The following is a 54,291-nucleotide window of genomic DNA, read 5'->3' as shown; positions in this document are numbered from 1 at the left end:
GTGAAGCCAAGGCCACAGAGGTATAGTGTGAAAAAAGCCAATAAAAACAATGCCAGTCAGGCTTAACTGACTGGCATTAGGCCTGATGGCCCCCGTTGTCATGATGCTGACGGTGATAAATGCAAAACGGAGCCCGAGGCTCCGTTTTTCAATGCAGTATCAATCCCTTACGGAACGCGCTTCACGCTCTTCCCGCTCCCTTGCCAACAAGCGTTTGTACCACCAGCTACTGCGACGACGTTGTGCATTGGAAGAGCGACGAGCCATTTCTTAGGTTCCAGCCAAGAGAAGAAAGGAGCTGCATTATGCGACAGGGATCACGTCCATGTCTTTAGCTGGATCAAGAAAAGCCTCACTGACCCACGGAAATCGTCTTCTGATCTTTTGCTCCCCGGGTGGCAGGCAACACCACCGCAGGAGAGCGCCAAGCCAACGGGCCATTGCTCTCGAGGTCGTTCTGCGGGCCGCACTCCAGCCAGATATCTCCCTGCAGAATACGGGCCCCTTCGGAATATTTCTGATCGGCAAACCAGCAGACCCGCTCGGGCAGCGAACCCAGCGGCAACACCAGCTCGGGGCTGGCAGAGTCGCCCACCACAGTGGTTTTGGACGCGGCCAGAGCGGGGGCGAGCCAGAGGGAGGCCAGCAGGCAGAGCAGTAAATTTTTCATGAGAGGGATCCTGTTTCGATGGGGGGCACTCTCGAAGAATCGACCAGCGCCGGGGTTTACTTGACTGACAATCATACTGCCTGCTGGCATTGTGGAACCAATATGGTAGCCTGCCAGCGCCTGCGGGCAGTCTCTCGCTGCCACGCGCAAACTTCCGGTGAATTTGTCACGTCCTGACAAAATATAACCTTATTTATCAAATCGTTATTTGGATATTATCCCAATGCGTATCATGCCGTTGCTTCAGGCGGCCTGCCTGAGCCTGATGTTGTCCGCCTGCGTTGCCCCATTGCTGATGATGAGCCCCACCAGCCAGCTGATGTGGGCCCTGCTCAAACCGCTGGTCGGCTTTGACCCGAACGAGGTCAATCTGTTCGAACAACCCCTGATCAAGGATCGGATGACCGCCATCCTTGGCCCCAACTACGACAGCACCATGCAGTTGCTCAAGACTGCCGACAAGTTACAGCAGGAGGGGCCGCTTTTCTATGTGGTCTCCGAGTATGCGCCGGTGCCGGATATCGCCAAGCAGGCGGGGATGGTGTGGAACTCGCAAACCAACCAGATGTCGGTATTGCTGCAAAAAGGGGATGGCACCACCCTGACCTTCGGCGAAAATCTGGCGGGCACGGCACCGACCTGGCCAACCGCCATGCAGGGCTGGCAGACCCCCACCAGCCAGCTCACCCCAACGGCCAATGCCCTGACCGGCGCGGCAACCAGTCAGAGTGACGCCTCCCCCTTCTCCCTAGGCAGCGCTCTGGGCACAGTGACCCGCGGCGTCACCGGCTCGCTGACCAACAGCGCCAGCCAAGCCATCAGCGGTGCAACCGCCAACGCCACAGGACAGGCCACGCAAGCGGTGAGTCAACGCGCGACCGACCTTACCCGCAGTGCAACCTCCGCAGTCACCGCACCCGCCAAGCAGGCGCTTAGCAGCACCGCCGCGACCGTGACGCAAGAGGCCACCAAGGCCGTTGCCGCACCTGCCGCACCTTCCAAACAGGCCGTCAGTAGCGCCGCTGCGACCGCAACGCAAGAAGCAACCAAGGCCGTTGCCACTCCTGCCAAGCAAGCAGTCAGCAACACCGCCGCCACCGCGACGCAAGAAGCCACCAAGGCCGTTGCCGCACCTGCCAAACAGGCCGTCAGCAGTGCCACTGCGACCGTGACACAGGAAGCCACCAAGGCTGTTGCCACTCCCGCCAAACAGGCGGTCAGTGCCGCCGCCGTGACGCAAGAGGCCACCAAGGCCGTGGCCGCACCAGCCAAACAGGCGGTCAGCAGCGCCACCGCAACCGTGACGCAAGAGGCCAGCAAGACCGTTGCCACTCCCGCCAAACAGGCGGTCAGCAGTGCTACCCTGACGCAGGAAGCGACCAAGGCTGTGGCTGCCCCCACCCAGCAGGCCGCCAGTGCCGCCGCCCATACGGCCGGAGAGAGCGTCGCCGATGCAGCCAGAGCGGCGGAGGCCAAGGCGCGCGCCAAAGCCGAGGCGGAGATGGAAGCCCTGCTCAAATAGACCGACAGGCCACCGCAAGGTGGCCTGTTGTTTTATCGCGCAGCCGGATCATGAACTTATGGCAAAGGCCACATAGACTGTTAGGTAACTACCCGCACAAGGAGTGCACCATGCGCCGCCTGCTCTCTGCTCTCGCTTCTCTCGCGCTGTTTATCGCGCTCCCGGCTCCGGCACTTATCTACTATTCGGAGCAGAACATGCCGCTCAACGGCCAGGATAACAAGGGTCAACCCATTGGCCTTGCAGTCGAGCTGCTGCGCCTGATGTGGCGCGAAATGGGGGTGCCGGAGCAACCGATCCACTTCCTGCCCTGGGCCCGCGGCTGGTATTTGCTGACCCAGCAGCCGGAGGCGGTGCTGTTTACCACGGCGCACACCAGGGAGCGGGATCCCCACTTCCTCTGGGTCTGCCCCATCAGCCACTCCAGGGTCTCGTTGGTCGGCCGCAAGCAGGATGCCCCCAAAGTGGCTAGCAAAGCGGATCTCGCCAAGCTGCTGATCGGCGTGATGCAGGCAGATGTGGGGGAGCAGTTGCTGCTCAACCGCGGGATCAGCCCGGGCAATATGATGGCGGTGGAACGGATGGAGCAGGTGGTGCGCCAACTCATCATGGCCCGTACCGATCTGGTGGCGGGCAACGAGGTGATGTTGCGCCATCAGGCCAAGGCGCTGGGTTTTCCCAGCGAGGATTTTGTCACCGTCGCAATTCTTGAAGAGCAGGACAACTGCTTCGCCTTCAATCTGGCGGCAGACAAACAGCAAATAGCACGTCTGCAACAGGCGCTGGACAAGGTCAGGCAGGGGGATGAATACAAGCGGCTGATGGCGCGCTACCAACCGCTCAACATGCTGCCCGAGACCAATCCCCCCATCCCGCGCCTCGAGTAACCCCGGCCCGCCCTATGGCGGGCTCGTTTTGTCTCCCGCCGATGAGGCGGGGGATGCCTCCAGCGGCGCCGTAATGAGGTGGTTCAGAAAGAGATGGAACAGCTCGGCCCGCGAGCCGAGCCGCAGCTTGCCGTAGATATGCTTGCGGTGATTCTTCACAGTGCCGCTGCCAATCCCGAGCGCTGCGGCAATCGCCTCCGTATCCAGCCCCTGCAGCAACAACTCCGCCACCTGCCGCTCGCGCCGGGTAAGCCTATCGCCCCCGACACTCGCCATCGCCTGCTCCACCGCACTCCGGATGCTGGCGCTGTCTGGCAGCACCGTGCTCTGTGCCAGCAGCGGCTGGCTCTGCCGCCACTGTTGGCGACAGAGCGAATGTACCAGCGGGAACAACTGCTCCAGCCGTGCCAGCTCGTCACGGCTGAGGGTACTGCGCTTGTCGAGGCGGCCAAGAAACAGCATCAACGTCAGTCCGTCCCGCACCGGCAGGATCAGCCCCACCTCCTCCTGCCAGCCGGTGGCCTGATAGAAGTGGTGGCGATATTCGGGATCGAGCCGCCCTTGGGAGACCTGTGCCAGCGTCCAGACGCCGGCAGGCAAGCCCTGTTCCAGCGCCTGCATAAAGGGATCCTGACTGAAGTGGCTGGTGAGGTAGCGATCAAACAGCAGAGCCCGCTGATGGTTGAGGTTGTCGTAGAGGTAGACGGGCCGCTGCCCGACGCCGAGCAGCAGGGCGCAATCAAACGCCACCTGCTGCTGGATCAGCCGCACCAGCGCCGCCTGAAAGGCGCTGCTGTGCAGGGCATCAACCACCTCGGTCATGCTGCGGGTCAAGGCATCTGTGGTGAATGGCTGGGTCATGGTGGCACGTTTCCGGTGGCGGGGAGCGATTCCCCACTGTGGCTGAATGCTAGCACGAGAGTGGCGAAACTGTCCCTCAGGGGACATATCCGCCACCGACCAGAACGGCGAGGATGACGGCTTTTCCCCCTGCTGTTGGAGAACCCATGATCAACCCCCACCTGCTCGATGAGCTGAGCCAGCGCGGCCTTGTGGCCCAGAATTCCGACCCGGCGGCCCTGGCCGATCATCTTGCCACCCCGCGCACCGTCTATTGCGGGTTTGATCCCACCGCTGGCAGCCTGCATATCGGTCATCTGGTGCCGCTCTTGATGCTGCGCCGCTTCCAGCTGGCGGGCCACACCCCGGTGGCACTGGTGGGCGGGGCGACCGGCCTTATCGGCGACCCCAGCTTCAAGGCGACCGAGCGCAGCCTCAACAGTGCCGATACCGTGCAGGGTTGGGTCGCCAGCCTGTCGGCCCAGATCAAGGCGCTGTTGCCCGCCGATGAGGGCCTGTCGGCCCCGCAACTGGTCAACAATGGCGGCTGGATGGGGCAGATGTCCGCCCTCGATTTTCTGCGGGATATCGGCAAGCACTTCTCGGTCAACGCCATGCTGGCACGGGAATCGGTGCGCCAGCGGCTGGCCCGCCCGGATCAGGGCATCTCGTTCACCGAGTTCTCCTACGCCCTGCTGCAATCCTACGACTTTGCGGTGCTGCACCAGCGGCTCGGCTGCACCCTGCAGATTGGCGGCAACGACCAGTGGGGCAATATCACCAGCGGTATGGATCTCACCCGTCGTCTCCATCAGGCACAGGTGCACGGCATGACCCTGCCCCTTATCACCAAGGCGGATGGCACCAAGTTCGGCAAGACCGAGGGTGGCGCGGTCTGGCTCGATCCGGCGCTCACCTCCCCTTACGCCTTCTACCAGTTCTGGCTCGGCACTGCGGATGAGGATGTCTACCGCTTCCTGCGCTACTACAGCTTTATGTCGCTGAGCGAGATTGCTGCACTGGAGGTGGAGGATGCCAAGCGACAGGGGCGCAAGCAGGCCCAGCAGATGTTGGCAAACGAGCTGACCGAGCTGGTGCACGGCAAGGCGGCGCTGGCGGCGGTACAACGCATCAGCGAGCTGCTGTTTAGCGGCGACGTGGCTCGCCTTGGCGAGAGCGATCTGGCCCAGCTGGCGCAGGATGGCATGCCGAGCAGCACAGTCTGCGGCGAGATTGATCTGGTCAGCCTGCTGGTCAGCTGCGGTCTGGCGAACTCCAGACGCATCGCCCGCGAGCTGCTGGCGGCAGGAGCCATCAGCCTCAATGGTGTGCTCAAGCAGGATGATCAGCTGAGTGCCCATGATCGACTGTTTGGCCGCTACCTGCTGCTGCGCCGGGGCAAGAAGCAGTACCACCTGGTGGAGTGGCAATAAGCCGCAGGGCGGGGAGCTCAGCCTCCCCGCCCGTGCCCAGGCGAGGTCAGGCCAACAACAATCTCTTTTGAATCCCGAGTTGCGATCCCCCTCACAACCTCTCCCGTCAGCAGCCACCATACTGGCTCCGGCGAACATGGAGTACGCCACACAATCTGTTCCTCACGAATCAACAAGGATGCTGATGATGAAGAGATGGCTTCTGGTGCTGCTCTGCACCCTGCCCATGCTGGCGCACGCCAGCGGATATACCCAGACCCGCTACCCCATAGTGCTGGTGCACGGCCTGTTCGGCTTCGACAAGCTGCTCGGGGTCGATTACTTCTACGGCATTCCCCAGGCCCTGAGCCGGGATGGTGCCAAGGTCTACGTGGCGCAGGTGTCGGCCACCGCCAGTTCGGAACAGCGGGGGGAACAACTGCTCGCCCAGGTTGAGCTGCTGCTGGCCGCCACCGGTGCCGAGAAGGTCAACCTGATCGGCCACTCCCACGGCGGCCCCACCATCCGCTATGTCGCCTCGGTCGCCCCCGAGCTGGTCGCCTCCGCCACCAGCGTCGGCGGGGTCAACTATGGCTCCGAGATTGCCGATCTGGTGCGGGCCAACGCTGCCCCAGGCAGCGCCGCCGAGAAACTGGCTGCTGCCGCTGCCCACGCCCTCTCCGGCATGATTTCACTGCTCTCGGGCGGGAGCCCGCTGCCGCAAGATCCGGTCGCCGCCCTCGATGCCCTCACCAGCAAGGGAGCCAGCCAGTTCAACCAACGCTACCCGGAGGGGCTGCCAGGCCAATATTGCGGCGAAGGGCCGCTGCAGGCCAGCAACGGCGTCTACTATTTCTCCTGGAGCGGGCGCGGCAACCTGACCAATCTGCTGGATCCGGTGGATCCTGCGCTGGCGCTGACCGGCGCCTTCTTCAAGGAGCCCAATGACGGGCTGGTCGGGGTCTGCAGCAGCCACCTCGGCAAGGTGATCGGCACCGGCTACCGGATGAACCATCTGGACGAAGTGAACCAGTCGTTCGGCATCCACCATCTGTTCGAGACCGATCCGGTCACCCTCTATCGCCAGCACGCCAACCGCCTCAAGGAGCTGGGCCTATGAAGATAGCCATCCTGCTCGCCGTGCCCTGCGCCATCACCCTGCTGCTTGGCGGGGTGCTGCTCTGGCCCGCTGCACCGACGGCAGGCTCATCATCCGATCAAGCCAACCAGCATGCCCAAAGCCACCCGCACGATCCCGAGCAGGAGGCCGCCGATGCCCTGCAGGCGCGCTATCGCACCTTTGTCTCCGCCCAGAGCAGCCTGACGGTGCCCACCGAGATCTCCCTCACCAGCCTGCAGATCCTGTTTGACGAGCGGGAGCAGCTGCGCCAGCAGAGCTTTACCCCCGCCGAGCAGGCGCAGCTGTTTGCCGAGGATCGACTGATGGAGCAGCTGACCCTGCGCCGCAGGGCACTGGCAGAGGCGAGAGACAGCGAGAAATCGCAGTTGGCCAGCGAGCTGGATCTCTGGCTGGCGGAGCAGCCGGGCTGGTTTCGCGAGGCGGAGGCCAACAGCCGCCTGCTTGAAGAGTTGCAAGGGCTGGCGCAGATGGACCCGGCCAAACGGGATGCCCTGCTGCTGGAGACGGGAGGACCGGAAGCGGTGGATCGAATGCGCCAGCTGGAGCAGAACCGGCAAGGGTTCGACGAGCAGCTCAGCGGCTTTCTGGCCGAGCTAAGGCAACTGCCGAACGAGGCCCGGGCCGCACAGCATCAAGAGCTGCTGGCCCGCTGGTTCGAGCCCGGACAGTGGCGCCGGGTCGAGGCGCTCACCCGGCTCAAGCTGGGGGAGCCACCAGCCGAATGAGAAGGGGGCCCGCGATGGGCCCCCTTGCTGCTGCGCTTATTGCGGCTTGTTGGCACCCGGCAGCGGCTGCCAGGTGAGGCGGGTTACCTGAGTGCCCTGTACCTCGCACTTGAGGCTCAGCTCCTGCCACCCCTTATCCTGACGCAGGGATACCTCCCCCTCGATCCCCTGCTCGCCAATCTTCAGCTTATCCTGCTCGAAGATCACCTTGTCGCCGTGGGCGAGTTCCATCAGTTTGCCGTTGCAGAGCCAGTGAGCGAGATCCGCCCCCTTCAGCTTGACGCTACCCTTGGCGGCCTTCTGTTCGGCCGCGCTCACCACAAACAGCTTGCTCAGCTCGGCGGCCCGCTTGGTGAGCCACTCCTGACGCTGCTGCATGCTCATTTTGCTGACGAACTCGGCGGGCTGGCCCTTCTCGTCCAGCCATTGGGTCAGCTTGCCGCTGTCGTCAAAGGCAAACTGGGCTGCAGGCTCTTTGACCCCGAATAGCTTGCCGCCCTTGAAGTAGTAGCGGCTCTCCCCTTCCAGCTTGCCCAGCTCGTTCATGATGGGCACGGCGATGATGACGGGGGCGCCATCGATCCAGGCCTTGATATCGACACCATCATGGCTGAATTGACGGGTATCGAGGGCGCTCTCGGCCCCCTTCTCCATCAGGGTAAACTGCTCGGCGAGAGAAGCGGCCAGAGAAGGGAGGGAGCAGAATCCCAGGGTCAGCGCGATCGCTGTGTTGCGCATTGAGTTGTACATAGCACTCCTGTGATGGGCCATCCGGCCCGTGGTTAACTCTCTGTCAGCCAGGCCCGCAACCCTTCCCGGTGAGCATCGCTCAGGGGCAGGGATTGGCGGGCCCGGTAGTCAAAATGGATCAGGGTCGTTTCGGCGGTGACGGCCAGTTCGCCGCCCTGCCAGGCCTCCTGCCAGACCGTAAAGGAGCTGGTGCCGATGCGGCGCACACCGGTCTTGATGGTGACCGGCTGGCCGTAGAACAGCTCACGTTTGAACTGCACTGTGTAGCCCGCGATGATCAGATGCCAGTTATGCACATCCAGCTCGGGGGAGAAGATCCGGAACAGGGGATCCCGCGCCGATTCGAACCAGACCGCCGGCACCGTGTTGTTGATATGGCCGAGGGCATCCGTCTCTTGAAAGCGGGGTTGGATCTGCATTTCCAGCATGAGTTGACTCCTTGTCTCTTTGTTTCTGTCCTTGTGCTGTTCATTGGACATCAGTGGCCAATGGGTAGCCGACGGGCATCATCAGCGGATCAGCATGTTACATGATACTGCTGGCCCAAGCACAGGGATGCCAGCGGCCCTGCGCGACCGGCCAGCGAGTGTCGCAGCGCGGCGGGTTGTGGGGCTATGCAAAAAAGCGGGCAGTAAAAAGCCCCGCACACCTTGGGTGTACGGGGCTGATGCAGCTAGCTAAACGGCTCGGGGGCTAACCCAACAGATCGAAGCGATCCGCATTCATCACCTTGTTCCAGGCGGTGATGAAGTCACAGACAAACTTCTCCTGGTTGTCATCCTGGGCATAGACCTCGGCATAGGCGCGCAGCACCGAGTTGGAACCGAACACCAGATCCACCCGGGTGGCCGTCCACTTCAGGGCGCCGCTGCGGCGATCGCGGATCTCGTAGAGATTGCTCGCTTTCGGCAGCCACTGGTAGGCCATGTCCGTCAGGTTGACGAAGAAGTCGTTGCTGAGCACCCCGATCCGGTCGGTAAAGACTCCGTGCCCGGTGCCGCCGTGGTTGGTGCCGAGCACCCGCATCCCGCCGACCAGCGCCGTCATCTCGCAGGCGGTGAGCCCCATCAGCTGAGCGCGATCCAGCAGCAGCTCCTCCGCCGTCACTACATAGTCCTGCTTGAGCCAGTTGCGGAAGCCATCGGCCAACGGCTCCAGCACCTCGAACGAGGCCACATCGGTCTGGGCCTGAGTAGCATCGCCCCGGCCCGGCGCAAACGGCACGTTCACCGTCATCCCGGCGGCCTGCGCAGCCTGCTCGATGGCGAGGTTGCCCCCCAGCACGATGAGATCCGCGACGCTGACACCACACTCGGTCGCCAGCTTGTCATAGACCGCCAGCACCTTCGCCAACCGCGCCGGTTCGTTGCCCGGCCAATCCTTCTGCGGCGCCAGCCGGATGCGGGCGCCGTTGGCTCCGCCCCGCTTGTCGGAGCCTCGGAAGGTACGGGCACTATCCCAGGCGGTAGTGACCCGCTCGCTGATGGAGAGGCCGCTGGCGGCAATCCTGGCCTTCACCGCCGCCACGTCATAATCGACGCGGCCAGCAGGCACCGGATCCTGCCAGATCAGATCTTCTGTCGGCACATAGGGGCCAACATAGCGGCTCTTCGGCCCCATATCTCTGTGGGTCAGCTTGAACCAGGCGCGGGCGAAGGCGTCGGAGAAGGCTGCCGGATCATCGCGGAAGCGCTCGGCAATCTTGCGATAGGCGGGGTCGAATTTGAGCGCCATGTCGGCATCGGTCATCATGGGTTTGCAGCGGATCGACGGGTCCTCCACATCCACCGGCATATCCGCCTCGGCGATATTGATCGGTTGCCACTGATGGGCCCCCGCCGGAGATTTTTGCAACCACCAGTCGTACTTGAACAGCAGATCGAAGTAGCCGTTGTCCCATTGGGTCGGGTGGGTGGTCCAGGCCCCTTCGATGCCGCTGGTCACTGTGTTGCGGCCGATGCCGCGGCTGTGGTGATTGATCCAGCCGAGCCCCTGCTCCTCGAGGCTGGCCCCTTCCGGCTCGGGGCCGAGCTGTTTAGCATCGCCGTTGCCGTGAGCCTTGCCGACGGTGTGGCCACCGGCGGTCAGCGCCACTGTCTCTTCGTCATCCATCGCCATGCGGGCGAAGGTGATTCGCATATCCTGCGCGGTTTTCAGCGGATCGGGCTGGCCATCCACCCCTTCCGGGTTAACGTAGATAAGCCCCATCATCACCGCCGCCAGCGGGTTTTCCAGATCCCGCTCGCCGGAGTAACGACCGCCCGGCTTGCTGCTGGGCGCCAGCCACTCTTTCTCCGATCCCCAGTAGATATCCTTCTCCGGGTGCCAGATATCCTCGCGGCCAAAGGCGAAACCGAAGGTCTTGAGCCCCATGGACTCATAGGCCACGGTGCCCGCCAGAATGATCAGGTCGGCCCAGCTGATCTTGTTGCCGTACTTCTTCTTGATGGGCCACAGCAGGCGACGGGCCTTGTCGAGGTTGGCGTTGTCCGGCCAGGAGTTGAGGGGGGCGAAACGCTGGTTGCCGCTGCCGCCACCGCCCCGGCCATCGGCGATGCGGTAAGTCCCGGCCGAGTGCCAGGCCATGCGGATCATCAGGCCGCCGTAGTGGCCCCAGTCGGCGGGCCACCAATCCTGACTGTCGGTCATCAGGGCAGTCACATCCTGCTTGAGGGCCGCCATATCGAGCCCCTTCAAGGCTTGCCGATAGTTGAAACCGGCTCCCAGCGGATTGGTCTTGGTATCGTGTTGGTGAAGAATGTCGAGGTTGAGGCTCTTCGGCCACCACGCCATTCTGGACGTCTCGACGGAGGTGGTTCCCCCGTGCATGACCGGGCATTTTCCTGCGGAACTGTCTGAATTGTTGCTCATCGTTTTCCTCATTTGCTCTGCTGTCCATAACCTGAAACAGCATGGCACAGAGGCGTGACACAAACTGTGCAACGGCAGCCGCTTTACGGATCTTTCACGCAAGCGGCCACGGAGCGCCCGTCAGCCGTGGCAGGAATGGGACGAACTATGGCGCCGCTGCAGGCTGATGGGTCGGCTCGGGCCGCAGCCAGGCGCTGCGAAAATCGAACCAGCCAAGCGCCGTCATCCGCACCCCGTGTACCCCGACCCGGCTCTCCAGCTCCAGCCAGTGGTGAAACAGCGGCACAAACCAGCTCTGCTGCTGCACCGTTGCCAGCAGGGCGCGGGGGCCGGGCTCGGCACCGCTGGCCCGCCACTGCATCAGCCCCTGCCACAGCTCGTGCTGGCTGCCCCACACCTTGCGCAGCAGCGGCGTGCCCTGCAACCAGACGTAGGGGGCAAAGGGGCCGGCATGTTCGAGGTTGAGGGTGCCGAGCCAGAGATCCACGTCTTCATCCTCGCCACTCACCCAGCGGCCGTAATCGAGGGTGCGCACCTCCAGCTCAATGCCCTGCGACCCTAGCAGGCTGCTCATGGCGTTGGCGCACTCATTGAACTCCAGATGCTGGTTGAAGCAGGCGAGCACCAGTCTCCCCGGCAACTGCGCCGGTGTGGGCAAGGGCGCGGGCAGCGCTTCGCGCCAGTGGGGCAGCAGGCCGAGGGCGCTGGTCCAGCCCCGTTGCAACTCGGGAGCGACCCGTCCCATCAGGGCCACCGGATTGAACAGCTGGCCGAGCCACTGCCGCAGGGCGGGATCCTGCAAGGATCCGGAACGATCGTCCTGCAGCAGGAAGTAGCAGCCCGACTCCAGCTCCGACTCGCCGCGCATGGTGCCGAGCTCCGGGCGGTCGCGCCCCAGCTGCAGGTGGGTCTCCAGTCGCTCTGCCAGCTCAGGCAACATCCAGATATCGATCTCGTCGAGCAGGGCGCGCAGGCCGAAGTAGTCGTCGAACGCGGCAAGGCAAAGATGCAGTGGATCGTTGGCGGCCACCCGGTAGGGACCAGTGCCGACCGGTTGCAGGGCAAAGCCCGCCTCTCCCTTGAGCTCCCGCGGCAAGATGGTCGCCACCGGCTCGGCCAGCAGGTGGGGCAGCCAGGGATCCGGACTGTCGAGATAGAGATCCAGAGTGCGCGGCCAGGGGTTCTCCAACCGGTCCAGATGGGCGAACAGCGGGAGCTCCCGCAGGGCCAGCAGGCTCTCCATCACATCCTCCACCACCAGCTCACGGCCGTGGTGAAAGCGCACTGCCGGGCGCAGGTAAAAGCGCCAGTGGCAAGGGCCCAGACACTCCCAGTGGTGGGCGAGATCCCCTTCGATTTCCCCATTTTCCTCATTTCTCCGGGTCAGACCGTTGAAGATCTGGCGGCTCAGGTGAATTTCGGAGCGGCGCATCGGGCCGGTGGGCAGCAACTGCGGCAGCGGCCGGTAGTAGGGCACCCGCAGGATCTGGCGCCCCTCGCGGGTGGCCTGACCGAGCTGCTCGATCAGCAGCGGGGTGAGCAGATCGAGGCGATCTTCCGCCAACCGCACCGCCTGCGCCAGCTGACCCTGACTGAGCAGATCCCGCAAGCGGCGCCGGGTCAGGCTCTCCTGACTGTCGAGCAGGGTGAGTCGGGAGCGCCGCCCCCGCCCCGCTTCCGCCGTCCAGTTGAGCCAGCCCTGATCCTGCATCCGCCGCAGCAGCAGACGGGCGTTGCGCGGGGTGCAGCAGAGCAGGTCCGCCACCTCGGCGAGACTGATCTCCCGCTCATCGCTGCCAAGCAGCTGGGCGAGTCGTTGAAATTGCTGGTAGAGGCGACCGGTCGGCATAAAAGAGGAAATCCCGTTGCTGTAAGTCATCAGTTTTTACTTCCGCATTTTAGCTCAATACTGCTGGCGAACGTGAGAACCACCGCACAGGAGCGCCATCATGAGCCACGCCAACCCCATCAAACCGAACCGGATCCAGCAGACCTTGCGCCGTTACTTCAAGCGGGTCCTGCCGCGCCCGCTGGCGCTCATCGAGGATCCCATGCAGCAGCTCAACCGCCTGATGCAGTGGGATATGAACCAGATCGATGACAAGGAGTATCGCCGTCGCCTCTGAGTGAGACCTGCCTGCCCACCACTCGGGAGGTGCATCCCCTGCGGGCGACATTGCTTTGCCGGATCTTGCTGTTTACATCGGCCACGGGCCTGATAGATTGGACGTCTATCCATCTATAAATGCCATAAGCAACATCCAACAAGGAGTGTGTGATGAAAGATGCGACCCTGGCCCTGCACCATGGCTTTTCCAGCGACCCCACCACCAAGGCGGTCGCCGTGCCCATCTACCAGACGGTGGCCTACGAATTCGAGAGCGCCCAACACGGGGCGGACCTGTTCAATCTGGCGGTACCGGGCAACATCTATACCCGCATCATGAACCCCACCAACGATGTGCTGGAGCAGCGAATGGCCGCGTTGGAAGGGGGCATCGCCGCGCTGGTGGTCTCGGCAGGTTCCGCCGCCATCAACTACGCCATTCAGGCGCTGACCGCCGCCGGCGACAACATCGTCTCCACCCCCCAGCTCTATGGCGGCACCTATACCCTGTTCGCCCACATGCTGCCGAGTTTCGGGGTCGAGGTGCGCTTCGCCAAGGATGACAGCGCCGAAGCCATCGCCGCCCTTATCGATGACAAGACCAAGGCGGTCTACTGCGAGAGCATCGGCAACCCGGCGGGCAACATCGTCGATCTGGCCGCGCTGGCCAAGGCGGCCCACGCCCGTGGCGTGCCGCTCATCGTCGACAACACGGTCGCCACGCCGGTCTTGTGCAAACCCATCGAGCACGGCGCCGACATCGTCGTGCACAGCCTGACCAAGTACGTGGGCGGTCACGGCAACTCGCTGGGTGGCGTGGTGGTCGACTCGGGCAAGTTCCCCTGGGCCGATCATGCCGAGCGTTTCCCGCAACTGACCAAACCCGAGCCCTCCTACCACGGGGTGGTCTATACCGAGGCCTTTGGCCCCGCCGCCTTTATCGGGCGGGTACGCACCGTGCCGCTGCGCAATACCGGTGCGGCGCTGGCGCCGATGAACGCCTTCCTGCTGCTGCAGGGACTGGAGACCCTGAGCCTGCGCATGGAGCGCCACGTGGACAACGCCCTACGGGTCGCCAACCACCTCAAACATCACCCCAAGGTGGCCTGGGTCAGCTACGCCGGTCTGCCGGGTCACCCGCACTATCTGCTGGCGGAGAAGTACATGGCCGGTCGCCCCTCGGCCATTCTCTCGTTCGGGCTGAAGGAGGGTTACGAGGCGGGCGTGCGCTTCTACGATGCGCTGAAGATCTTCAAGCGGCTGGTCAACATCGGCGATGCCAAATCGCTGGCCTGCCACCCGGCCTCTACCACTCATCGCCAGCTGAGCGAGGAGGAGCAGGCCAAGGCAGGCGTGAAACCGGAGATGATCCGGCTGTCGGTGGGGATCGAGGCGATCGAGGACATACTGGCGGATCTGGATCAGGCGCTGGAGGCCTGAGTCTGGCGTTGAGCGAGCGGGCATCAGCCCGCTCTTTTTTTGCTGCCGGTGAACCGCATCCCTCGCCCGCTCGTATACCCCATCCTGCCACCGAATCGAGGTTGTTATGATAGTCCTGCACCACCTGAACAAATCCCGCTCCCAACGCATCATCTGGCTGCTCGAAGAGCTGGGCCAGCCCTATGAGATCAAGGCGTATCAGCGCGATGCTACCACCTTTCTGGCACCGCCCGAGCTAAAAGCCATCCATCCACTCGGCAAGTCGCCGGTCATCGAGTTGGACGGCCGGGTACTGGCAGAATCGGGCGCCATCACCGAGTACCTGATCGCCCGCAATGCTCCGGAACGGCTGGCACCGGCCACCGACAGCCCCGACTATGCCGAATACCTGCAGTGGCTCCACTTCGCCGAGAGCTCGGGCATATTACCGCTGCTGCTCGAGATGTTCGTGCGAAAAGATGGCAGCCCGATGCGCTTCCTGCCGGACTATGCCAAGGCGGAGTGTGCCAAGGTGCTGGGCTACCTCAACGATGTGATGGCGAATCGCCACTATCTGGTGGGGGAGCGCCTCTCCGGCGCCGACATCATGAACTCCTTCCTGGTGGATCTGCTGGCGCAAAGCGGTCAGCTGGCCCACTTCCCGCACCTGCAAGCCTATTGGGAACGCCTCAATACCCATCCGGCCCGCCTAAAGGCGGTAGAGCTGGAGCGCGAGCTGGATCAGCGCCCCTGACCGAACAGCCACCATGCAAAACGCCCCGACTGTCGGGGCGTTGTTGTTATGCAGGCAGAGCGCGGTTTACTTGGCCTGCGGCACCTTGTCGCGGCGCGACTTCCACCACCATCTCAAGCGGATCTGGGAGATCAGCATCCCCGCCAGCATCAGGGCACAACCGGCGATAGCGCGCTCGTCCAGTGTCTCCCCCAGCAGCAGCACGCCACCCACGGCGGCAAACACGGTCTCCAGACTGAGGATGATGGCGGCGTGGGCTGGATGGGCGCCCCGCTGCCCCACCACCTGCAGGGTATAACCCACCCCGACCGACACCAGCCCGGCATAGAGCAGCGCCTGCCAACCGGCCACGGCGCCGCTCACAGTCGGGGTTTCGATGACCAAGGCGGTGGCGAGGCTGAGCAGGCCGCAGACCACGAACTGCATGCCGGCCAGCTTGATGGGAGCGACCCGGTTGGAGTAGTGATCCACCAGCAGCAGGTGAATGGCCCAGAACAGGGCGCCAACCACCTGCAACAGATCGCCAAAGCCGATGGTGAACTCGTCGGTGACGCTCAGTACATAAAGGCCCGTCAGGGCGATCAGGGCACCGATCCAGGTATTGAGCCCGCTCTTGTGACGCAGCAGCAGCCCCAGCACGGGCACCAGGATGATGTAGAGCCCGGTGATGAAACCGGCCTTGGCGGCGGTGGTATAGAGCAGCCCCACCTGCTGCAGGGAGGCGGCGCAGAACAGCACCAGCCCGGCCAATAAACCACCGGTCAGTAGTTGGCGATGGTCACCCGCGACGGCAACTGGTTGTCGGGATTTGAGCCACCAGAGCAGCGGCAGCAGGGAGAGGGCACCGAGCAGAAAGCGCAGGCCATTGAAGGTATAGGGCCCCATGTGATCCATCCCGAGGCGCTGGGCGACAAAGCCCATACCCCAGATGGTGGCAGCCATCAGCAACATCAGATTGGAGCGCATGGCGATTCTTCCTTAAATCGGCGCGTGACGGGTTATCCGATCCAAGATACCCGTCTCTCTACCCTCTTGTCTCTAGAGCGACAGCTGTTTTGTCAGCAAGGCCAGCAGGGCAACCAGTACCAGATTGCCCCGCAGGATCCAGACCACCCGGAAGTGCTGCTGAATGGAGATCATCGGCGCCTTGCCCAGACGCAGGGCGCGACGCCAGCGATAGAAGAGGCGACTGGGGTAATCGAGGGAGCCGACAATCAGCAGAAACAGCCCCATCTTGATGCCGTGGGCCGGATGGGCAAAGATCTGCGCCACCGAGCTGGCATGCTCGAGAGCCAGCAGACAACCGGTGGCAAAGATGGAGAAGAGCGCCAGCGCCGCCACGCCATCCGCCAGCAGCAGACGGCGCACCCGCAGCATATTCAGGCCGCGACGAAAGATCAGATACTCGACACAGAGGGCCAGGATCAGCACCGCTATGCTGCCGTAATGGGCCATGAAGAGCAGAGTGTGGTTCAGCATCGGAAAAATCTCATTTTCTGCCTTTAGACGCGCAGGGCTGCATCATATATGCTGGAGCCACCCGAGCAGAAAAGGATGGATTCATGTCTCCCGGCAAGCCCAAGAACACTTGGTCTTTAATCACCCGCATGCGGCTGGGCCTCCTCTTGCTCTTTATCCCCGTATTGCTGCTCGGCAGCCTCTACTACCTGCATATGGAGCGCACCCTGCGCCATGAGCAGCAACAGAACCTGATTGCTCGCAACACCCAGTATTTCCATACCCTGATCGAACCCTATCTGGCGACGCTCAAACGCCAGTTTACGCTCATTTATCAGCAGGTAAATTATCAGGATTTCAGCGGCCCGGAGATCCGCAACGGCGAGCGCTACCTGCAGCAATGGCAGGCTTATCACAAGGTGATGGAGCTCGATTACGTCTACGTAGGCACCGAGCATCGCAAGATGCTGATCCACCCCTCCTGGCAGGCCGACGAGAAATTCGATCCCAGAACCCGCCCCTGGTATCTGCTGGCCGCCAGCCACCCGAACCAGATGGTCTGGACCGATCCTTATTACGACTACACGCTCGGCACCCTCACCATGGCGCTGGCCCGGGTGATTGAAGATCCTGACGGCAAACGGGTTGGCGTGCTCTCGCTGGATACCCAGCTCACCCCCCTCGCCAGCTGGCTCAACGGTCGGCACGAGCAGAGTCATCATCTGGGCAATGGCTATCAGATCCTGCTCAACCATGACGGGCTGGTACTGGCCCATCCGGATCGCGAACGGGTATTCAAACCGCTCGCCACCACTGACTGGCTGGCTCGCATGCACGATGATCAGGGCTTCTTCCTCGATGATGCCAGCGGCATGATGGTCTCCTACTACCGCATCCCCGAGCAGCGCTGGATCCTGCTCAGCGTCGAGCCGACCGCCAGCATGCAGCAGGTGATCGACAGCGTTTCCGTCAACGTGCAGCTGATGATTGCCCTCGCCTGCATTCTCTATCTGCTGCTGGCCCTGCTCTGGGCCCGCTACTTCCGCCGCATGCTGGGAGAGATCACCCTGCTGATCCGCGCCAGTCGCTCCGGCGGTATCGCCTACCACGGTAGCCGCATGCTGGAGCTGGCCAAGGTCTATGAAGAGATGGATGCCGCCAGCCAGGACTTTGCCCAGATCCGGCAGCAAGCCAATCAGGACAAGCTCACCGGCCTCTACAATCGTCGCTTCTTCGACGAGTGCCTGCAAAAGCAGCTCAACAGTGGCGCGCCGTTCGGGTTGGTGATGTTCGATCTCGATGATTTCAAACGGGTCAACGATACCCACGGTCATCAGGCGGGGGATGTGGTGCTCAAGCGGGTGAGCAAGCTGGGCATGAATCTGTTTGACCAGTGGGGCTGGTTCTGCCGCTACGGTGGCGAAGAGCTGGTGCTGGTCTTTCGGCTGGAAACGACAATGAGCGAGATCGCCTCCCTGCTGGAAGCATTCCGGCTCGCGGTCGAAAAGCTTGAGTGGCGCGAACCCGATCTCACCGTCACTATCAGCGGCGGGGTGGCCTTCAGTCACTCCGGGCTCTCTGCCAAGGAGCTGGTGGAACTGGCCGACAGCGGGGTTTATCAGGCCAAGCGGGAGGGGAAAAACCGTATCTGCTTCCCCCAGTGTCGTGTCAGCGACCTGATGGATGAAGAACCCCCTCCTCACCTCGATCAGACTCGACGGCATGCCCATTAAGTGGAAGGGGATCCCTGCGGGACACCAAAACCAAGAGAGAGGCAACTGCCTCTCTCTTGGTTTTTATCGCTGTTCTTGCCGCGCGTTAAGCCTGTGTGAGCATGCGACTCAGCGCAGCCACTCCAGCGTGGGCCAGCCCAGCTCCTCGGCCTGCTGGCGCAGCGCGGGGGCCGGATTGACCGCATGAGGATGGCTCACCGCCCGCAGCATGGGCAGATCGTTGTGGGAGTCGCTGTAACCAAAGCTCCCCTGCCAGAGGTTGTCCCGCCCGGCAAACAGCTGGTTGATGCGGGCCACCTTGCCTTCGCGAAAACTGAGAGTGCCGCGGGTCTGGCCGGTCAGCATCCCCTCCTCCTCATCGAGCAGGATGGCGACACAGTGATCCATCCCCAGCATCTTTGCCATGGGGGCCACCAGATGCTCGCCGGAAGCGGAGATAAGTACCAGCTCGTCACCGCGCTCCCTATGCCACTCGATGCGCGCCAACCCCTCGGGGTAGAGGCGCTCACGCAGCACCTGCTCGGCAAAGTGGTGGCACTGCTGGCTGAGCCACTGGCGCGACTTGCCCACCAGCGGCTGCAGGGTGAAGGCCATGTACTGGTGCATGTCCATCTTGCCCTGATGGTAGAGGGACATCATCCCCTGCTCCTCGGCCACCATGCCCGCCGGAGCCAGCTCCTGGGCCACCATGTACTCCAGCCAGAGGCTGGCGGAATCCCCGGCAATCAGGGTCTCGTCCAGATCAAACAGTGCCAGTGCCATGAGGGCTCCTTGCGGTAACAACGAAAATGAAATGCGGCCTCATGCTACCTCACAGAGCTGATCCCGGGCCACCGCCAGGGTCACGGCACTGCCGGTGGCCAGCAGATCGCAGGCAGAGCGGTTGAGGCAATCCACCGTCAACAGCCCCGCCTCGCACTCCACCTGATAGCGGATCACGTTGCCGAGCAGCTGTTGCTGGCGAATGATGCCGGGCAGGCTGGGTTCGCTGCTGGCCGCCCCGGCGGGCAGCAGGGTGATGGACTCCGGCCGCAGCGCCAGCTTGCCCTGAAAACGGGGGCCGAACAGCGACTTGCCCTGTTCTGCGCCGAGCAGGTTGTAGTTGCCGATAAAGCCCGCCACAAACTCGCTGGCGGGGCGGGTGTAGATCTGCTCCGGCGTGCCGCTCTGGACGATGGATCCCTTGTTCATCAGGAAGATCCGATCCGACAGGGTGAGCGCCTCCTCCTGATCGTGGGTCACGAAGATGGTGGTGAGCTCGAGGCGCTGCTGGATCTCGCGGATCTGCTGGCGCAGGCTGCGGCGAATGCGGGCATCCAGCGCCGAGAGCGGCTCGTCCAGCAGCAGGATCCTTGGCCGTACCACCAGGGCGCGGGCGAGCGCCACCCGCTGGCGCTGGCCACCGGAGAGCTCCCCCGGATAGCGGCGCTCAAAGCCGGTCAGCTCTACCAATTCCAGCGCCTCCTGCACGCTGGCGGCGAGATCCCGTCCCGGCTGGGGCTTCATCTTGAGGCCGAAGGCAACGTTGTCCCACACCGTCATGTTGGGGAACAGTGCATAGCTCTGGAACACCATGCCGATGCCCCGCTTCTGGGGCGCCTGCCAGGTGATATCTTCACCGGCCACTCGCACCTGACCACCATCCACCGGAGTGAGCCCGGCCAGCGCCCGCAGCAGGGTCGATTTGCCACAGCCGGAGGGGCCGAGCAGGGTCACCAGCTCCCCCTTGCGAATGCCGAATTCGATCCCCTCGAACACCGGAGTATCGCCGTAGGATTTATGCAGTTGATTCACTTCTAGATGGAACATGTTGATTCACCGATGAAATCTGTTCGCCGCCCAGGTGAGCAGCAGGGTCAGCAGGAAATAGCTCATCACCAGCGCACTGGTGAAGTGGCCCGAGGTTGAACGCATGTTGTAGAGGTAGACCTGCAGGGTCTCGTAACGGGTGCCCACCAGCATGTTGGCAAACACGAACTCGCCGAGCAGGAAGGAGAGGGAGAGAAACAGCGCCGCCAGCAATCCCTTGCGCAGGCAGGGGATCACCACCAGCAGGAAGGCGCGGGCGCTGCTCGCCCCCAGCAAATGGGCGGCATCCATCAGATCTTTCAGCGGCACTCCCTGCAGGCTGTTGGCCAGCGCCCGGTACATGAAGGGGAGCACCACGGTGAACCAGGTGCCGATGAGGATCCACGGCGTGCCGATAATCGGCAGCGGGCCATCGGCGTAGATCTGCAGCAGCCCGACCGAAGAGACCACCGGCGGCACCGCGAAGGGGAGCAGGATCAGCAGGTTCATCCAGGGATCCAGCCTGGGAAAGTAATAGGCCACCACCAGCACGGTCGGCACCAGCACCAGCGTCCCCAGCAGCAGGGTGGCAAAGCAGACCAAGAGGCTTCGGCCAAACGCCGCGAGAAAGCGCGGATCGCCCCACAGTTTGAGGTACCAGTCGAGGGTGAAGCCATCCGGCAGCAGGGTCGCCCCCCAGCGGGTGGAGATGGAGTAGAGAAAGGTGGCCAGCAGCGGCAGCAGCAGGGTGGCGACCAGCCCACCCAGCACCCACTTGGGCCAGCGCGGCGTCAAATCATGCATGGGATTGCCCCCTGTTCACATAGCTCTTTTTCAGCAGCCACTGGTTGGCGGCCGTCACTACCCCCAGCAACACCATCAGGATCACCGCCAGCGCCGCCGCCATATTGGGCTCGAGGAAGATATCGCCGGAGACCAGGCTCGCCACTCGTATGGTCACCAGATTGAAGTTGCCGGTGGTGAGGGCGTAGGCGGAGGCATAGGCCCCCACCGCGTTGGCGAACAGGATGATCAGGGTGCCGAGCAGGGCGGGAGTGAGCACCGGCAGTGCCACGTGCCACACATACTGCCCCTTGCTCGCCCCCAGCAGCGCCGCAGCCTGCGGCCACTCATCCTGCAAGGCATCGAACGCCGGGTAGAGCAGCAGCAGGGCGAGCGGGATCTGGAAGTAGGTGTAGATGAGGATGAGGCCAGACCCCGAGTAGAGGTTGAAGCCGTCGATCAATCCCCAGGATTTCAGCAGCAGGGTAACGGCGCCATTGATGCCGAGAATGATGATGAAGGCGAACGCCAGCGGCACCCCGCTGAAGTTGCCGGTCATGGTGACAAAGGCCAGCAGCAGCCGCTTGACCCGCTCGCCGCTGTGGCGCAGCGCCGCCGCCCCGAGCGTGCCGATGGCAAGCCCCGCCAGACTGGCGATACCGGCGATGCGCAACGAGTTGCCGAACGATTGCAGGTAGAAGGGGGAGCTCAGGATCTCCCGGTAGTAGTCGAGGCCCCAGCCATCGGGGGTCTGAAAACTGCCCACCAGCACCCACACCATGGGGGCGAGCTGGAACAGGATCATCAAGAGGACAAAGGGCAGCAGCACCAGCGCGGGCAGCCAGTGGCGGCGCACCTTCTGCTTGGTTGCCACGGGTTGATCCACCAGGATCTCGGTGGTTGCAGGCATCATCAGTGCACCTCACGCATAAAGGCGGCCTTGAGCAGCGGTGGCGCTGCCGGCTTGTCGTGGGAAATGCCCAGCAGATCCGCCATCAGGGCGCAGAGCTGGGTCTGGGCAATCGCCACCCCATCCGGCCAGCGCTCGATAAAGGCATCGCCAAACAGCCAGAGCGGTACGGTGCGCTCTTCCGGCAGGGTGCCGCCGTGGCTCAGGTCGTTGTTCATGCCGTGATCCGAGGTGACTACCACCTGATACCCCTCCGCCAGCCACTGGGGCAGCAGGTCGGCCAGCAGGCTGTCCATCCGGCGCGCCTGATTGCGGTACTGGCGGGAATCGAGACCAAACTGGTGGCCGGCGTCATCCACCCCCATCGGGTGGATCAGCAGGAAATCGGGGTCGTACTGGCTGCGCAGCCACTCGCCGTCCATCAGCAGATGGCTGTCGGGGTAGCCGTCATCCCAGTAGAAGCAACCATGCTGGATGGGTAGCTGCTCATCGTGAGTAAAGCGATCGCGGGCCGCCAGCCAGGGGCTCTTGTTGTAAAGCTCGCTCACCCAGTAGTAGGCCGCCGCCGCGGTGCGTTTACCCGCGGCGCGGGCCAGATGGAAGATGGAGTCATGCAGACTGAGACGACTCACCCCGTTGTGGGTGATACCGCTCGCCACCGGCGGTACGCCGGTCAGGATGCACTCGTAGAGAGGCCGGGAGAGAGATGGCAGGGCTGCATTCAGGGTCGTATGCAGGCCCCGCCCCGCCTCCACCATGCCACCGAGGTAGCCCATGGTGTGGGCTACCTCGGCTGCCAGACCATCCACAAGTACCACTATCACCTTGTGTTGCACTGGATTCCCTTACTGCATGTTGATCATGACGGTTTCTTGCCACTGACGCGGCAGGGCCTTGGAGCTCTGCTCCCAGGCGGCGTGATCCTGCACCGGTTTGGCATTGGCATACTGCTCGGCGGGCAGCAGCTTGGCTTTCACATCATCCGGCAGGGTCACGTTGCTGCGGATTGGGCGGGCGTAGCCGCGGGCCAGGTTGATTTGACCGGCATCGGAGAGGATGTATTCACGGGCCAGCTTGGCGGCGTTGGGGTTCTTGGCCCACTTGTTGATGATGGTGGTGTAACCGGCAATGACGGAGCCGTCACTCGGGATCACCACATCAAACTTCTTGGGGTCGATCTGGTCGCGGTAGTTCAATGCGTTGAAATCCCACAGCACACCCACTTCCACCTCGCCCTTCTCGATATTGGCGATGGTCGGGTCGTTCAGCGACAGGCGACCCTGCTGGGCCAGCTTGCCGAACAACTCCAGCGCCGGCTTGAGGTTCTTCTCGCTGCCACCGGTGGCATAGGCCGCCGCCAGCACGCCGTTGTTGGCTTGCGAGGCAACACCCACATCACCCAGCGTCACCTTGTAGTTGCCGCCCAGCAGGGATTGCCAGCTGGTGGGGGCAGCCTTGACCAGATCCTTGTTGATCAGGAAGGCGATGGTGCCGGTATAGGCCAGCATCCAGTGGCCGTCCGCATCCTTGGCCCAGTTGGGAATATCGGCCCAGGTGGAGGGCTTGTAGGGTTGGGTGACCCCCTGCTTGACCGCAACCGGGCCGAAGGCGCCACCCACGTCGCCGATATCGGCGGTGGCGTTGGCCTTCTCGGCGGCGAACTTGGCGATCTCCTGCGCCGAGCTCATGTCGGTATCCTGATGCTTGATGCCGTAGATGTTGCCCAGCTGCTGCCAGGTATCCTTCCAGTTGGCCCAGCTATCGGGCATGCCGATACTGCTGAGCTGCCCTTCGCCGCGAGCGGCCTTCTCCAAGTCCGCAATATTCTCCGCGGCATAGCTATTTGCAGCAAAAAACGGCTGGCTGATGGCCACCAGGGCCAGTGCACTTGCGATCACGCTTTTCATCATCCCATCCCTCTGGACTAGGTCAGTTAAGGTTCGAGAGGGATGCTAGAGGGGAAATATGACGGTGGCGGGGCGCTTTGATGGCAGTTTGATGACAATCACCCTGTCACGCCGCTGTCATCCAGCGCGGTTACAACTCTGAACCCGAGTGAGGCTGGACTACTCCAGCAAGGGCTGAACCAACAAGGGCTAGGCCAGCCCGCACAGCCAGAATGAGCGACAGGGATATCAGCGTGATTGAACCGAGATTGAGCGAACGGGTAGCGGCCGATGGCCGCGCCTCCAAGTGTGAACAGATTTGCCAGACCCTGCGCCGCTATATCGGCAGCGGCCAGCTGGCGGCCGGGCAACAGCTACCCGCAGAACGGGCGCTGAGCGAGCGCTTCGCCACCACCCGCATCACCATCAAGGAGGCGCTCTCCAGCCTCGAAGCGGATGGCCTTATCTACCGGGCCGAGCGGCGCGGCTGGTTCGTGGCACCGCCCCGCCTCACCTACGATCCCGCCATCCACACCCACTTTCACCAGTGGATCGGCGAGCAGCAACGCACCGCCGAAACCCGGGTACTGGCCCACGGCAGTGCGCTTGCCAGCAGCGAACTCTGCCGCTGGATGGGGTTGGAACCTTTTACCCCGATCTATGAAATCCGCCGCCAGCGGCTGATCGACGGCCGCCCGGTGCTGCACGTCAGCCACCACCTGCTGGCGAGCCGCTTTCCCGATATCGCCAGTGCGCCGCTGGCGAGCTCCCTCACCGAGCTCTATCAGCAGCGCTATGGCATAGGCCAGGGTGGCGCGAGTCTCGAGATCACCCCCTCGGCGGCGCGAGGCGCCATCGCCCGCGCCCTCAATCTGGCGGAGGGGAGTGCCGTGCTGCGGCTGGTGCGGGTCAACTACGACGAGCGGGGCGGTCTGGTGGATTGCGATATCGAGCACTGGCGACCGGATGCGATCCGTATCTGCCTTGATACCCGGGCGTTGCAACCCATCATCGCCAAAGCGCAGCCCGTGCAACTGGCAGAGTAGCCACGTTCAGGCTCATGAGCAGATGCGGATCCCGCAGGATCCGCCGGGATCAGTTGTCGATATTGGGGATCATGTCGTCGAAGCTCTGGTAGCCGCAGTCGGCCAGTTGCAGCGACATGGTGTAGGTCTTGGCGTGCTCCTGCTGACCGATGGCGGGGCGGTTGAGCTTGATCTCCTGATGCCAGTACTCCTTCATCCGGTCGATCAGCGCCATCGCCTCCCCCTCGTTGAGGTGCAGCTGACAGAGTGCCATATAGTTGTTCGACTTGTGCATGTTCTCCACCAGATACTCCCCCAGCACCGACATCGCCTGCCGCGCCTGCTGGCGGGCGAAACGGCTGTGCTGCTCGAAACTGATCCGCTCGCTGATCAGGAAGTGGTAACTGTTGTCGATACCGAGCTGCAAAATGCCGAGCTTCTCCAGCTTGCGCAGATAGAGATAGCAAGAAGCATCGGTCAGGCCGTACTCCCGCTTGAGATCGATCAGGGTCTTGTCGCGCCAGAAGATATTGGCGAGAAAGGCGTAGAGCCCCGGCTCGTTGTGAAACGCCTCGTCCTGCTCCTGGGTAAAGACGGCGCGGCGGCTCTGGGCGTCCTGAGTGCGATCCAGCAGCTCCTCGAACGAGAGTCCCACCAGATGGCAGATCTCCAGCAGAGTATCGAACGGCAGCGAGGGCTTGTTCATCATCCGTTTCACGGTCGCGATGGAGACACCCATCGCCTCCGCCAGCGTCTGATAGCGGATCCCCTTGTCGGTCAGGGTCTTCTTCAGGGTGTCGAGAATATTGTTGGCCAGGGTCTGGCTGTAGGTCATGCCACTATTCCTTGTTATCGCACTTTCATTGCATGGTTATGCCGAGTCAGCTTCTGACCTGTTTTTACCTTCAAGGCTCAGATATTGACACCGAAAAAACAGCCTAGAGAAAAAATTGCCGCATATTCCCGTGAGGACAGACCAGTTGAACGATGAGGTCGCAGAATGTGACACCAGACAGTGCATATCTTTCAACCCGCAAACATTTTGCTAGTGCTGCATAGAACATCGCGCATAATCGAAACGTATCGAATTCAAAACCCTTCCTGGTTGAGAAATCGATTGTTTGCTTCCAAATTTTTATCTTTTAAACCGCAAGGTTTTTTCTCTTTCCTGGCATTGAGCGGGCTTGCAAAAGCACCGCTCTTTTCTTTTGCCCGCATCCGGCGATAAAAGCAACACCCGCCCCTATCCCATCGCTCAAATCGCCATTGCCACCCGCTATCGGGCACAAAAAAAGCGCCTGCCGATGGCAGACGCTTGCATCCTGATTTCAGCAATCAGATATAGCGGATCGCGGTCAGCACCATCACCACCGCCATGCTCGCCATCATGGGGACGAAGGTGCGTTTCACCACATCCACCGGGCTCAGATTGGCGATACCGGCGACCGTGATGATCACCCCGGCCACCGGCGAGATGGTGCGGCCAATCCCGGCGGCAAACAGGATTGGCACCAGCAGCAACAGCGGGTTGATGTCGAACTGGCCGGAGACCAGCGGCACGATGGGAATAAAGGCCATCACCGGGGCGTTGCCCGAGCCGGTGATAAAGGCGGTCAGCAGGATAAAGAGCGAGAAGACCAGCGACAGCCCGAGCGGATTGAGATCGAACGACTTGGCCAGCTCGATCAGCTGGGTGATGGCGCCGATATTGGTGAGACCGGCGGAGAAGAACTCGGCCGCCAGCATCAGGGTCAGCACGCTGCCAAAGATCATCCCGGTACCGGTCAGCCAGGCCTCAAAGTTGGCGAACGCCTTGTTGAGAGAGCGGTAACGCAGCGCCTCGATAATGATGCAGAGCGTCATGGTAGACATCATGGCCACCGGAATGGTCATCTTGATGGCGCTGACAAACAGCTCGGAGAAGCCGAACAGAAAGACGAAGGGGATCACCGGCAACAGGGCGTAATAACCCGGCGTGTTCTCGTGTTTCGCCTCCAGCTCGTGCAGATACTTGCCCCGCTCGGCGGCCGCGTCGTGGCCATCTTTGCGGTCACAGTGGCGCTGCCACATGATGTTGACGAACGGAATGGTCACCAGCAGCGCGATCTGGAACAGCAGCTGATGGTTCACCACGAACGGCATCACCTCGATATTGATCGCCTTGGCACCGATCACCGCATTGATCTGGCCGGGGCCAAACTCCCACGCGGTGGGGATAACGATGGTCGCCACCGCCGTCTTGGCGCTGATCCCGGCGTTGCGCAGCAGCGGATAGAGGGTGCCCATCAACAGCAGGGAGAGCGAGGTTGCCCCGGTGATAAAGACATAGAGAATGGAGACCAGCAGCAGGATGATCGCCAGCAGCAGATAGGGGTTCTTCAGCGCCATGATAGGGCGCGATGTGGCCTTCACCAGCGCCGCCGAGGCGCCAATCTGGTTGAGGTAGGTCGCCACCCCGGCGATCGCCACCAGCGTCAGACCGGTGGAGGCGAGGCGGGAGTTGGTCACCATGGCGAACTTCTCCCACAGGTCGAAGAACCAGAAGCCCTGACTGTTTTCGGCTGGCAGGATCGACGAGATCCCCGCCCACTGGGCATACGCCAGCAGCACCAGACCCGCGGTCAGCAAGGTCGCCTGCGGATTGAACCGCTTGAGCATGGCGTAGGCAACCAGCCCCACCACCACCAGAATCAAGATTGTTGACATAAACATACCCCTGTTACTGCACGATTGCGGCCCAATCACAGCGAAGATGACTTCTGACAATTGGGATTCGGGAGGGTATCAGTGACAATCTGAAAATAGAATTGGCTGGTGTGATCACCACCGCAATAAACAATATTTCGGCAACCATCCGCTGCGACACAAATATATCGCTAGCACAATCACGGTGTGCATGATGCGGTGATGGTCGCACTTATTTATTCGCGACTGTGCGGCGCTTCATAAAATAGAGAATGTGCTCATCATCGCTATTTTCAGCAGGAAAACACAGATCCTCTCTCCTGCCCCCGCCGCGCCATGACGCCCCTCTCCAACCAGCTACCAAGGTCGGCAGACAACAGCATGACCTCTCGGCTGACAGCACCATGACGAGCCGTTCCGGCCAGCGGGCAAGATGCGCAACTGACCGCGAAAGAGACTACGGATGAACAAAAATACAGCAAAAAAACTGGATTAATGAACCAGACTCCAGAGCAAAAATGCAATGACCGGCAAAAAAAAATAGCGTATCCCTCCTCGCGAGGCCGCGCACAAAAAACCGGCAAACCGTTGACAATCGGCACGATTGACAAGCGATTAATTAACGAGCGACTGGTAATCGGCCGGGACATGGCCAGGGCAGAAAAATAGCCAGCCAGATCAAGCGCGTCCCGCCAATATCGTGCCAAATAACCGCCAGAGAATATTTCGCCTTATTTTGGTCACTTATAAATAAAGTGATAGCTCTAAACAAACCATTATTTGAACAACCACAAACAGCCCGTCATTTATATCCAACCATTAACTGGTCAGCGATGGGTTGTTATTATCAAACGGCCTCTCTATACTGCGCGCCCTCTGATATAGAGACCCGATGGAATATAAATAAGCTTCATGGATGAGGCCATTCAATCACACGCAGTTCGCATTAACAGGGCAAATCCATCCATGAACAAGTTCAATAAAGTTGCAATGCTCTCTCTGCTCGGCCTGACCTTCAGCGGTGCCGCTTGCGCCCAGGGCTGGTATGTCGGTCTGGACCTCGCCACCTCCAAGATGGATCTCGATGGCGCGGCCCAGCAGGCCTATGACGCCAAGATCATCGATGACCAGCTCGATGGCGGCAGCCTGATCGTCGGTTACGACCTCAACCACTGGCTGGCTATCGAAGGGGGCCTGCACGCCCAGCAGATGAGCCAGCTGATGTGGGTCAACGCCCCGGGCCTGACCGGCTTCACCGACACCACCATCGACACCCGCAGCATCAGCCTGGCCGCCAAGCTGAGCCAGCCACTGGCCTGGGGTTTCAGCGCCTACGCCAAGCCGGGCATCGCCTACACCAGCACCGAAGTGGAACTCATCGGCAGCGGCGCCATGCTGGGCTACCGCGTTCAGGGCAACCTCAACGAGACCAAAGGCACCCTGCACCCCAATCTGGAAGTGGGTCTGGACTACGCCTTCAACGACCACTTCTCCGCAGGGATCGGTTACGAGCGCCAGTTCAACGCCCTGAGTCTGGGTGACGAGCATTACTCTCTGGATACCTTCAAGCTGGGTCTGCGCTACCACTTCTAAGTCGCGCCGCCCCTCTCGTGTGCTGATGCGCAAAGCGCAGATACAAAAGGGCCGCAGGTTTCACGCCTGCGGCCCTTTTTGCTGCCCTTTTTGCCACACGCTGCGCGTTAGCAGATCTGGTCTTTGCCCAGCTGCTTGGCCTGATAGAGCGCCCGATCGGCCCGCACCATCAGACTCTCTTTATGCTCATCCTGCTGATACTCCGCTAGCCCGAAGCTCATGGTCGCAGGGGCATGGGGGCAGATGGACTCGCTCGCCATCAATGCCTGCAGCTTGGTCGCCACCACCATGGCATCCTCGCGGTTCGTATTGGGCAACAGCACCATAAACTCGTCGCCGCCCCAGCGAGCCAGCAGATCGATCTCGCGGATATGGCTGCGCACCAGCGCCACTATGTTGATCAGGGTCTGATCCCCGGCGTTGTGGCCGTAGCGGTCGTTGATCTGCTTGAAGTTGTCCACATCCATGGCGATCACCGTAAAAGGCAGATGGAAGCGGCGGGCCCGCTCGCACTCCAGCTGCAGCGCCCGCTCCAACCGGTAACGACTGGCGGCACCGGTCAGGGCATCTGTCTCCGCCAACTGACGATTCTCCTCCACCCGCAGTTTCAGCTCCTCGTTGAGCCGCACCAGCTCGGCAGTGCGATCCGCCACCTGCTGCTCCAGCGAGTGGTTGCGCCGCTCCAGCTGCTCCAGCAACAGCTTGCTGGCGTGGATATCGCGGTGGGCGCCGATCATCCGCGCCACAGAGCCATCGGGATTGCGCTCAATGATGCGGCCACAATCCTCAATCTACAGGTAGCTGCCATCCCGACAGCGACAACGATACTCGGCACAATATTCGGAAGCCTGGCCGCTCAGACAGGTATCGAATTTGGCCATCACCCCGGCCAGATCGTCGGGGTGGATCACACCCTCCCAGGTGAAGACGGTATTGCCGAGGGTGTGCGGCTCGTAGCCCAGCATCCGGTACCAGCCGGGGTTGCGATAGACGAAACCGGTATTGGCATGCCAATCCCAGATGCCATCGCTAATCACCTCCAGAATGCCATGCACCACGGCTTCGCTGACATCCGAGATCCTGATCGTGTCACTGTCCTGCAGCATAGTGGCCATCCTTATTCTTCTGCCCCGCGCCACTGCGGGGAATCGCCATATTGTCGTGAAGCGCTACCTTGGCATATTGCAAAAAATCTGTCAGCCAGAACCCCACCGCACCACCGTTTCCCCGCTGGTCGGCCGCCAGTGACCGACCCCGAGTGCCAGTAAGTGTGGTTCACACTGTACCTTATTTACCGGATTTAACTCACGATTCAGCGAACTGGGGACGGGCTCACCGGACGGTGATGCAGGAGGTAATAAGCGACGCGCATTGCACCTTTTTGGCTGATATACAGGAGCGGTGGCATTCACTTCGTTTATTGCCCCTTACCTGACTTTACGAAGTCGGCATTGTGACAACCCGTTCCCCTCACCCTAGCCCTCTCCCAAAGGGAGAGGGGATAAAGCGGCATCGGAAATATGATCGCCAGCCACGTAGGTTCGATTAGCGAAGCGTAATCGGACAGCGGTAACGGCATTACTCCCTTCTCCTGTTTATTTAAAAAAGAGGAGAAGGGCTGGGGATGAGGGGAAGGTAAAAAGAGATTTCACTGTAAACGTTGGGCTTCGCTACGCTCAGCCACAACCTACACAATCGGTAGGTTGGTGCTGAGCCTACGAAGACCAACATACTCGATTACCCAATTACGCGATCGTCCGATTACGCTTCGCTAATCGAACCTACACATGCCCGATAAACCAGTGGTGTAAAATATATCAAAAAAAGCCCAATCTCCCTTCTCCCCTTGCGGGAGAAGGGTCAGGGATGAGGGGGAGGAAAAAGAGATTTCGCGGTAAACGTTGGGCTTCGCTACGCTCAGCACCAACCTACACAATCGGTAGGTTGGTGCTGAGCCTGTGAAGCCCAACATACGAGATGCCATTATGCAGCCTGATCAGGACGCGAATCTTTCGATGCAATATTTTTTGCATCTTCTTTTCCACCGTCATCTAAGTCAGAGCCAAGAACAGAATTAATTTTATCGGCCTTATCCGCAACAATCTGATTCGCCTTTTCATCTAGTTTCTTAGCAATAGCAGAGAAACCAGGGATTTTAGAAAGTTTTGTCACAGCATCAGCAAGTTGTGCACTTTTATCAAGCGCATCCATAAGTGGATGGTCTGATTTATCATAATTTGAAATCAATTTCCCTGGGTTTTCTGTATTTACAGATACGATGTTAAAGAGAAGTTTAACCCTGAGTTCCTCAGATATATTTTTATCTTCCAACTCATCAATCTGGTGAGATAACCCTTCAAATGTTTTACTTACAACCCCTTTATGAGTGTATTCTTCAATGAGTCGTTTTGATAATTTGTAACTCTTATTGGCTGTATACGCCATCCATAATACTGGAATATACAATGGCAGTATCGCGCTTAATAAGCTTGGTGTATCTTTAATAATTTCAACCAAATTGTCGCCACTGTGTAGGAATCTATAAGCATTCACAACAAATGGAATCATTGATATTAACACAAGATAGAAGATTGACCGGCCGAATGATTTCTCATGTTTTTTCTGTTCGAGTATCTCTTTATCTATTTTTTCATTATATGCAGATGCAAGACCAGCAGTCATAGCTTGAGGTAACAAGCTTCTTATGTTTTGTAAAACTTCATTATATGAGTCATTACAATTTGATATGTACTGACCATATTTCAGCTCAGCTTCAGACTTCAATTTAGATAGAAATTCACTAGTATTAGACTTATGACTGTCAATGTCAGTTGTCATTTTTGAAAGTTCAGTGCGCAATTCTTTATATGTTTTATTCAACTTATCTACCAACCCTTCTACTCGGGTTTCCTTCTCACTTCCTTCTTCTGTGCTGTCATAGCCAAATATTTCATCATGGACATCATCAATGTCTCTTTTCAAGGTCGCACTTTGTGATAGCAGAGACTTTATTTTCCCATAATTTGACTCACTGTCCTTTCTAAACTCCTGAATAGACTCAACTGTATTCGCAAGCTCATCATGCTCTTGAATCATCTCCTTTATCTTCTCGATTATTTCAGACGACTCATCACAAGCTGTAATTAGCCCTTCATGCTTCGATGTTGCATCTTTAAGTAAGGAGTTAAGGTTTTCATGAATATCAGCTGAATTTAAATCGACATTACTAATACGACTAAATGCTGCTTCCGAATCAATTTTAAATTGTTCAATAATACCCTTCGCTTGTTCAGCTTCTTCCTTGGCCTCTTTAGCTCTATTTCTATATTCAGAAGTTTTCTTAGACGATTGAGTCGCATCTCTAAGTCTTTCAGGTACACTCATTTCTAACTTCTGTAAGTCATCAGCGTTAGCTTTCTTCTTAATTTCTTGTGTTAACTCGGAGAGTTTGCTCCATATATACTCTTTCTCTCTATTAAATTCAGCTTTATCCATATTATTCTCCTCAATCCCCATAAATGAAAATATTTTATTTTTCATAGCTTCACTCATTTAAAGCTTGGATATACCTACCATTTAAAATCACTCCCCCAACCTCTCCGCCAATCCGGAATAACGCTCGGTCTTTTTCCGTACCGCTTGGGCCAGCAGGGCGCGATCGCCGTAGAGATCGAGCCGGGCCTTGGCGCGGGTGATGCCGGTATAGACCAGCTCGCGGGTCAGCAGGGGGCTGGGGCTGTCGGGCAGCACCAGCACGGTATGGGCAAATTCCGAGCCCTGGGATTTGTGGATGGTCATGGCGTAGACAGTCTCGTGGGGCGGCAGCCGGCTGGGCAAAAGCGCCCGCAGGGTGCCATCCGGCTGCTCAAACCAGACCTTCAACCGGCCGCTTTCATCGGGCAGGCAGAGCCCCATATCACCGTTGTAGAGGCCGACGCCGTGATCGTTGCGCACCACCATCACCGGGCGACCGGCATACCAGTCACCATCGCGGGCAATCAGGCCAGCCCGTGACAGGGCCAGTTCCAGCCGCTCGTTTAGCCCCAGCACCCCGAACGGGCCGTCGCGCAGGGCGCAGAGGATCTGGAAGCTGTTGAATGCCTTGAACACGGCGGCGGGCGCTTCCCCCGCACGGGCCGCCTTCAGATAGCTGCCGTAACCGGCCACCCCCTGGGCAATCAGGGCATCGTAGGCCTCCCCCGCCCAGGGGTGCAGGCTGATATCGGCGAATCCTGCGCCCCAGACTGATTCCACCGCCGTGGCATCGCCGCTGTTGCAGGCGCGCGCCAGCTGGCCGATGCCCGAGTGCTGATCAAAGCGCCAGCTCTTGGCCAGCAAACAGAGGCTGTCGCGCACCGGTGCCCCCGCAGGCGAGCCCTGCAAGCGGTAGCCGGTCTGGCGGGAGAGCCAATCTGCCTGCGCCGGGCTGATGCCCTGTTCGATAAAGCTGCAGATATCGCCGAGCACGGCCCCCGCCTCCACCGAGGCGAGCTGATCCTTGTCGCCGAGCAGGATCAGGCGGGCGTGGCTGGGCAGTGCATCGAGCAGGCGCGCCATCATCGGCAGGTCGACCATGGAGGCCTCATCCACTACCAGCAGGTCGAGGTGCAACGGGTTGCCCGCGTGGTGGCGGAACTGGCTGCGCCCCGGGATCACCCCGAGCAGCCGGTGCAGGGTGCCCGCTTCGGTGGGAATGGCTTCGACCCACTCGGGGGGCAGATCAAGAGCCTGCAGGGCAGAGCCGATACTCTCGGTGAGGCGCGCCGCCGCCTTGCCGGTGGGGGCCACCAGCCGGATCGCCGGCGCCTTGCCCGCTTGCAGGCCGGTCTCCACCAGAATCGCGAGCAGTTTGGCAACCGTGGTGGTCTTGCCGGTGCCGGGGCCGCCGGAGATCACCGCAAAGGGGCGCGCCGCCGCAGTGGCCGCTGCCAGCTTCTGGCCGTTGCAGCAGAGCATCTCGGGCACCAGCGCATCCAGCTTGATCAAATCGCTCGCCGCCTGCGCGCTGGCCAGCAGCGCCTCGATGGCGGGCCAATCCACCTCGTTCGGGAACACCAGATCCAGATACTTCTCGATAAAGTGGCGGGCCGAAAAATCGGGGGCGAGGCGTGCCTTGAGCAGCGCCGCAAACACCAACCCATAGTCGCGGGCAAACAGCCGCGACAGGGCGGGAGCAATCTCCGGCCATTCGGCTCGCTCGCTCAAAGTGCGCAGATGGCGGGCCACCCCCAGTTCAAAATCGTGGTAGCGGGTGAGGTAGAGCCGCCCGTGCCACAGCCGCAGCGGCCAGCGCGGGGCGAGCCCCTCATCCTGCTCGGTACCAACCAAGGGACTTGCCGCAAACAGGGCGGGCCAGCGGGCAGGATCCGCCAGATCCAGCAGCAGATCCCGGCTCTGCTGGGGATCCAGCCCGAACGGGCGCAATGATCCGGCAGCGAGCATCTCCAGCGGCAGGCAAACATGACCGCGCCCCAGCTCGAAGCAGGTGAGCGCCGCCCCCAGCACCAGCTCGGGGCTGCCGCCAAGGTCGACCACCAGCCTGGCAAATTGCAGATCCAGCTGGCGGATGCGGCCAGCCAGCGCCAGTGTTTTCAACCGTTCAACCATCATTGAGCTGGTTGCGGTGCTGATCATGGTGCCGCTCATGCCTCTACCTCGTTTAATTCTGCTGATGAAACACCGCCAGAGCGCTCACCGTTTCTAAACAACTCATCCAGCCCCAGCACCAGTTCACGGCTCGGGCGGGTATGGAAAATGCCCCCCTGCGGCATGCCGCGCAGGAACAGATAGAAGACCCCACCAAAGTGCTGCTCGAAGTCGTAGCCCGGCAGGCGCAGGGTGAGCAGCCGGTGCAGCGCCAGCGAGTAGAGCTGGTATTGCAGGTCGTAGCGGTGCTCGACCATAGCCCGCTCCAGCGCCGGACGGCTGTAATCGGCCGGGCTCATGCCGAGGTGATTTGATTTGTAGTCGAGCAGATACCAGCGCCCCTGCCACTCGAACACCAAATCGATAAAGCCCTTGAGCATCCCCTGTACGGTGGCAAAGCTGAGTGGCTTGTTGCCCCGTGACAGCGGGTCGTGCTGCTGGCAGAGCGCGGTCAGCGCCGGTGCCGTCACCCGCCCCATGGGCAGGAAGAACTCCAGCTCCACCTGTTTACGGTCGGCACTCAAGTCCCGCAGCCGCACCTGCTCCCCAAAGCCTGTTTCCAGCGGGGTATCCAGCACCGCCTCCACCTGCTGTTGCAACACGGGCGCCCAGCTCTCGTCGAAGCCGTCCTGAGCCAACAGACTGGCGATATGCTCTGCCAGCGGCTCGCCCGCGGCGCGTTGAAAGTCGATGGTCTCGAACAGGCTGTGCAGCAGGGTGCCGGGGCGCGCCCCTTTCGGGAAGGTGAAGATGGAGGGCTGGGGCGCCTCCTCCGGTTGCTCGGAAGCCAATGCGGCCGCCTCGGTCACCACCTCATCATCGAAGCCGGGATTGGCCAGCACGCCCTTGCTGTGACCGTGGCCCTGCGCCGCCAGCCCGGAGTAGGAGCTGATCCACCAGTCCCGCTCAAGGGAGCCGCTAAAGTGGCGCACCTGCGGCTCGCCCAGCTGCTCCTCCTCTGGCGGCAGCGGGGCCGGACGGGTGAGCGAGGGCTCACCGACGGCCACCCCGGGCAGCGCCTGTGACAGCTCGGTCAGGGCGGTCGCCAACGTCTGCGCATCCCCCTCCTCGCCCTTTTGCAGCAGGTAGCCGATGGCGGTGTGGTGCAGGTCGGTCTTCTCCGACTTGCCCGCTCCCGCCCGCACCGGCGCCAACCCCAGCCAGGTGGCGTAGACGCCCCGGGTCAGCGCCACATAGAGCAGCCGCAAATCTTCGGCAAGGCGCTCCCTGTCCGCTTCGACGAGCGACGAGTCGGCGCCGGTCAGATCGAGAATGGTGCGATTGCCCGCCTCATCCGCCTCGTGATAGAGCGGAGTCTCGGCGGTTCTGTGGCTGCAGATGAACGGCAGGAACACCAGCGGGTACTCCAGCCCCTTGGATTTGTGGATGGTGACGATCTGCACCAGCTTGCGCTCGGATTCGAGGCGCAGTACCTGCTCCGCATCCTGCCCGTTGGGGCGGCTCACCGCCTCCCCCAGCCAGCGCAGCAGGGCATATTCGCCGTCCAGCTCGCTGCTCACCTGTTGCAGCAGCTCGCCGAGATGGAGGAAGTTGGTCAGCCGCCGCTCGCCGTAGGGGCTCGCCAAAAGCGAAGAGGCAAGATTGCGCCGGTGCAGCAGGGCCCGCAGCATCGCCAGCACGCCGCGGCGGTGCCAGATCTTGCGGTACTCCATAAACTCCTGCACTGCGCTCTCCCACGCCCGCTCGTCCGAGGCCAGCCCATCGAGCGCCTTGGCATCGAGATCAAACAGCCCGGTCGCCAGCGCGGCCCGCAGGCTGCGCTCTTCGCTCGGGTTCTGGCAGGCGTGCAAAATCAGCAAAATCTCCCGCGCCTCCACCTGCTCCAGCACGCTCTCGCGGTTCGACAGATAGACAGAGGCGATGGCGAGGCGCGCCAGCTCCTGCTGCACCAGCTTGCCCTCGGCGCCGGTGCGCACCAGCACGGCGATATCCCCGGCCTTCACCGCCTTGTCGCCGATCAGCGCCTTGCCCTCGCGGGCCAGGGTCAGCAGGCGGTGGATCTCGGCGGCGGTGGCGCGGGCCATCTTGCTCTGGTAATCCCCCCGATTGAAGGTGGGTTGGCCGGTCAGCTGCCAGCAGTGGAGCACTGGGGCGGTAGCGCCATCGAGCAGCAGCGCCTTGCTCTTGCCCTGCGCCTCCACCGGCAGGAAGGGGATATCATCCTCGTAGATAAAGGGATCCTTGGCCCGCTCGAACAGGCCGTTGACCGCCCCCACCAGCGCACTGCTGGAGCGCCAGTTGCGTCCGAGGGTGTAGTGGGCGCTCACATTTCGCCGCGCCTGAATGTAGGTAAAGATGTCGGCGCCGCGAAAGCCGTAGATGGCCTGCTTGGGGTCACCGATCATCAACAGCGCCGTGTCTGTGTGGTCGCCGTAAAGCCGATGGAAGATGCGGTACTGCTGGGGGTCGGTATCCTGAAATTCATCGATCATCGCCACCCGGTAGGTGGCGCGAATGCGCTCGCACAGCCGCTCGCCAAGGCTTGAGCCAAGCGCCCCGTCGAGGTCTTTGAGCAGGTCATCGAACGAGAGCTGATGGGCTTGGCGCTTGCTGGCCTGCATCCGGCTGCGCACCACCTTGGCGGCCCGCTGCAGGATGAGATCCCGAATACCGGGGCGGCTCGCCAGCAGCTGGTCGATCTGGCTGAACAGCGGCAGAGTCGGCACTGCGCCCCCCTTCTTGAGGTTCTCCTCCAGCACCGTCTGGCCGAAGCGCTCCAGCTCCTTCGGGATGGCGTAGCCACTGCTCTCGTCCTGTGCCCAGTCGGCTATCTTGGCAAGCCACCCTTCGTAGTTCTTGCCGGTGTAGCGGCTGATCTGGCCGTCGGTCTGGCGGCGGATCTCGTCCGTCTGCGCCAGCCATTCGCTCTTCACCGCCGCGATGCGATTCATGGCTGCCTGATGGCGGGCGGCGAGGGTCTCGTCCCCCAATGCCGGGTAGATCTCCAGCTCGCTGTTGTCGAGCCAGCTGCCCATCTCCCGCAGCAGGGCGGCGGGGCTCGGCCAGAGCGCGCGCACCGCGCTGGCGAGGGCTTTATCCACCGGATAGAACTCGGCGCGCCAGTAGTCGCTTACCGCCTGCAGCCTGAGCTGGCTGTCGTCGGTAAGAAATTCGGTTTCAAAGAGGGCGCCGGATTCGAAGGCGTTCTGTTTCAGCATCCGCTGGCAGAAGCCGTGGATGGTAAAGACCGCCGCCTCATCCATCTGCCGCTCGGCGGCCAGCAGGCGGCGGGCCGCCAGCTCGTGATCCGCCACCTCTGCCAACAGTTGGGCCAGCAGGGTGTCACTGCTATGGCCACGCATAAAGGCGAGCCGCGCCTCGTGAATGCGGCCGCGGATCCGCCCACGCAGCTCGGCGGTGGCCGCTTCGGTAAAGGTCACCACCAGAATTTCGGTCACCGAGAGTGGCCGCTCGTGGGCGCTCGGCTGACCGGCATCGGCGCCCTCTTCGATGAGCGGGCCGTGGCCCAGCAGCAGGCGCAGGTAGAGACCGGCGATGGTGTAGGTCTTGCCGGTACCGGCGGAGGCCTCGATCAGTCGTTCACCATGGAGGGGAAAACGCAGGGTATTGAGCGGGTTAGCCATTATTTCAGCTCCTCCAGGGTCTTGAGCAGCGGAGTCAGGTGTTCGCGGGCCAGCGCCTGCAACTGACCAAGCACCTCGTCATCGAGTTCGGGGAAGCAGCGAGCAACGTAAGGATCTTGCCCCTCCCCATTGATCATCCAGCCGCCGTTGAAACGGGTGAGGGCCGCCTTGTCGGCCGCCTCCGGCTTGTCGGGATCCTTCTCGATCGCCTTGAGCCAATCCCAAGCGGTGTTGGGGAAGAAGGGCAGCGGCCGCTTCATCCCCTGCGCCCAGCACGCCACCAGCGCCGCCAGCTTGGGCCGCGCCTCGTCGGCAGCGAGCTTGGCTAACCGCAGACTCTGTTTGGCATCGAACAGCAGGGTGTCGCCGGGGGCGCCGCTCAATGAGAGGCAGAGGTGCTGGATCCAGCCCAGCAGCAGATCCTTGCCGTTGAAGCTGCCGGGTTTGACCACCAGCAAGCGTCCTTTCTGAGTGTCGATCCACCCTTGCAGCTGGCCCTGAGTGAGGGAGATATCGATCTCCACCGCCTGCTTTTCTGACTCATTGGCAGCAACCCATGGCCGCAGCCGATCCGCCAGCTTGCCCATCTCGGCATCCAGATCGTCCAGCAACAGGCTGCCGAACCACCCTTGCGGCAACAGGCCGGTGAGCTGCAACCGCTCGCGACGCTCGGTGCTATCCCCTTCTGCCAGATGGGCATCGAGAAGCAGATCTTTCAGCTGATAATGTTGCAGGCCATCCAGCTCGAACGGCTCGCTATCCTCGATGTTGGCTTCGTTCAGCTCAAACCACACCTTGAGGCGGCGGTTGAGGAAATATTTGGTGGGCTGGCGATAGAAGCGCAGCAGCTCCGCCAGCTCCAGCCCCTGCTCCTTGCCCCATTCGGGGGGCAGCGGCAGCTCGCCACTCTGGAAGTTGGCCGCGCCACGCACCGGATTGAGGGCGGGCAGCCAATCGGCGGCATAGGTAAAGAGGCGTGAACCCGCCTCCGGGTAGAAGTAGTTGCGGCTGTAGGGGGTGAGCGGGTGCGCCACCATCAGGTGGTTGAGCAGCCGCTTGCCGGAGGTTTCGTCGTCCAGCTCCTCATCCCCCGCCAGCACAAAGCCCTGCCGCACATAGTCGATGAGTTCGGCCAGCAGCACCGACGGCACCTTGTCGCTGTTGTCCTGCGCGCTGAAGCCCTGATAGCTGATATAGAGCCCCTGCTGGGCGCTGAGCAGTGCCTCGAGGAAGAGATAGCGGTCGTCATCACGACGGGAGCGATCCCCGCGCCGCGACGCCACCGCCATCAGATCGAACCCCATGGGAGCCAGGGTGCGCGGGTAGACGCCGTCGTTCATGCCGAGCAGGCAGACCTGCTTGAAGGGGATGGAGCGCATCGGCATCAGGGTACAGAAGTTGACCTGACCGGCGAGGAAGCGCTGGCTGGAGCGGGACTCCCCCAGCACGCTGCCGAGGTAATCCTGCAACAGATCGGCGGTGATGGGCTGATCGAAGCGGGCCTCGCCAAGCCGGGTCTGCCACTCGGCCAGCTGGCTGCGAATGAGCTGGAGCTGACGCTCTTCATCCTCGTCGGCCAGATAGAAGCGCTCCAGCAGCGCCAGCAGGCAGGCGTTCCACTCGGCCAGCGGCTGGGCCTGTTGCAGGCGGGGCAAGAATTCGGCCAGCGAGTCGACAAACCAGGCGAGCTTGCCGAGTGCCAGCCCCTGCTGACCCTCGATATCGGCATAGGGCAGGATGCCCGCCACCGGCTCGCCATCCCCCATGGCAAAGCCGAGCAGCATGCGGCGCAGGCCGAACAGCCAACTGTTGCCGGACATAGGCGGCAGATCGAAACGGACGGGGTAACCGTCATCCAGCCCCCAGCGGATGCCGGTCTCCTGCACCCAGACCCGCAGCTGGTTGAACTCGTCGTCATCCAGCTCGAAGCGGCGCAGCACGGCGGGCACCTCGAGAATGGCGAGCAGCTCGCCAGCCCCGAAGCGGGCATTGGGCAGCCTGAGCAGGGCGAGGAAGCTTTGCAGCAGCGGGCTCTCCTGGCTCGCCGCCCGATCCGAGACCGCAAACGGGATCTGGCCGCGCGCCCCGAACACCGCCTGAATATAGGGGCCGTAGCTGTTCACATCCGGCATCATCACTACCACATCTTTCGGGGTGAGGGACGGGTTCTGCTCGAACAGCGCCAGCAGCCGGTCGTGCAGCACTTCCAGCTCTCGCATCGGGCCGTGGCAGGCGTGGATCTGCAAGGATCCATCCGCCGGATCGATCGGGCTCTTGTGGTGGCTGCTGTCGAGATCGAACTGACCGGCGCCCCGTTCGGCCAGCTCCAGCACATCCTTCTGGATGGCGCGCAGCAGGCTGACATTGCCCCTAGCGTCCACCTCGTCGATATCAACGAAAGCCTCGATTTGCGGCACCTCCAGCTCCATCAGCTGATGCAGGTAATCGCGCCCCAGCTTGCCCATGGAGGCGAGCAGCGGGTTGGCGGGGCCCTGCAGGGTCTCGATATCGGTGCCGGGTTTGAGCTTGTTCTCCAACCGTGCCAAGGTCTTGCGATCCAGCAGATCCCCCCAGTAGTAGCGGCAGGGGTTGGTGACGAACAGGTGCACCTCCACCTCCGGCCGGCTGCCGAGGGCCAGCAGCGCCTCCACATAGCGCGGCGGCAGCGCCGAGATGCCGAACACGAAGACCCGCTGCGGCAGCTTGCCCGGCAGATCGGCGGTGCGCGCCAGCTCGTGGATAAACTCCTCGTAGAGGTTGGCGCGGTGGTAACCACTCGGAGAGAGCGCCAGGGTGCGGGCCACCAGNGGCGGTGCGCGCCAGCTCGTGGATAAACTCCTCGTAGAGGTTGGCGCGGTGGTAACCACTCGGAGAGAGCGCCAGGGTGCGGGCCACCAGCTCGCGCCACAGCTCCGGCTGCCAATCCTGGCCGCTCACCCCGGCCAGCTCCTGACTGCCTGTGCCGATCAGTCCCCCCCCCTCTTCCCAGCGGGCGATCCAGTCCGGCCGGTAGACCAGATACTGGTCAAACAGATCCGCTACCTTCTGGCAGAGCTGCCACAACCGAACTTGCTCGGGATCCCTGGCGGGATCCTCCTCATCTCCACCACCCAGATAGGCGGCGAGCGGGGCAAAGGCGGGCCGCTCCAGCAAGGCGGGCAGAATGGTCATCAGCTGCCAGCTCATGGAGCCCTTGTTGTAGGGACTCTGGCGCGGCACATCCGCCAGCACCCGGGTAAACATCTCCCAGATAAAGCTGGCGGGCAGCGGAAAGTCGATATTGGCGGCGATGCCGAAGGCCTTGGCCAGCTCCAGCTTGAGCCACTGGGCCATGCCCGGACTCTGCACCAGGATCTGCTCCCGATCGAAGGGGTGAGAGAGAGGGGCCTGCCGGATATGGTTGACCAGCAGCTCCTTGAGCAGATCCAGCTGATTGGAGTGGTAGAGGGTAAACATGGACGACTCCCGCCAATTCACAAGAGGGGATGAGCGCCGGAAAAGAGGAGCCATTTCCGTCACTTCACAGGAGTGGGAATTGTCGGGGATCGGGGGGGAAGATGCAAAAGGCTCTTGCGGCCAGTGGCAAGCAAGAGGCGGAATCATGAGGGGTGCCGCAGATTTGGCTCGCCGCCTGATCGATCCGGAAAACGCAGACAGAAAAAAGCCGGTGCAGTTGCACCGGCCAAAAGGCATTGGAAAACTTGACGCTTCAGGGCATTACCAGTTTTTGCCGAGGCGGGCATCCACACTGAAGGCACCCGCACCAGCCGCCGCCAGCGCCAGGAAACCACCGGCGACGGAGACGTTCTTCATAAACATCAGCATCTGCATCTGTTCCGCAGGCTGATAGTGGAAAATAAAGGCGGCCATCAGGGTGAAACCGGCCATCAGCACCGACAGGCTGCGGGTAAAGAGACCCAGCACGATGGCAAGGCCACCACCCAGCTCCAGCAAAATCACCAGCGGCAGGATAAAGCCCGGCACCCCCATCGCTTCCATATAACCCTGGGTCCCGGCATAACCGCCGATCTTGCCCCAGCCAGCGATCACGAACATCAGCGCCAGCAGTACACGACCCGCCAGCAGTGCTACATCTTTCATCTTGTCCATTTCATCTTCCTCGTTTGTGTCACATCACCGCTGACTGCTTCAGGGTAGGTCAAATAACAGGGCTTGAGTGGCACTGGTTGCGACCAACTCCCACCGGTATTCATCACGACTGAGTACCCCGTCGCCGGGTCGGGCAGCCAGACCGTTGGCGGTCAGCTCCCCTGAAATCATCTGCAGGTAACCGTGTCGGCCAGCCAGTGCCCATTCGAGCGTCTCGCCCGGGGCCAGTTCCAGCCGCCATACGCGGGCCTGTTGGCGGATCCGCAGCGATCCATCCTCGCCATCCGGTGACGCCACCAGCGTCATGCCCGGTCTGGACTCGATCTTCTTCTGCTGATAGCCGGGTGGCGTGCCGAACTCGTTCGGCTCGATCCAGATCTGCAACAGGGAGAGAGGATCCGTCTGCGAGGGGTTGTACTCGCTGTGGCGGATCCCGCTGCCTGCGCTCATCAGCTGGAAATCCCCTGCCGGGATCTGCTCGGCATGGCCGAGGCTGTCCTTGTGCTCTATGGTGCCTTGCAGCACGCAAGTGAGGATCTCCATATTGGCGTGAGGGTGGGTGGCGAATCCGCCACCCGGCGCAACCAGATCCTGATTGATCACCCGCAGCACCGAGTGTCCCATCCACTCCGGGTCATAGTAGTGACCGAAGGAGAAACTGTGGCGCGCGTCCAGCCAGCCAAAGTTGGCCTTGCCCCGCGCTTCTGCGGCTCTCAATTGCATCATGGTCTGCTCCTCATCTATCCGGGGTTCGACTTAGCGGGGGTTACCACCACCGATGCCGAACGGAATACGGTATTCGCTGCTCTGGCCAGCCAGGCTGACGGTCAGGTTGCCCTGGGTACGGCTCGGGATCAGCACCTGCTGGGTGCCAGTCAGGTTGGCGTGGACTGATGCCAGCAGATCGCCAGACTCATCCCGCACTTCCAGCATCGGATTGGCTTTGCCATCCATTGCGGCGGTGGCATTCCAGTTCACAAACAGCACGCCGGGCATGGCGTTGAAGTCAGCCGGTACGGAAGCGTTGGCGAAACCTGTGGTCATCAGGCCTGCAACGGCCAGCATCTTGATTACGTTTTTCATGTTCATTCAATCTCTTGTTTTATATGTCATTGCCAAGGCCTTTTCGGCCAGAATCAATGCATCCATGCAAGAGGTTATTCAAATAGTGTGTTGTTCTTTCACCGACATCAGACAGACCGATTGGGTGTGTCACAGTGCGGAACTTCCCGCATATTTGGCCGCTCGACGTTCCTGCCTAAGCGTTGATTGAATATTAAAGACACTTGGCCTAACTTGTTAGCGAGATAAACTGGCAAACATGTTCAAAAAAATTGAAGGTATTAAATGACCAAGGAATCGAACAAGGAACGGGCGCTGACCCTGGAGGCAATCCGGGTGCTGGACGCCATCGACCGCCGTGGCAGCTTCGCGGCAGCGGCCGACGAGCTGGGCAAGGTGCCCTCGGCATTGAGCTATACGGTGCAGAAGCTGGAAGACGAACTGGATGCCATGCTGTTTGACCGCAGCGGCCATCGCACCAAGTTCACTCCGGCGGGACGCATGTTGCTGGAACGCGGCCGGGTGCTGCTGGAGGCAGCCGAGCATCTGGTGGGCGAGACCCGGGCGCTGGCCCGTGGCTGGGAGACCGACATCACCATCGCCGTCGATGCGCTGGTCCCGGTGCAGGCCCTCTACCCCTTGGTGGAGAAGCTGGCCGAGCAGACCGATACCCGACTGCGGCTGCGGGCTGAGGTGCTGGCGGGCAGTTGGGAGTGTCTGGAAGATGGCCGCGCCGACCTGCTTATCTCCTCGATCAACCCCGATATCATGATGACCGGCATCAAGCATCAGGTGCTCAAGGAAGAGGTAATGCTCTACGTCGCCCATCCGGATCACCCACTGCATCAGGAGCCGGAGCCGCTGGCAGACGAAACCCTGCGTCGCTACCGCGCCATCGCGGTAGCCGATTCGGCGCTGCGCAAACCGGTGCTCACCTATCGCCTGCTGGACAAGCAGCCGCGCCTCACCGTCAGCACCATGGCGGAAAAACGCGACGCCCTGCTGGCAGGGATCGGCGTCGGCACCATGCCGCAAAGCTGGATTGAGGAGGACATCCGGGCCGGACGGCTCAAGGTGATCAGCCCCGAATATCGTCATCAGTTGCAGGTGGTGCTGGCCTGGCGGCGGGACACCATGGGCAAGGCCAAGAGCTGGCTGGTGCGGGAGATCCCAAAACTGTTTGCGGCCGGTGAAAAATGAGATCCAGTTAACAGAAATGTTAATTGTGCGCCTCGCTTGACACCCAATATCTTTGCTGATTTCATAGCCGCCTCATTGACCCCATGGAAGCTGTAGAAAATGAAAAAGACTTTGCTGGTAGCCCTCACCACCCTGCCCCTGTTTGCCAATGCTGGCCTGATGGACTCGCTGACCGACAGCGTCACCAGCAGCGTAAAAGATGCGGCCAATACCGCCGTATCCGGTGCTGTGGACAGCGCATCCAACGAAGCCATCAAACAGGCACTGGATATCAAGGAAGGCGGCTCCAACAAGCAGGCTATCAAAGAGAAGCTGGGCGCACCGGCCTCCACCAAGACCGAGTCTGGCCTGGAAGTGTGGACCTATGATCTGGATGCCCTGAACAAGGCCTCTCCGCTGCTGGCAGAAACCACCAAGACCCTGCTGAAAGATACCGACGCCGCCAAGAAGAACGTCGTTATCAAGTTCGAAGGCGAAACCGTCAAGAAAGTAGACCTGACCGACAAGGCTCAGGGCTAAGTTCGCTCGTCCGGTGGACCAGGGCGACACGCCCGCACCGGCACAGATAGCAAGAGGGGGAGCATCAGGCTCCCCCTCTTTCATTATCGGTTTGTTACACCTTGAAGCGATGCACCAGTGCCACCAGCTGGCGATTGGACTCCAGCAAGGTGGCCGAACTCTGTTCGGTATTCTGCCCGTTATCCACCAGCAGATTGACCATGTCACGGATAGTGACCATGTTGCGGTTGATCTCTTCGGTCACCCGGCTCTGCTCCTCTGCCGCAGTCGCAATCTGGGTGCCCAGATCGTTGATCTGCACCACGGCATCCGCCATCTTGTCGAGCCCGCCGGTCACCTGCTCGGTATTCTCGGTCGCCGCCTGACAGCTCTGCTTGGTGTGCTCCATGGCCACCACGGCTTCGGCCACCCCCTGCGTCAACCGGGAGAGCATGCTCCCCACCTCGGCGGTGCTATTCTGGGTTCTCGCCGCCAACGCTCGCACCTCATCGGCCACCACGGCAAAACCACGCCCCTGCTCACCGGCCCGTGCCGCCTCGATGGCCGCGTTAAGTGCCAACAGGTTGGTCTGGGCGGCAATATCGCCGATCACGCTGAGCACACTGCTGATCTTGCGGGCATCTTCCTGCATCCCCAATACCTTGGTCGCGGCAAGATCGACTTCATCGATCAGCGCAGCCACACTGGCAGAGGCCTGACCCACCACCTTGCGGGACTGAATCGCCTGACCATTGGCTGACTCGGTAAAGCTGGCAGAATCGCTCGCGTGGTGCGCCACGCTGTCGGCAGTGGAGCTGAGCTCGGTCAGGGCTGTCACTATCTGATCGGTCTCGGCGGCATGCTCACCGAGAATGCGTCTGGCCTGTCCCGTCTGCTGATCCAGCTGGGACAATTCACGGGTAATCAGCTCGGTGGTCTCGGTCACCTGCAACATCATCTGCTGCAGATAGGCGATAAAGCGGTTCACCGATTGGGCGATATGGTCCAGCTCATCGTGCCCCTTGACCCTGATCCGGGCAGTCAGGTCAGCATCTCCGGCCGAGAGCGCATCGATGTTCTGCTTGAGGGTGTCGAGTCGACTGCCCAGCTGCTTGATGGCCATCAACATCAGTGCAAACAGCAGCACCACCAGCGGTAGCTGGATCGCTGCCAGCGTCTTGAGCACCTCCTGACTGTCGTGGGTCAGGGTGCTGGTCGGCAGCGCCGCAGCCAACAACCAGGGGGTTCCTTCGATGGGTTGCATCAGCAATGTCTGCTCTTCACCCAGATCCTGAAAAGTGGTCCGCTGCAACGCGGCGCCATTACCCGGCCCCAGCAGGCTGGCGATGGCGCTGGCAAAGGGATAGTCCCCGTGAGATGAGAGGTTGCCCAGCACCACATCCCCGCTCAAACGACCATTCTTGCTGAGGATCTTGCCGTCGGCCTCGACGATCATCACCTGACCACCGATCTCCTGCTCTTTTTTGGCGACCAGATCATTGAAGAAACCCAGCGTCACATCGATGGTCGACACCCCGTAGAGGGAACCGTCACGATAGATCCCCATGGCGCAGTTGGTTCGTGGCTGTTGGCTGGCACCATCCTTGTAAGCCGCCGCCCAGACACACATGCCTTTCGCCGCCTGCTGCCCGGCTCTGTGCCAGGGCTGCTCGAAATAGTTGGGCGCCTCGGCCGAGTTCCAGTAGGTGTTGGGGATCAGCTTGTTGGCACCATCCCGATGAAAGAAGGTACTGAACTTGATGCGACCGGCTTCCCGCTGATCCGGCATAGGCCAGATGCCGCCACCAAACACCATGGCATTGCCATATTGATCGATCAGAGCTGGGAGAACGGCATCGATTTGTTCGCTCGGCAGCTGGGCAACCAGCTGGGTGATACTGCGTGACTGGCTCTGCACCCCGTTGAGCTGATCGCGAATGTCGGTCGCAATCTCGCTGACTCGCAGCACCAGATTCTGCTCACCCGCCCGTTGCAGCTCGGGTTTGACCCATAACTGGATACCGATAACGGTCAGCACACAGACCGCCACCATGAATCCCAGAAAAACGGCGGTATATCGCCCCTTGATTGTCCCCAGATCCCAACCCATACCCTCTCCTGTTGACGGCCACTGCTAACTGCAGCTTGTTATAAGAGCGGGCATTATCTTGCAATTCGCTCATGGCGCGTTTGCCATCGCTCACATAAGCGACAGCAAGATAACGATTCGAGCAAAAATGGATCGATGGGATCACAAAAAGGGCGGCCTCGGCCACCCTTCGGTTTGTCACTGTCATGTGCAACAGCAGACGCTGTTACTGGTTCGCTTCGGCGAACTGCTTCATCGCTTCGGCGTGCTTGGTCATGCCGGCGGCACGCTCGTTGAGGTTCTTGATGAACTCCGCCTTCTTGGCCGGATCTTCAATGCGGTCATAACGTTGCTGCAGGTTGGCCTGGATCTGCTCCGGGGTCATGTTCTGCAGACGGGCCATCTTGTCGTGGCGGCCACCGTGGTGTTTGCCACCCATCATGCCACCGCCATCCATCGGGCAGTCCACCATGGCACCGGGCTGGCCGGTGGGGGCAGCTTCACTGGCGGCATAGGCGCCCAACGGCAGGCCAAGGATCAGGGTGGCGGTCAGCAGGGTTTTGGTCAGCTTTTTCATGGTCTATCTCCTGTAGGGATGATTCTGGTTCGGCGCTCTTGCCTTGCCCTCAAGTAAACACCCGTCCAGTGTCTGAACTTTGCCAGCATCGCCCTTTTTTGTAGCAGAGTGTGGCATCGTGCGGATCTGGCACACTTTGACACAAACCGCCGGGCGGATTTTCGTATACTCGTGCCAACGCCAAGCAGGGGGAGGTATTCATGAACCAGGGCAACACCCACATTCTGGTGGTCGATGACCACAGCGAGATCCGCGATCTCTTGAAACGCTTTCTGGAACAGCACGGCCTGCGGGTCAGCTGCGCCCGAGATGGCAAGGAGATGAAGCGACTGCTGGAGGAGCGGGAGTTCGACCTGCTGGTGCTGGATCTGATGATGCCGGGTGAAGATGGCCTGACCCTCTGCCGCGAACTGCGGGTCAAATCGAACCTGCCCATCATCATGCTGACCGCCATGGGGGAAGAGACCGACCGCATCATCGGGCTGGAGATGGGGGCCGATGACTATCTGGCCAAGCCTTTCAACCCGCGCGAGCTGCTGGCGCGCATCAAGGCAGTGATGCGCCGCACCCAGGCCGAGACCCAGCCCGCCGCCGAGACCCTGACCCGGGATCTGCGCTTCGATCGCTGGCTGCTCGACGTCAATCGTCGGGAGCTGGTCGATGAGGATGGGGTGGGCTTAAGCCTCTCCACCGCCGAGTTCGATCTGCTCAAGGTGTTTCTCGAACGCCCGCAGCGGGTGCTGAGCCGGGATCAACTGCTGGATCTGGCCCGTGGCCGCGAGGCGGTAGCCTTCGATCGCGCCATCGATACCCTGGTGAGCCGCCTGCGCCGCAAGCTGGAGCGGGATCCCAAGAATCCGGAGCTGATCAAGACCATCTGGGGTGGCGGCTATATGTTCTCCGCCGACGTGGCGCAGGTTTAAGCAGTGGGCACCTTGCGACGACTGTGGGCACGGATGTGGCCCAAGGGGCTGACCGGCCAGATCATTCTGGTGGCGCTGGCAGGGTTGATCCTGATCCAGCTGCTCAGCATCCAGATCTACCGCACGGATCGGGAAGAGGCGCTCGGCTTCGTCAACAGCCGCAACGCCATGCAGCGGATCATCTCGGTGGTCAGGCTGCTCTCCCTCTCCCCCCCGTCCCTCTATGACGAGATCCTCAAGGCGAGCCGCAGCGAGACCCTGCTGCTGCGCCTCTCCGACGAGCCGCTGCAACCGGACAACCGCAGCCCCCGCTTCGAGCAACTGGTGCGCTCGCGCCTCAACTATCCCCCCGGCCTCACCGTCGAGATCAGCGCCGAGCTGAAAGAGGATACCCAGCGCAGCAAGGCGTGGGAACATCACGCCCGCATGATGCGGGATCGCAAGGGGCCGCCCCCGCCACGGGATATGCGGCTCTATGGCTCCATCGAACTGCCGCAGGGGGGCTGGCTGCAGTTCAGCTCGCTGGTCGACAAGGAGGCGGGCAGCTGGTCGTGGCAGACCACCCTCAACCTGATGCTGGTCGCCAGTCTGGTGATCGGGCTGATGGTGCTGCTGTTTCGCCGTGCCACCCGCCCGCTACAGCAGCTGGCAGGCAACGCCGAGCGGCTGGGTCGCGGCGAGGATATCGAACCGCTACAGGAGGTGGGGCCGACCGAGATCCGTGAGTCGATTCAGGCCTTTAACCGGATGCACACCCGGCTAGACCGCTTCGTGCAGGACAGAACCCGAATGCTGGCGGCCATCTCCCACGATCTGCGCACCCCCATCACCAGCCTGCGGCTGCGCACCGAGTTTCTGGCCGATGGCGAGGACAAGGAGCGGATCCAGCAGACCCTGCAACAGATGGAGCAGATGCTGGCGGCGACCCTCAGCTTTGCTCGCGAGGAGGGGCAGCAGGAGGCCACCCGCGAGCTGGATCTGGTCAGCCTGCTGGTCAGCCTGTGCGATGACTATGCCGATACCGGCCAGCCGGTCACCTGTCTGGCGGAGGGTAAAGAGGTCTACGCCTGCCGAGCCAACACCCTGCGCCGGGTGTTGCAGAACCTGATCGGCAACGCCATCAAATATGCCGGCAGCGCCGAAGTGTCGCTGGAACGCTGCAAGGAAGAGCTGTTGATCCGGGTCTGCGACAACGGGCCGGGGATCGATCCGGCGCGGCTGGAGGATGTGTTCAAACCCTTCGTGCGGCTGGACGAGGCGCGCAACACCGAGTCGGGCAGCGTGGGGCTGGGGCTCTCCATCGCTCGCACTCTGGTCCATCAACACGGCGGCGAGCTCACCCTGCTCAATCGACCACAAGGGGGACTGGAAGCGCGGATCAGCCTGCCGCTGTAAGTAGTCACTCTATCCGCCAGCCTTGTCATGGCGCCTTTTTCATCATGCAAACTTCATCATTTGAACGCTTGTTCTTCGATGAGAAAGGCGGTGATAATCGGTGACCACGGGACGGTATACGGCAACGGATTGGAGCAAGGATGGCCTCTTCCAGGACAGGAGTCATAGTCAGTATCGGATGGGGGCTCCTGCTGCTCGCTCTTGCCCTGCCTGCCTGGGCCAAAGCCCCGGAAGAGCCGATCATCATTACCAACTCCAAAGCCTGGCAGCCCTTCTCCTATATCAATGAGTCGGGCCAGCCGGATGGCTTGCTGATCGATTTGTGGCGTGAATATGCCCGGGTGACCGGCCAGAAGATCGAGTTCAGGCTGGTCGACTGGCAGGGCTCCCTCGACTTGCTCCATGAGGGGAAGGCGGACGTTCACGCCGGACTGCTCTGGTCACCGGAGCGGGACAAGCTGTTCGACTATGGTCAGCCCCTCGCCCAGCTAGACTCCCAGCTCTTCTTCTCGAGCGAACTGCGCGGCACCGATGTCCACTACTACCTGCTCCATGAAACGGTCGGAGTGGTAGCCGGTGGCTACGAAGAGTATTACGCCAGACGCTACTTCCCCGGCACCAGACTGCAGACCTTCGATGACAATGACACCCTGCTGGCGGCGGCCTTTCGGGGCGACATAAAAGCCTTTATCGCCGATCTGCAGGTCGCCAACTTCTACATCTATACCTCGGAAGATCCCACCCGCTTTATTCCGGTTCGCCACCTCTATACCGACCAGATCCGCTTTGCGGTGAAAAAGGGCGACCTTGCCCTGTTAAACCGGCTGGAAGAGGGATTCGCCAAGCTCAAAGAGAGCGATCGGGAGCGGATCATCCGCAAGTGGATGCATGTCGAGACTGTCTATCCCATCCACCTCGGTCCCTGGCTACTGCTGGCCGCGGGACTCATCATGGTGGCCTATATCGTGCAACTGCGCCGGGCCGTCGCCAGCCGCACCGCCGAGCTGAGCCGCGCCAATGCCAGACTGGAGAAACAAGCCAGTACCGACCCCCTTACCGGCCTGCTCAATCGACGGGCATTTATGCCCGCCATGAAGCAACGACTGGCAAGCGGGGATCCCTGTGCCCTGCTGCTGTTCGATGTGGATCACTTCAAGGAGACCAATGACCGCTTTGGTCATGGCATCGGGGATCTGTTGCTGGAAAAGCTGGCCACCACGGTGAGCAACCTGTTGCCCGAAGAGGCCCTGCTGGCCCGCATCGGCGGCGAAGAGTTTTGCCTGCTGCTACCGCTGGCCACATTGGCAGAGACAGAGCAATGGGCCAAGCGCATCTGCCTGGAGAGCAACCGGCAAACCCTGCACACCAGCAGCGGCGAGGTGACCCTCTCCATCAGTACCGGGGCCGTCTGGGTAGACGCAAAGAGAGAGGCTGATGCCGACCAGCTACTGCGACAGGCTGACGCCCTCATGTATCAGGCCAAGGGACTGGGGCGAAATACCTGGCAAGCTGCCCCCTATCAGGCATAACCCCTGACGGACGCGCAATAAAAACGGCCGCCATCCGAAGAGGGCGGCCGCATGACAGGCTCCCTATCAGAAGTTGTAGGTCACACCCAGGTTGTAGCGGCGACCGTCCAGCACAGTGCCATAGCTGCTGTAATCCACCGTCTTGTCGAACAGGTTGTAGACGCCAGCGGTCAGATCCAGATGCTTGTTGGCCTTGTAGACCAGACCCATGTCAAAGAAGGTGTAGGACGGGGTTCCCTCCGCCATCTTGACCCGGCTCAGGTACTCGGAAGTCTCGCCACGGAAGTTGACCCGTGACCAGAGGCTGAGATCCTCGGTGGTCTGCCAGTCTACGCTGCCGTTGAACATGTGGCGGGGCATCTGGTTGAGGGCATGACCTGCCAGCGGGCCACTCTTCTGCTCGGACTGGGTAAAGGTGTAGCTGGAGCTGACCGACCAATCCTCGTTGATGGCCCAATCCATCATCCCCTCGACCCCGCGCATGTTCGCCTTGTCGACGTTGACCCGGTCACTGATGAAGTCATAGCTGTGGCCATTGAGCGTACAGGCAGGCTGCTGCTTGTCAGTACAGCGACGCACTTCGGAGATCTTGTTCTTGAAGTCGGTGTTGAACAGGGTTACCCCGGCGTTGAAGCCCTGATGACCGTTCCACAGCAGGCCGATCTCTTCACTCACGCTGGTCTCGGGTTTGAGATCCGGGTTGCCGACCAGCATGCCATCCAGGCTGCCACCACCGGTGACCTGACCCCAGTTGGCCGCAGACATCCGCAAGTCAGGGGAGCGATAACCGGTCGAGACGCCCCCTTTCAGGGTCCAGCTCTGATCCAGATGCCAGACGCCATAGAGGCGCGGGCTCCAGTGAGTGCCGTAGTTCTGATCCCGATCCATGCGTGCGCCACCGGTCAGGGCAAAGCTGTCGGTGAGTGACCACTCATCCTCGACAAACATCGCCCAGCTCCAGCGGGTCAGCTGCTCGGCAGGGTTGGCCACTTTCAGGGTATTACCCTGATCGTGCAGATCCTCATAGCGATACTGACCACCGACACTCAGGTAGTGATCCCCCAGAATGAACTGGGTATGGGTATCGGCGATGGTGTTGGTGAGCTCCATCTTGCGGCCGGGGTTGGTATTGGTCTCCTGCTGCAGATAGCTGCTGGACGAGCCGAACTCATACTGGCCATCATGGGTCAGCGCATAGTTGGTGCGCTCGTAGCGGTTAAGACTATCTTTCGCCTTGGCATCCAGTGAATTGCTGGCCGTGCGATCCCGATCCTGCAGACTGCGACTCGCTTCCAGATCGAAGCGGTTATGGTCGTCAGGCTTGAAGCTGAGCACCGCCGTGCCACTGCGGGTCTCCTGCTCGGCAAAGCCCTGGGTAAATTTGTCTTCACCACGATGCGCCAGCTGACCATTGAAACGCAGCCCCAATACACCATCGATCAATGAACCTGCGGTATAGGCATCGGTCTGGAAGCTGTTGCCGGCATCCTTGTTCTCCTGGAAGGTCGAATCAGCGTGAACCGACCCCTGCCAGGCCAGACCGGTGGTCTTGCGGGTAATCACGTTAATCACACCACCCATGGCATCGGAACCATAACGGGATGACATGGGGCCGCGCACGACCTCAATCCGCTCGATCGCCTGCAATGGCGGCAACCAGCCCTGCTCGATCCCCGGGCCATCGCTATTGGGGCGAGTGCCACGGCTATCCACCTTCTTGCCATCAACCAGCATCAGGGTGTATTTCGAACCCATACCACGAATGCTGATATCGCTGCTGCTGCCACCGCCAGTCACCACCACACCGGGCACATCCTTCAGGGCATCGGTCACATCGCGATATGCGCGCTTCTCCAGCTGCTCACGGGTAATCACAGATATGGAGGCTGCTGAGTCTTCAATCTTCTGCTGGAAGCCGGAAGCGGTGACGACCATCACCTCTTGTTCGGCAGCATGGGCTTGGGTCGCAAGAAGGGAGCAGATCAGCAAGGCAAGCTTGCTCGGTTTCACTGTTGTCATGTTTTGGCCTGAACGTTTTTAGTAGGAAAGTGGCGTATTCCCTTACTTCACTCGTTACAACGCCCTGGCATCCGGCCAGGAGCAGCATTAGCAAAGGCTCATTTGAAAAGCACTTTATTAATCGGTTCGCATTGTAACGACCCCGCCAAGATCATTCAAACAATAATCATTATCATTTAATTGGTGTGCGATTTCTCCTGCGGAACAGCCCCATATAACTGGCATCTCTTGATAAGAGACTGTTTTAACGTAATAAATCCATAACCAACATGGGGATTACACAAACAAGCGGGAGCGATGACGTACCGTTACCAGATTGTCTGATTTAATCATCAAGATCTATCAGCTTGCTGTGAAACAATATGGTCAACATGGGATGTGCTGCGATACAGAGGTGAAAACCGTGGCAAGAACGCCAACAGGGGAAGGTATTGCCATCGTGGCGGGATGCGTCAGCTCAAAAACAGGCTCAAAACACCAAAGCCCGGTCGTGTGGCCGGGCTCTGGTGTTGGTTCTGGAGTGCAAATCTATGGGTCTTATGGGCAAAACTACCCATAGCAAAAAGGCCTTCCCATTCGGGAAGGCCTTTCAAATTAATGGCGGAGCGGACGGGACTCGAACCCGCGACCCCCGGCGTGACAGGCCGGTATTCTAACCGACTGAACTACCGCTCCGCTG

The 54,291-nt window shown here is 61.1% G+C and carries 41 protein-coding genes, 1 tRNA gene and 2 pseudogenes; 16 read left to right on the top strand and 28 right to left on the bottom strand.

Annotated elements, in window-relative coordinates; genetic code table 11:
• Window positions 1-352: 352 nt before the first annotated feature.
• Window positions 353-670: a YnjH family protein gene (locus tag BSP75_RS00555; protein WP_075111861.1), complete on the bottom strand. Its 318-nt coding sequence runs from the start codon at window positions 668-670 to the stop codon at window positions 353-355.
• Window positions 671-893: 223 nt separating this feature from the next.
• On the opposite strand from BSP75_RS00555, the gene BSP75_RS00550 reads away from it, so the two are divergent.
• Both BSP75_RS00550 and BSP75_RS00545 read left to right on the top strand, forming a co-directional pair.
• The gene (locus BSP75_RS00550) at window positions 894-2,192 is read left to right on the top strand and encodes a hypothetical protein (RefSeq protein WP_075111860.1); all 1,299 of its coding nucleotides are present in this window, start codon (window positions 894-896) and stop codon (window positions 2,190-2,192) included.
• 110 nt (window positions 2,193-2,302) lie between these two features.
• Entirely contained in the window at window positions 2,303-3,079 is a 777-nt protein-coding gene (locus tag BSP75_RS00545) for a transporter substrate-binding domain-containing protein (RefSeq protein ID WP_075111859.1), read from the top strand.
• 12 nt (window positions 3,080-3,091) lie between these two features.
• On the opposite strand, the gene BSP75_RS00540 is transcribed toward BSP75_RS00545, so the two are convergent.
• Complete coding sequence (locus BSP75_RS00540) at window positions 3,092-3,940, bottom strand: helix-turn-helix transcriptional regulator (protein WP_075111858.1); 849 nt, start codon at window positions 3,938-3,940, stop codon at window positions 3,092-3,094.
• Between the two features lie 146 nt (window positions 3,941-4,086).
• Between BSP75_RS00540 and tyrS the strand changes: the two genes are divergently transcribed.
• The 3 genes from tyrS (at window position 4,087) to BSP75_RS00525 (ending at window position 7,197) form a co-directional block, all read left to right on the top strand.
• The gene (gene tyrS / locus BSP75_RS00535; protein WP_075111857.1) at window positions 4,087-5,352 is read left to right on the top strand and encodes a tyrosine--tRNA ligase; all 1,266 of its coding nucleotides are present in this window, start codon (window positions 4,087-4,089) and stop codon (window positions 5,350-5,352) included.
• A 187-nt stretch (window positions 5,353-5,539) separates the two neighbouring features.
• Window positions 5,540-6,451 carry a triacylglycerol lipase gene (locus tag BSP75_RS00530; protein ID WP_075111856.1) on the top strand — a complete coding sequence of 304 codons (912 nt, stop codon included), beginning with the start codon at window positions 5,540-5,542 and terminating at the stop codon, window positions 6,449-6,451.
• The gene (locus BSP75_RS00525; protein WP_075111855.1) at window positions 6,448-7,197 is read left to right on the top strand and encodes a lipase secretion chaperone; all 750 of its coding nucleotides are present in this window, start codon (window positions 6,448-6,450) and stop codon (window positions 7,195-7,197) included. Before BSP75_RS00530 ends, BSP75_RS00525 begins: the two co-directional genes overlap by 4 nt.
• A gap of 36 nt (window positions 7,198-7,233) precedes the next feature.
• Here the strand turns inward: BSP75_RS00525 and BSP75_RS00520 are convergent, their stop codons facing one another.
• The 4 genes from BSP75_RS00520 to sgrR all read right to left on the bottom strand — a co-directional run bounded on the left by BSP75_RS00520 (window position 7,234) and on the right by sgrR (window position 12,667).
• A complete protein-coding gene (locus BSP75_RS00520) occupies window positions 7,234-7,935 on the bottom strand; it encodes a hypothetical protein (protein WP_075111863.1) in 702 nt (233 codons plus the stop codon).
• Between the two features lie 44 nt (window positions 7,936-7,979).
• On the bottom strand, window positions 7,980-8,375 hold the full coding sequence (locus BSP75_RS00515; RefSeq protein ID WP_040095454.1) for a thioesterase family protein: 396 nt from the start codon (window positions 8,373-8,375) through the stop codon (window positions 7,980-7,982).
• Between the two features lie 265 nt (window positions 8,376-8,640).
• The gene (gene katG, locus BSP75_RS00510; RefSeq protein ID WP_075111854.1) at window positions 8,641-10,818 is read right to left on the bottom strand and encodes a catalase/peroxidase HPI; all 2,178 of its coding nucleotides are present in this window, start codon (window positions 10,816-10,818) and stop codon (window positions 8,641-8,643) included.
• A 145-nt stretch (window positions 10,819-10,963) separates the two neighbouring features.
• Window positions 10,964-12,667 carry an HTH-type transcriptional regulator SgrR gene (gene sgrR, locus BSP75_RS00505; protein ID WP_075111862.1) on the bottom strand — a complete coding sequence of 568 codons (1,704 nt, stop codon included), beginning with the start codon at window positions 12,665-12,667 and terminating at the stop codon, window positions 10,964-10,966.
• A gap of 100 nt (window positions 12,668-12,767) precedes the next feature.
• On the opposite strand from sgrR, the gene BSP75_RS21385 reads away from it, so the two are divergent.
• From BSP75_RS21385 to BSP75_RS00495, 3 genes are all read left to right on the top strand, one after another.
• Window positions 12,768-12,944: a hypothetical protein gene (locus tag BSP75_RS21385; RefSeq protein WP_148140570.1), complete on the top strand. Its 177-nt coding sequence runs from the start codon at window positions 12,768-12,770 to the stop codon at window positions 12,942-12,944.
• A 152-nt stretch (window positions 12,945-13,096) separates the two neighbouring features.
• The gene (locus BSP75_RS00500) at window positions 13,097-14,365 is read left to right on the top strand and encodes an aminotransferase class I/II-fold pyridoxal phosphate-dependent enzyme (RefSeq protein ID WP_075111853.1); all 1,269 of its coding nucleotides are present in this window, start codon (window positions 13,097-13,099) and stop codon (window positions 14,363-14,365) included.
• Window positions 14,366-14,471: 106 nt separating this feature from the next.
• Complete coding sequence (locus BSP75_RS00495) at window positions 14,472-15,098, top strand: glutathione S-transferase family protein (protein WP_075111852.1); 627 nt, start codon at window positions 14,472-14,474, stop codon at window positions 15,096-15,098.
• Between the two features lie 66 nt (window positions 15,099-15,164).
• Here the strand turns inward: BSP75_RS00495 and BSP75_RS00490 are convergent, their stop codons facing one another.
• Window positions 15,165-16,064 (bottom strand): DMT family transporter, encoded by a 900-nt coding sequence (locus BSP75_RS00490; protein ID WP_075111851.1) that lies wholly within the window; start codon window positions 16,062-16,064, stop codon window positions 15,165-15,167.
• Between the two features lie 72 nt (window positions 16,065-16,136).
• A complete protein-coding gene (locus tag BSP75_RS00485; protein ID WP_075111850.1) occupies window positions 16,137-16,577 on the bottom strand; it encodes a DUF2214 family protein in 441 nt (146 codons plus the stop codon).
• 83 nt (window positions 16,578-16,660) lie between these two features.
• On the opposite strand from BSP75_RS00485, the gene BSP75_RS00480 reads away from it, so the two are divergent.
• Window positions 16,661-18,289, top strand: a complete 1,629-nt coding sequence (locus BSP75_RS00480) for a sensor domain-containing diguanylate cyclase (RefSeq protein ID WP_075111849.1) — start codon at window positions 16,661-16,663, stop codon at window positions 18,287-18,289.
• A 108-nt stretch (window positions 18,290-18,397) separates the two neighbouring features.
• Here the strand turns inward: BSP75_RS00480 and BSP75_RS00475 are convergent, their stop codons facing one another.
• The 6 genes from BSP75_RS00475 to BSP75_RS00450 are packed head-to-tail and all read right to left on the bottom strand — an operon-like array spanning window position 18,398 to window position 23,677.
• Window positions 18,398-19,051 carry an HAD family hydrolase gene (locus tag BSP75_RS00475; protein ID WP_075111848.1) on the bottom strand — a complete coding sequence of 218 codons (654 nt, stop codon included), beginning with the start codon at window positions 19,049-19,051 and terminating at the stop codon, window positions 18,398-18,400.
• A 39-nt stretch (window positions 19,052-19,090) separates the two neighbouring features.
• Entirely contained in the window at window positions 19,091-20,098 is a 1,008-nt protein-coding gene (locus BSP75_RS00470; RefSeq protein ID WP_075111847.1) for an ABC transporter ATP-binding protein, read from the bottom strand.
• A 6-nt stretch (window positions 20,099-20,104) separates the two neighbouring features.
• Window positions 20,105-20,881, bottom strand: a complete 777-nt coding sequence (locus tag BSP75_RS00465) for an ABC transporter permease subunit (protein WP_075111846.1) — start codon at window positions 20,879-20,881, stop codon at window positions 20,105-20,107.
• Complete coding sequence (locus tag BSP75_RS00460) at window positions 20,874-21,773, bottom strand: ABC transporter permease subunit (protein WP_075111845.1); 900 nt, start codon at window positions 21,771-21,773, stop codon at window positions 20,874-20,876. Before BSP75_RS00460 ends, BSP75_RS00465 begins: the two co-directional genes overlap by 8 nt.
• Window positions 21,773-22,606, bottom strand: a complete 834-nt coding sequence (locus BSP75_RS00455; RefSeq protein ID WP_075111844.1) for an alkaline phosphatase family protein — start codon at window positions 22,604-22,606, stop codon at window positions 21,773-21,775. Before BSP75_RS00455 ends, BSP75_RS00460 begins: the two co-directional genes overlap by 1 nt.
• 9 nt (window positions 22,607-22,615) lie before the next feature.
• Window positions 22,616-23,677: an ABC transporter substrate-binding protein gene (locus tag BSP75_RS00450; protein WP_075111843.1), complete on the bottom strand. Its 1,062-nt coding sequence runs from the start codon at window positions 23,675-23,677 to the stop codon at window positions 22,616-22,618.
• A gap of 212 nt (window positions 23,678-23,889) precedes the next feature.
• On the opposite strand from BSP75_RS00450, the gene BSP75_RS00445 reads away from it, so the two are divergent.
• Window positions 23,890-24,702: a UTRA domain-containing protein gene (locus BSP75_RS00445; RefSeq protein WP_075111842.1), complete on the top strand. Its 813-nt coding sequence runs from the start codon at window positions 23,890-23,892 to the stop codon at window positions 24,700-24,702.
• Window positions 24,703-24,751: 49 nt separating this feature from the next.
• On the opposite strand, the gene BSP75_RS00440 is transcribed toward BSP75_RS00445, so the two are convergent.
• The gene (locus tag BSP75_RS00440; RefSeq protein ID WP_005336490.1) at window positions 24,752-25,516 is read right to left on the bottom strand and encodes a helix-turn-helix transcriptional regulator; all 765 of its coding nucleotides are present in this window, start codon (window positions 25,514-25,516) and stop codon (window positions 24,752-24,754) included.
• Between the two features lie 500 nt (window positions 25,517-26,016).
• Window positions 26,017-27,387, bottom strand: a complete 1,371-nt coding sequence (gene dcuC / locus BSP75_RS00435) for a C4-dicarboxylate transporter DcuC (RefSeq protein WP_042061647.1) — start codon at window positions 27,385-27,387, stop codon at window positions 26,017-26,019.
• Between the two features lie 945 nt (window positions 27,388-28,332).
• On the opposite strand from dcuC, the gene BSP75_RS00430 reads away from it, so the two are divergent.
• The gene (locus BSP75_RS00430) at window positions 28,333-28,959 is read left to right on the top strand and encodes a porin family protein (RefSeq protein WP_075111841.1); all 627 of its coding nucleotides are present in this window, start codon (window positions 28,333-28,335) and stop codon (window positions 28,957-28,959) included.
• Window positions 28,960-29,066: 107 nt separating this feature from the next.
• Here BSP75_RS00430 and BSP75_RS00425 read toward each other — a convergent pair.
• From BSP75_RS00425 to BSP75_RS00390, 8 genes and pseudogenes are all read right to left on the bottom strand, one after another.
• Window positions 29,067-30,065: pseudogene (locus tag BSP75_RS00425) on the bottom strand (sensor domain-containing diguanylate cyclase).
• An 877-nt stretch (window positions 30,066-30,942) separates the two neighbouring features.
• A complete protein-coding gene (locus tag BSP75_RS00420; RefSeq protein WP_075111840.1) occupies window positions 30,943-32,499 on the bottom strand; it encodes a hypothetical protein in 1,557 nt (518 codons plus the stop codon).
• Between the two features lie 42 nt (window positions 32,500-32,541).
• Window positions 32,542-34,605 (bottom strand): exodeoxyribonuclease V subunit alpha, encoded by a 2,064-nt coding sequence (recD, locus tag BSP75_RS00415; RefSeq protein WP_075111839.1) that lies wholly within the window; start codon window positions 34,603-34,605, stop codon window positions 32,542-32,544.
• Entirely contained in the window at window positions 34,602-38,210 is a 3,609-nt protein-coding gene (gene recB, locus BSP75_RS00410; protein ID WP_075111838.1) for an exodeoxyribonuclease V subunit beta, read from the bottom strand. Before recB ends, recD begins: the two co-directional genes overlap by 4 nt.
• Window positions 38,210-41,666: pseudogene (recC, locus tag BSP75_RS00405) on the bottom strand (exodeoxyribonuclease V subunit gamma). Before recC ends, recB begins: the two are co-directional and overlap by 1 nt.
• Before the next feature lie 261 nt (window positions 41,667-41,927).
• On the bottom strand, window positions 41,928-42,320 hold the full coding sequence (locus tag BSP75_RS00400; RefSeq protein ID WP_075111837.1) for a DoxX family protein: 393 nt from the start codon (window positions 42,318-42,320) through the stop codon (window positions 41,928-41,930).
• Window positions 42,321-42,359: 39 nt separating this feature from the next.
• Complete coding sequence (locus BSP75_RS00395; protein ID WP_058053590.1) at window positions 42,360-43,046, bottom strand: pirin family protein; 687 nt, start codon at window positions 43,044-43,046, stop codon at window positions 42,360-42,362.
• A 30-nt stretch (window positions 43,047-43,076) separates the two neighbouring features.
• Window positions 43,077-43,409, bottom strand: coding sequence for a hypothetical protein (locus BSP75_RS00390; RefSeq protein WP_075111836.1), 333 nt, complete (start codon window positions 43,407-43,409; stop codon window positions 43,077-43,079).
• A gap of 258 nt (window positions 43,410-43,667) precedes the next feature.
• Here BSP75_RS00390 and BSP75_RS00385 point away from each other — a divergent pair, with 258 nt between their 5' ends.
• Together BSP75_RS00385 and BSP75_RS00380 are read left to right on the top strand one after the other, a co-directional pair.
• Window positions 43,668-44,582: a LysR family transcriptional regulator gene (locus BSP75_RS00385; protein WP_075111835.1), complete on the top strand. Its 915-nt coding sequence runs from the start codon at window positions 43,668-43,670 to the stop codon at window positions 44,580-44,582.
• A gap of 99 nt (window positions 44,583-44,681) precedes the next feature.
• On the top strand, window positions 44,682-45,101 hold the full coding sequence (locus BSP75_RS00380) for a hypothetical protein (RefSeq protein ID WP_042657016.1): 420 nt from the start codon (window positions 44,682-44,684) through the stop codon (window positions 45,099-45,101).
• A gap of 94 nt (window positions 45,102-45,195) precedes the next feature.
• On the opposite strand, the gene BSP75_RS00375 is transcribed toward BSP75_RS00380, so the two are convergent.
• Window positions 45,196-47,190, bottom strand: a complete 1,995-nt coding sequence (locus tag BSP75_RS00375) for a methyl-accepting chemotaxis protein (RefSeq protein WP_075111834.1) — start codon at window positions 47,188-47,190, stop codon at window positions 45,196-45,198.
• Window positions 47,191-47,395: 205 nt separating this feature from the next.
• Window positions 47,396-47,746, bottom strand: a complete 351-nt coding sequence (locus tag BSP75_RS00370; protein WP_042657018.1) for a hypothetical protein — start codon at window positions 47,744-47,746, stop codon at window positions 47,396-47,398.
• Between the two features lie 200 nt (window positions 47,747-47,946).
• Between BSP75_RS00370 and BSP75_RS00365 the strand changes: the two genes are divergently transcribed.
• From BSP75_RS00365 to BSP75_RS00355, 3 genes are all read left to right on the top strand, one after another.
• Window positions 47,947-48,669, top strand: coding sequence for a response regulator (locus BSP75_RS00365; RefSeq protein WP_075111833.1), 723 nt, complete (start codon window positions 47,947-47,949; stop codon window positions 48,667-48,669).
• Between the two features lie 33 nt (window positions 48,670-48,702).
• Window positions 48,703-50,064 carry an ATP-binding protein gene (locus tag BSP75_RS00360; RefSeq protein ID WP_042059747.1) on the top strand — a complete coding sequence of 454 codons (1,362 nt, stop codon included), beginning with the start codon at window positions 48,703-48,705 and terminating at the stop codon, window positions 50,062-50,064.
• 140 nt (window positions 50,065-50,204) lie between these two features.
• Window positions 50,205-51,593 (top strand): sensor domain-containing diguanylate cyclase, encoded by a 1,389-nt coding sequence (locus BSP75_RS00355; protein ID WP_075111832.1) that lies wholly within the window; start codon window positions 50,205-50,207, stop codon window positions 51,591-51,593.
• A 66-nt stretch (window positions 51,594-51,659) separates the two neighbouring features.
• Here BSP75_RS00355 and BSP75_RS00350 read toward each other — a convergent pair whose 3' ends face one another.
• Both BSP75_RS00350 and BSP75_RS00345 read right to left on the bottom strand, forming a co-directional pair.
• The gene (locus BSP75_RS00350) at window positions 51,660-53,612 is read right to left on the bottom strand and encodes a ligand-gated channel protein (protein WP_075111831.1); all 1,953 of its coding nucleotides are present in this window, start codon (window positions 53,610-53,612) and stop codon (window positions 51,660-51,662) included.
• Between the two features lie 598 nt (window positions 53,613-54,210).
• Window positions 54,211-54,287 (bottom strand) — tRNA-Asp (locus BSP75_RS00345).
• Window positions 54,288-54,291: the final 4 nt, after the last annotated feature.

Source organism: Aeromonas sp. YN13HZO-058, assembly GCF_001921245.1.
In the GTDB taxonomy this organism is placed as follows: domain Bacteria; phylum Pseudomonadota; class Gammaproteobacteria; order Enterobacterales; family Aeromonadaceae; genus Aeromonas; species Aeromonas allosaccharophila.
This window is presented reverse-complemented; position numbering and strand designations above follow the sequence as displayed.

What these genes read in the sequence shown, in the direction of transcription:
- BSP75_RS00555 (WP_075111861.1), bottom strand. Translation starts at nt 670, where the DNA reads ATGAAAAATTTACTGCTCTGCCTGCTGGCCTCCCTCTGGCTCGCCCCC.
- BSP75_RS00550 (WP_075111860.1), top strand. Translation starts at nt 894, where the DNA reads ATGCGTATCATGCCGTTGCTTCAGGCGGCCTGCCTGAGCCTGATGTTG.
- BSP75_RS00545 (WP_075111859.1), top strand. Translation starts at nt 2,303, where the DNA reads ATGCGCCGCCTGCTCTCTGCTCTCGCTTCTCTCGCGCTGTTTATCGCG.
- BSP75_RS00540 (WP_075111858.1), bottom strand. Translation starts at nt 3,940, where the DNA reads ATGACCCAGCCATTCACCACAGATGCCTTGACCCGCAGCATGACCGAG.
- tyrS (WP_075111857.1), top strand. Translation starts at nt 4,087, where the DNA reads ATGATCAACCCCCACCTGCTCGATGAGCTGAGCCAGCGCGGCCTTGTG.
- BSP75_RS00530 (WP_075111856.1), top strand. Translation starts at nt 5,540, where the DNA reads ATGAAGAGATGGCTTCTGGTGCTGCTCTGCACCCTGCCCATGCTGGCG.
- BSP75_RS00525 (WP_075111855.1), top strand. Translation starts at nt 6,448, where the DNA reads ATGAAGATAGCCATCCTGCTCGCCGTGCCCTGCGCCATCACCCTGCTG.
- BSP75_RS00520 (WP_075111863.1), bottom strand. Translation starts at nt 7,935, where the DNA reads ATGCGCAACACAGCGATCGCGCTGACCCTGGGATTCTGCTCCCTCCCT.
- BSP75_RS00515 (WP_040095454.1), bottom strand. Translation starts at nt 8,375, where the DNA reads ATGCTGGAAATGCAGATCCAACCCCGCTTTCAAGAGACGGATGCCCTC.
- katG (WP_075111854.1), bottom strand. Translation starts at nt 10,818, where the DNA reads ATGAGCAACAATTCAGACAGTTCCGCAGGAAAATGCCCGGTCATGCAC.
- sgrR (WP_075111862.1), bottom strand. Translation starts at nt 12,667, where the DNA reads ATGCCGACCGGTCGCCTCTACCAGCAATTTCAACGACTCGCCCAGCTG.
- BSP75_RS21385 (WP_148140570.1), top strand. Translation starts at nt 12,768, where the DNA reads ATGAGCCACGCCAACCCCATCAAACCGAACCGGATCCAGCAGACCTTG.
- BSP75_RS00500 (WP_075111853.1), top strand. Translation starts at nt 13,097, where the DNA reads ATGAAAGATGCGACCCTGGCCCTGCACCATGGCTTTTCCAGCGACCCC.
- BSP75_RS00495 (WP_075111852.1), top strand. Translation starts at nt 14,472, where the DNA reads ATGATAGTCCTGCACCACCTGAACAAATCCCGCTCCCAACGCATCATC.
- BSP75_RS00490 (WP_075111851.1), bottom strand. Translation starts at nt 16,064, where the DNA reads ATGCGCTCCAATCTGATGTTGCTGATGGCTGCCACCATCTGGGGTATG.
- BSP75_RS00485 (WP_075111850.1), bottom strand. Translation starts at nt 16,577, where the DNA reads ATGCTGAACCACACTCTGCTCTTCATGGCCCATTACGGCAGCATAGCG.
- BSP75_RS00480 (WP_075111849.1), top strand. Translation starts at nt 16,661, where the DNA reads ATGTCTCCCGGCAAGCCCAAGAACACTTGGTCTTTAATCACCCGCATG.
- BSP75_RS00475 (WP_075111848.1), bottom strand. Translation starts at nt 19,051, where the DNA reads ATGGCACTGGCACTGTTTGATCTGGACGAGACCCTGATTGCCGGGGAT.
- BSP75_RS00470 (WP_075111847.1), bottom strand. Translation starts at nt 20,098, where the DNA reads ATGTTCCATCTAGAAGTGAATCAACTGCATAAATCCTACGGCGATACT.
- BSP75_RS00465 (WP_075111846.1), bottom strand. Translation starts at nt 20,881, where the DNA reads ATGCATGATTTGACGCCGCGCTGGCCCAAGTGGGTGCTGGGTGGGCTG.
- BSP75_RS00460 (WP_075111845.1), bottom strand. Translation starts at nt 21,773, where the DNA reads ATGATGCCTGCAACCACCGAGATCCTGGTGGATCAACCCGTGGCAACC.
- BSP75_RS00450 (WP_075111843.1), bottom strand. Translation starts at nt 23,677, where the DNA reads ATGAAAAGCGTGATCGCAAGTGCACTGGCCCTGGTGGCCATCAGCCAG.
- BSP75_RS00445 (WP_075111842.1), top strand. Translation starts at nt 23,890, where the DNA reads ATGAGCGACAGGGATATCAGCGTGATTGAACCGAGATTGAGCGAACGG.
- BSP75_RS00440 (WP_005336490.1), bottom strand. Translation starts at nt 25,516, where the DNA reads ATGACCTACAGCCAGACCCTGGCCAACAATATTCTCGACACCCTGAAG.
- dcuC (WP_042061647.1), bottom strand. Translation starts at nt 27,387, where the DNA reads ATGTCAACAATCTTGATTCTGGTGGTGGTGGGGCTGGTTGCCTACGCC.
- BSP75_RS00430 (WP_075111841.1), top strand. Translation starts at nt 28,333, where the DNA reads ATGAACAAGTTCAATAAAGTTGCAATGCTCTCTCTGCTCGGCCTGACC.
- BSP75_RS00420 (WP_075111840.1), bottom strand. Translation starts at nt 32,499, where the DNA reads ATGAAAAATAAAATATTTTCATTTATGGGGATTGAGGAGAATAATATG.
- recD (WP_075111839.1), bottom strand. Translation starts at nt 34,605, where the DNA reads ATGAGCGGCACCATGATCAGCACCGCAACCAGCTCAATGATGGTTGAA.
- recB (WP_075111838.1), bottom strand. Translation starts at nt 38,210, where the DNA reads ATGGCTAACCCGCTCAATACCCTGCGTTTTCCCCTCCATGGTGAACGA.
- BSP75_RS00400 (WP_075111837.1), bottom strand. Translation starts at nt 42,320, where the DNA reads ATGGACAAGATGAAAGATGTAGCACTGCTGGCGGGTCGTGTACTGCTG.
- BSP75_RS00395 (WP_058053590.1), bottom strand. Translation starts at nt 43,046, where the DNA reads ATGATGCAATTGAGAGCCGCAGAAGCGCGGGGCAAGGCCAACTTTGGC.
- BSP75_RS00390 (WP_075111836.1), bottom strand. Translation starts at nt 43,409, where the DNA reads ATGAACATGAAAAACGTAATCAAGATGCTGGCCGTTGCAGGCCTGATG.
- BSP75_RS00385 (WP_075111835.1), top strand. Translation starts at nt 43,668, where the DNA reads ATGACCAAGGAATCGAACAAGGAACGGGCGCTGACCCTGGAGGCAATC.
- BSP75_RS00380 (WP_042657016.1), top strand. Translation starts at nt 44,682, where the DNA reads ATGAAAAAGACTTTGCTGGTAGCCCTCACCACCCTGCCCCTGTTTGCC.
- BSP75_RS00375 (WP_075111834.1), bottom strand. Translation starts at nt 47,190, where the DNA reads ATGGGTTGGGATCTGGGGACAATCAAGGGGCGATATACCGCCGTTTTT.
- BSP75_RS00370 (WP_042657018.1), bottom strand. Translation starts at nt 47,746, where the DNA reads ATGAAAAAGCTGACCAAAACCCTGCTGACCGCCACCCTGATCCTTGGC.
- BSP75_RS00365 (WP_075111833.1), top strand. Translation starts at nt 47,947, where the DNA reads ATGAACCAGGGCAACACCCACATTCTGGTGGTCGATGACCACAGCGAG.
- BSP75_RS00360 (WP_042059747.1), top strand. Translation starts at nt 48,703, where the DNA reads ATGTGGCCCAAGGGGCTGACCGGCCAGATCATTCTGGTGGCGCTGGCA.
- BSP75_RS00355 (WP_075111832.1), top strand. Translation starts at nt 50,205, where the DNA reads ATGGCCTCTTCCAGGACAGGAGTCATAGTCAGTATCGGATGGGGGCTC.
- BSP75_RS00350 (WP_075111831.1), bottom strand. Translation starts at nt 53,612, where the DNA reads ATGACAACAGTGAAACCGAGCAAGCTTGCCTTGCTGATCTGCTCCCTT.